General features: G+C 69.5%; 40 protein-coding genes and 1 pseudogene. 16 read left to right on the top strand and 25 right to left on the bottom strand.

The window, feature by feature from the left end; all coding sequences use genetic code 11:
• Positions 1-307: 307 nt before the first annotated feature.
• On the bottom strand, positions 308-3,205 hold the full coding sequence (locus AB0368_RS34405; protein ID WP_366158201.1) for a hypothetical protein: 2,898 nt from the start codon (positions 3,203-3,205) through the stop codon (positions 308-310).
• A gap of 223 nt (positions 3,206-3,428) precedes the next feature.
• Between AB0368_RS34405 and AB0368_RS34400 the strand changes: the two genes are divergently transcribed.
• A complete protein-coding gene (locus tag AB0368_RS34400) occupies positions 3,429-3,794 on the top strand; it encodes a hypothetical protein (protein ID WP_366158200.1) in 366 nt (121 codons plus the stop codon).
• Between the two features lie 106 nt (positions 3,795-3,900).
• On the opposite strand, the gene AB0368_RS34395 is transcribed toward AB0368_RS34400, so the two are convergent.
• The 9 genes from AB0368_RS34395 to AB0368_RS34355 all read right to left on the bottom strand — a co-directional run bounded on the left by AB0368_RS34395 (position 3,901) and on the right by AB0368_RS34355 (position 11,201).
• Positions 3,901-4,350 (bottom strand): phage tail protein, encoded by a 450-nt coding sequence (locus AB0368_RS34395; protein WP_366158199.1) that lies wholly within the window; start codon positions 4,348-4,350, stop codon positions 3,901-3,903.
• A gap of 236 nt (positions 4,351-4,586) precedes the next feature.
• On the bottom strand, positions 4,587-4,838 hold the full coding sequence (locus AB0368_RS34390) for a hypothetical protein (RefSeq protein WP_366158198.1): 252 nt from the start codon (positions 4,836-4,838) through the stop codon (positions 4,587-4,589).
• 19 nt (positions 4,839-4,857) lie between these two features.
• A complete protein-coding gene (locus AB0368_RS34385) occupies positions 4,858-5,520 on the bottom strand; it encodes a hypothetical protein (RefSeq protein ID WP_366158197.1) in 663 nt (220 codons plus the stop codon).
• A gap of 1 nt (position 5,521) precedes the next feature.
• Positions 5,522-7,570, bottom strand: coding sequence for a M91 family zinc metallopeptidase (locus AB0368_RS34380; protein ID WP_366158196.1), 2,049 nt, complete (start codon positions 7,568-7,570; stop codon positions 5,522-5,524).
• The gene (locus AB0368_RS34375) at positions 7,570-7,902 is read right to left on the bottom strand and encodes a hypothetical protein (RefSeq protein ID WP_366158195.1); all 333 of its coding nucleotides are present in this window, start codon (positions 7,900-7,902) and stop codon (positions 7,570-7,572) included. The genes AB0368_RS34380 and AB0368_RS34375 overlap by 1 nt, the downstream gene beginning before the upstream one ends.
• Positions 7,903-7,930: 28 nt before the next feature.
• Positions 7,931-8,398 (bottom strand): hypothetical protein, encoded by a 468-nt coding sequence (locus AB0368_RS34370; RefSeq protein WP_366158194.1) that lies wholly within the window; start codon positions 8,396-8,398, stop codon positions 7,931-7,933.
• A 93-nt stretch (positions 8,399-8,491) separates the two neighbouring features.
• Positions 8,492-9,097 carry a hypothetical protein gene (locus AB0368_RS34365; RefSeq protein WP_366158193.1) on the bottom strand — a complete coding sequence of 202 codons (606 nt, stop codon included), beginning with the start codon at positions 9,095-9,097 and terminating at the stop codon, positions 8,492-8,494.
• Positions 9,094-10,416 (bottom strand): hypothetical protein, encoded by a 1,323-nt coding sequence (locus AB0368_RS34360; protein ID WP_366158192.1) that lies wholly within the window; start codon positions 10,414-10,416, stop codon positions 9,094-9,096. The genes AB0368_RS34365 and AB0368_RS34360 overlap by 4 nt, the downstream gene beginning before the upstream one ends.
• Complete coding sequence (locus AB0368_RS34355; protein WP_366158191.1) at positions 10,413-11,201, bottom strand: ATP-binding cassette domain-containing protein; 789 nt, start codon at positions 11,199-11,201, stop codon at positions 10,413-10,415. The genes AB0368_RS34360 and AB0368_RS34355 overlap by 4 nt, the downstream gene beginning before the upstream one ends.
• A gap of 158 nt (positions 11,202-11,359) precedes the next feature.
• Between AB0368_RS34355 and AB0368_RS34350 the strand changes: the two genes are divergently transcribed.
• Positions 11,360-13,561: a carbohydrate-binding protein gene (locus tag AB0368_RS34350; protein ID WP_366158190.1), complete on the top strand. Its 2,202-nt coding sequence runs from the start codon at positions 11,360-11,362 to the stop codon at positions 13,559-13,561.
• On the opposite strand, the gene AB0368_RS34345 is transcribed toward AB0368_RS34350, so the two are convergent.
• From AB0368_RS34345 to AB0368_RS34335, 3 genes are read right to left on the bottom strand one after another with little or no spacing between them, the layout of a single operon-like run.
• Positions 13,558-13,731, bottom strand: coding sequence for a hypothetical protein (locus AB0368_RS34345; protein WP_366158189.1), 174 nt, complete (start codon positions 13,729-13,731; stop codon positions 13,558-13,560). The two genes, AB0368_RS34350 and AB0368_RS34345, sit on opposite strands and share 4 nt — an antisense overlap.
• Entirely contained in the window at positions 13,731-14,828 is a 1,098-nt protein-coding gene (locus AB0368_RS34340) for a helix-turn-helix transcriptional regulator (RefSeq protein WP_366158188.1), read from the bottom strand. The genes AB0368_RS34345 and AB0368_RS34340 overlap by 1 nt, the downstream gene beginning before the upstream one ends.
• A 23-nt stretch (positions 14,829-14,851) precedes the next feature.
• Complete coding sequence (locus AB0368_RS34335; RefSeq protein WP_366158187.1) at positions 14,852-15,085, bottom strand: helix-turn-helix transcriptional regulator; 234 nt, start codon at positions 15,083-15,085, stop codon at positions 14,852-14,854.
• 382 nt (positions 15,086-15,467) lie between these two features.
• Here AB0368_RS34335 and AB0368_RS34330 point away from each other — a divergent pair, with 382 nt between their 5' ends.
• Positions 15,468-16,286, top strand: a complete 819-nt coding sequence (locus AB0368_RS34330) for a M15 family metallopeptidase (protein WP_366158186.1) — start codon at positions 15,468-15,470, stop codon at positions 16,284-16,286.
• Positions 16,287-16,398: 112 nt separating this feature from the next.
• Positions 16,399-17,265, top strand: a complete 867-nt coding sequence (locus tag AB0368_RS34325) for an aminoglycoside phosphotransferase family protein (RefSeq protein WP_366158185.1) — start codon at positions 16,399-16,401, stop codon at positions 17,263-17,265.
• Positions 17,266-17,756: 491 nt separating this feature from the next.
• On the opposite strand, the gene AB0368_RS34320 is transcribed toward AB0368_RS34325, so the two are convergent.
• Both AB0368_RS34320 and AB0368_RS34315 read right to left on the bottom strand, forming a co-directional pair.
• Complete coding sequence (locus AB0368_RS34320; RefSeq protein WP_366158207.1) at positions 17,757-18,266, bottom strand: class I SAM-dependent methyltransferase; 510 nt, start codon at positions 18,264-18,266, stop codon at positions 17,757-17,759.
• A 141-nt stretch (positions 18,267-18,407) separates the two neighbouring features.
• Positions 18,408-19,847 carry a hypothetical protein gene (locus tag AB0368_RS34315; RefSeq protein WP_366158184.1) on the bottom strand — a complete coding sequence of 480 codons (1,440 nt, stop codon included), beginning with the start codon at positions 19,845-19,847 and terminating at the stop codon, positions 18,408-18,410.
• A 130-nt stretch (positions 19,848-19,977) separates the two neighbouring features.
• On the opposite strand from AB0368_RS34315, the gene AB0368_RS34310 reads away from it, so the two are divergent.
• The 4 genes from AB0368_RS34310 to AB0368_RS34295 all read left to right on the top strand — a co-directional run bounded on the left by AB0368_RS34310 (position 19,978) and on the right by AB0368_RS34295 (position 23,017).
• Positions 19,978-20,649: a DUF305 domain-containing protein gene (locus AB0368_RS34310; protein ID WP_366158183.1), complete on the top strand. Its 672-nt coding sequence runs from the start codon at positions 19,978-19,980 to the stop codon at positions 20,647-20,649.
• 90 nt (positions 20,650-20,739) lie between these two features.
• Positions 20,740-21,048: a hypothetical protein gene (locus AB0368_RS34305; protein ID WP_366158182.1), complete on the top strand. Its 309-nt coding sequence runs from the start codon at positions 20,740-20,742 to the stop codon at positions 21,046-21,048.
• 80 nt (positions 21,049-21,128) lie between these two features.
• Positions 21,129-22,115, top strand: a complete 987-nt coding sequence (locus AB0368_RS34300; RefSeq protein ID WP_366158181.1) for a hypothetical protein — start codon at positions 21,129-21,131, stop codon at positions 22,113-22,115.
• A gap of 5 nt (positions 22,116-22,120) precedes the next feature.
• Positions 22,121-23,017 carry a hypothetical protein gene (locus AB0368_RS34295; protein WP_366158180.1) on the top strand — a complete coding sequence of 299 codons (897 nt, stop codon included), beginning with the start codon at positions 22,121-22,123 and terminating at the stop codon, positions 23,015-23,017.
• A gap of 209 nt (positions 23,018-23,226) precedes the next feature.
• Here the strand turns inward: AB0368_RS34295 and AB0368_RS34290 are convergent, their stop codons facing one another.
• The 8 genes from AB0368_RS34290 to AB0368_RS34255 all read right to left on the bottom strand — a co-directional run bounded on the left by AB0368_RS34290 (position 23,227) and on the right by AB0368_RS34255 (position 35,022).
• A complete protein-coding gene (locus AB0368_RS34290; protein WP_366158179.1) occupies positions 23,227-25,209 on the bottom strand; it encodes a glycosyl hydrolase family 28-related protein in 1,983 nt (660 codons plus the stop codon).
• 73 nt (positions 25,210-25,282) lie between these two features.
• Positions 25,283-26,266 carry a zinc-binding alcohol dehydrogenase family protein gene (locus AB0368_RS34285; RefSeq protein ID WP_366158178.1) on the bottom strand — a complete coding sequence of 328 codons (984 nt, stop codon included), beginning with the start codon at positions 26,264-26,266 and terminating at the stop codon, positions 25,283-25,285.
• Positions 26,267-26,285: 19 nt separating this feature from the next.
• Positions 26,286-27,689 carry a GGDEF domain-containing protein gene (locus AB0368_RS34280; protein WP_366158177.1) on the bottom strand — a complete coding sequence of 468 codons (1,404 nt, stop codon included), beginning with the start codon at positions 27,687-27,689 and terminating at the stop codon, positions 26,286-26,288.
• Positions 27,690-27,738: 49 nt separating this feature from the next.
• The gene (locus AB0368_RS34275) at positions 27,739-28,362 is read right to left on the bottom strand and encodes a hydrolase (protein ID WP_366158176.1); all 624 of its coding nucleotides are present in this window, start codon (positions 28,360-28,362) and stop codon (positions 27,739-27,741) included.
• Positions 28,363-28,498: 136 nt separating this feature from the next.
• Entirely contained in the window at positions 28,499-29,623 is a 1,125-nt protein-coding gene (locus tag AB0368_RS34270; RefSeq protein WP_366158175.1) for a citrate synthase 2, read from the bottom strand.
• A gap of 74 nt (positions 29,624-29,697) precedes the next feature.
• Positions 29,698-30,696: a hypothetical protein gene (locus AB0368_RS34265; protein ID WP_366158174.1), complete on the bottom strand. Its 999-nt coding sequence runs from the start codon at positions 30,694-30,696 to the stop codon at positions 29,698-29,700.
• A gap of 2 nt (positions 30,697-30,698) precedes the next feature.
• Positions 30,699-33,800, bottom strand: a complete 3,102-nt coding sequence (gene ileS / locus AB0368_RS34260; protein ID WP_366158206.1) for an isoleucine--tRNA ligase — start codon at positions 33,798-33,800, stop codon at positions 30,699-30,701.
• A 601-nt stretch (positions 33,801-34,401) separates the two neighbouring features.
• The gene (locus AB0368_RS34255) at positions 34,402-35,022 is read right to left on the bottom strand and encodes an L-threonylcarbamoyladenylate synthase (protein ID WP_366158173.1); all 621 of its coding nucleotides are present in this window, start codon (positions 35,020-35,022) and stop codon (positions 34,402-34,404) included.
• A 275-nt stretch (positions 35,023-35,297) separates the two neighbouring features.
• Here AB0368_RS34255 and AB0368_RS34250 point away from each other — a divergent pair, with 275 nt between their 5' ends.
• Positions 35,298-36,041 carry an alanyl-tRNA editing protein gene (locus AB0368_RS34250; protein ID WP_366158172.1) on the top strand — a complete coding sequence of 248 codons (744 nt, stop codon included), beginning with the start codon at positions 35,298-35,300 and terminating at the stop codon, positions 36,039-36,041.
• A gap of 59 nt (positions 36,042-36,100) precedes the next feature.
• On the opposite strand, the gene AB0368_RS34245 is transcribed toward AB0368_RS34250, so the two are convergent.
• The gene (locus AB0368_RS34245) at positions 36,101-37,792 is read right to left on the bottom strand and encodes a hypothetical protein (protein ID WP_366158205.1); all 1,692 of its coding nucleotides are present in this window, start codon (positions 37,790-37,792) and stop codon (positions 36,101-36,103) included.
• 30 nt (positions 37,793-37,822) lie between these two features.
• A pseudogene (locus AB0368_RS34240) lies at positions 37,823-38,931 on the bottom strand (NAD-dependent epimerase/dehydratase family protein); the annotation flags it as partial.
• 122 nt (positions 38,932-39,053) lie between these two features.
• On the opposite strand from AB0368_RS34240, the gene AB0368_RS34235 reads away from it, so the two are divergent.
• Genes AB0368_RS34235 through AB0368_RS34205 form a run of 7 tightly spaced genes read left to right on the top strand, consistent with a single transcriptional unit; the run spans position 39,054 to position 44,472 of the window.
• Positions 39,054-39,722 (top strand): glycosyltransferase family 2 protein, encoded by a 669-nt coding sequence (locus tag AB0368_RS34235; RefSeq protein WP_366158171.1) that lies wholly within the window; start codon positions 39,054-39,056, stop codon positions 39,720-39,722.
• Positions 39,719-40,333, top strand: a complete 615-nt coding sequence (locus AB0368_RS34230) for a DUF2064 domain-containing protein (RefSeq protein ID WP_366158170.1) — start codon at positions 39,719-39,721, stop codon at positions 40,331-40,333. The genes AB0368_RS34235 and AB0368_RS34230 overlap by 4 nt, the downstream gene beginning before the upstream one ends.
• Positions 40,330-40,980 carry a methyltransferase domain-containing protein gene (locus tag AB0368_RS34225; RefSeq protein ID WP_366158169.1) on the top strand — a complete coding sequence of 217 codons (651 nt, stop codon included), beginning with the start codon at positions 40,330-40,332 and terminating at the stop codon, positions 40,978-40,980. Before AB0368_RS34230 ends, AB0368_RS34225 begins: the two co-directional genes overlap by 4 nt.
• Positions 40,953-42,128 carry a molybdopterin-dependent oxidoreductase gene (locus AB0368_RS34220; RefSeq protein ID WP_366158168.1) on the top strand — a complete coding sequence of 392 codons (1,176 nt, stop codon included), beginning with the start codon at positions 40,953-40,955 and terminating at the stop codon, positions 42,126-42,128. The genes AB0368_RS34225 and AB0368_RS34220 overlap by 28 nt, the downstream gene beginning before the upstream one ends.
• A gap of 8 nt (positions 42,129-42,136) precedes the next feature.
• Positions 42,137-42,604, top strand: coding sequence for a hypothetical protein (locus AB0368_RS34215; RefSeq protein ID WP_366158167.1), 468 nt, complete (start codon positions 42,137-42,139; stop codon positions 42,602-42,604).
• A 10-nt stretch (positions 42,605-42,614) separates the two neighbouring features.
• Positions 42,615-43,313 (top strand): response regulator transcription factor, encoded by a 699-nt coding sequence (locus AB0368_RS34210; RefSeq protein ID WP_366158166.1) that lies wholly within the window; start codon positions 42,615-42,617, stop codon positions 43,311-43,313.
• On the top strand, positions 43,306-44,472 hold the full coding sequence (locus tag AB0368_RS34205) for a HAMP domain-containing sensor histidine kinase (protein ID WP_366158204.1): 1,167 nt from the start codon (positions 43,306-43,308) through the stop codon (positions 44,470-44,472). The genes AB0368_RS34210 and AB0368_RS34205 overlap by 8 nt, the downstream gene beginning before the upstream one ends.
• Positions 44,473-44,972: the final 500 nt, after the last annotated feature.

Below are 44,972 nucleotides of genomic sequence, written 5' to 3'. Positions count from 1 at the left end.
CCAGGGCGACCGCGACATCAGCATCAACAGCACCAAGACCAGCCTCACCGCGTTCCGCAAGCTGGCCGCGAACCCGATCTTCAACGTCAAGCTCGCCTGAGCACCCGCACGTCACGAGCCGCCCGGTATTGCGCCGGGCGGCTCGTCGCGTTCTGACCCTGTGCGCATCGGCGCCTCTTCACAGCGAAGGCCTGGTTGAGGCACCCAGCTGCCGACGTGGCGACCCCCGAATCCTGCGCCGCCAATCAACAGGCACGCAGAGCCCGCATGAACCCGCCCCGACCATGCCCCTGGGCTCCGGCCACCGTCAGGCGCACGACCGCAGCTCTTCGGGGAGGGACCCCCGTGGTGCCGCCTGACGCCATGGTTCGACCGCCTGCGTACAGGCTTGGCGCAGCGTGTCGGACCACTCCGGCCTTCCCGATTCGGGTGGCGACAGCCGGGCTCGGATGGCGCCGGCCGTGTCGGAGGCCTCGATGAACTCGAGGGCACCCGCGATCGTCCGCTGCCCGCGGTAGGCGGCGCCGGCCTCGTCCATGGCGTACCGGGTGGCGAGCATGCTTTTCGGTCGGTCCTGACGTTCGCCGAATCCCGTCGCGAAGCGCAGGAACGTCATGCTGAGCCAGCGGCGAACCTGCACCGACTCCCGGTACGGCGCGGGGACCTGGGACAGTCTGGTCACGGAGGCCTGCAACGTGGCCAGCTTGCTGTCGACGCCGGGTTTCAACAGGTCGGTCAGGTTGAGTGCGGCGTACGTCGCGGCACAGAGACCGGCGCGTCCCGGCACTGAGGCGTTGTCCGTAGCGATCTGGGTGGCTGCGGTGGTGCCCAGGCGGACGGCGTTCTCATAGTGTCGGACCGCTGCTGCCGGTTTCCGGGTCAGCACCCCGGCGTTGTTCTCGAACGCCGCGAACAGTGCCTCCTCGGCCGGCGAGGAAGGCGAGGCTCCCTGGCGCCAACGGTCCTCGGCCGGCTTCACGGCCCGCACCCCTTGAACGGTGGCCGCTGGTTCGTAGGACGAGAGCAGTGCTTCCTGCTCCATCAGCGGGCGGTGGTACAGCGCATCGACTCCCATCGCCTCACGCTGTACGGGGGTGTGGACGCTTCGGAACAGGGTGTACCTGGTCCACACCGCCCCCTCATAGGCGGCGGCCACCTCCACCTGCACCGATGTGTGGTCCGGGTCGAGCTTCTCGGGTTTCGGCTGCCCGGGGCGGTGGAGGAACAGTTCGACGGTCGCGTCCTTGGCGACCAGTGTCTCGATCGGCGCGAGTTCGTGCTTCTGGGGTACGGACAGCGCGGACAGCGGCTTGAACTCCTTGCCGGTGAACTCCGTGGTGACGTACCCCCAGGGATCGCCGACGAGCGGGAGGGTCGTGATCATCGGCTCGTCGCGGTCGTACCAGCGGAGCCGGCCGGACATCTCGGAGTGCTGGCAGGGGAAGGCGTTTTGGTCGTCGTCCCGGATTCCCAGCTGTTTCGGCCAGTCGGCACCGTCGCGGACCGGTGTGATGAAGAAGCTCATCGGCCGTGACCACAGCCGGTCGTGGGTGAGCCGGACCTCGATGGCCGAGCCGTCCTGTGGAAGGGTGCTCAGTCGCGCCGACACCTCGACATTGCGGATGGGAAGTTTCCGGAAGCGCTCGAACTCGATCGCGTGTTCCCGGATGACCTGATCGGCGGAATCCCGTCGCGCGAGGCGTTCCCGGTAGTCGGCACCCCACGAGAGGCCGTACCCGCCCGCCACGACGGTCAGGACGACGATGCCGGCGAGGGCCGATCGGAGCCAGGCGGCGCGTCTTCGGTGGCGATGGGCGGCGGTCAGGAACGCATGGGCGGCCGGGCTGAGCTCGCACTCCGGTCGGTCGCCGGCCCAGGAACGCACCGTACGCAGCCGCTTGCCGCCGTACAGAAGGGATGGTTCGCGGTCCGCCCGCAGCCAGGCCCGGGCCGCATCCTCCAGGTCCTGCTGAGCCAGCCGGCCAGTCCGGTCGTCGTCCAGCCAGGTACGCAGCCTCGGCCAGCTCCGGAGTAGTGCCTCGTGGGTGATCTCCACCGTGTCCCGGTGTCGGGTCAGGAGACGTGCGGCGGTGAACGCGTCGATGACGGCTGCGGTCGTCGCGGGACGGGTGTCCCCGCCGGCCAGTTCGTCGTGGGGCAGCCGGCGCCGGACGTCCTCGACGCCGTCCCCGATCCTGACGAGGCGCACGAAGAGGGACCGCGCCGTCTGCCGCCCGGCCTCGTCCAGAGCCTCGTACGTGTCGTCAGCCGTCGTCGCCACCGCGCGTTCGATGCCTCCGGTGTCCTGGTATCCCTCGACGGTGAGGGTGGCGCCCTGCCGCTGCTGCCAGCTGGCCCGCAGGGCATGCGCCAGCAGGGGCAGACGCCCGGGCTCGTACGTCGCCGGCGGATCCCCGTCCGCGCCGGCCACGACGCCGAGGTCGCGCAGAAGGAGCGCCACCAGACCAGGCTCGATGTCGAGGCCGACGTCCTGGGCCGGGTACCGGATCGCCTCCCGCAACTCCGTCTCCGTCATCGGCTCGACCACCAGAGGCCGGTCCTGCAGCGCGGCGCTGAGTCGTGGATCCGCGGCACAGGCGGCGAAGTAGTCGGCCCGTACACCAATGACGACGAGGGCGTCCGGCGCGGATTCCCGGGCCGCGAGCAGCGCCAGCTCCTCGATGAAGGCGGTTCGCGCGCCTGGGTCGTCGCAGAGGGTGAACAGCTCCTCGAACTGGTCGGCCACCAGGACCAGCCGTTCACCGGTGTCGGTCACCCCCTCGAGGGCGCTGTGCAACGCCCAGAGCGGATCGGCTCCGGGAGTGAGGACCACCGTCGGCCAGGCGGCTGATCCGGGCAGTGCCCCCTGGCCGAGGCGTGGCAGCAGCCCGGCCCGCAGCAGCGAGGATTTGCCGGCGCCCGACGGCGCGATGACCACCTGCAGGCCGCCGGTGCGGGTCCGGCCGTCCAGCCGGTCGAGGAGCGTGGCGACGAGTCGGTCACGCCCGAAGAACCAGCGGTGGAACTCCGCGTCGAACGGCGCCAGGCCCGGATACGGGCAATCTCGGGGTCCGGCCCCGGCAACGGCACGCTGCCGTGCCCGGACTCCGTCGCCGTAGTGGAGGTGCTGGTCGCGACCGGCCTGGTAGACCTGGGACTGTCCCGATGCCTCCGCCTTGAGGACTACCGGCTGCTCGGAACTCACTGCTCGCCCGCTCCGGCCGGTGAGGTGGCTTCTGTCGGCACGCGCCCATCCTTGCCGAGCGGTTCGCCGCCGGGCCACCGTCGCGGTGAGCACCGACCAGGAGTTCCACAGGTTCGGCGCTTACGCCGACCCCGATCGGGTGGGCCCGCCGTTGCTGCCGCCCATCCGGTTCCGCGATGATGCGGCTCTCGTACCAGACCGGGACTGTACCGAGTGGAGCGCCATGACGGGTCGATCGTGGTGGTGGTGGCTGGTGTCGGGCGCCGTCGTGGCAGCCGTCGGCATCATCTTCCTGGTGCTCGGCCTCGAGTCCGCCGATCGGGTCAGCAGCGGTATCGGCGCCGCGGCGAGCCTTCTCGGGTTGGTGGCCGGCGCGGCCGGCGCTCGTCGGGCCCGGGACCCGCACGCCCCCGACGACCGGCAGGCCGTCAGCGAACCGGTCACCGAGAGGCAGACCGGCGGCGATCCCGCACCCCGACCCGGCGTGGCACCAGCCTCCATGCAGGCGACCGCCGGCGACCGGGCCCGCATCTTCCAGGCCGGCGGGGACCAGCACATCACTTTCGGTCGCGACGACCACGGCGCGTAGCGCCCGGCGCCGTTCATTGCCGGGCCCTGTACCGGACACAAGGTGGGCGCGGGCCGTCCCCGTTTCGACCCGGCGATGGCCGAGCCAGCGCTCCGGAGCTTCGAGATCAGTGCTCCTTCTTGATGACGAAGTAGGAGCCGCGAATCGTTCCGGCCAGCTTCGACTTCTGCCGAGCGAACTTGAACGACCCGAGCTCCTCAGGAACGTCCATCCCGTCGGAGAGCTTGAATCCGACCGCCCGTTTTCCGCCGTCGTCAATGGTGTACATGACGTTGATCGACAGGCCGCTTTCGTAGAAGACGTACGCCATCCGGATGTTCTCGACCTGGAACGCGGTCGCCTCAAGCGGTCGAGAAGAGATGACGATGCCGCGCTCTTCCTCGAGGATGCGGCTCACCCAGGCGATGGTCGATTCGGCGTCGCTCGCAGGCTCAACCGTGAAGGTGTGGTCGTACTTGTTCTTGAAGTACCGGGCCTCGTTCGCCCGCAGCCCGGCAAGCGCAGCCGCAACCGGCGACGACTCCAGGCCGACGGTCGAAACGGTGCCGAAGTCCACCGCATAGGGCATAACAAATTCCTCCGCGTGTAAGCCTGGACCCCGGACCTTGGATACCGGGTTCACGGCTGGAGTCAGCGTAGCGGTGTGCCTGGCCGCGCGAGGTGCGCTTCGCGGTGAGAGCACGACAGCAGCACCTTCGAGCACGCGTCGGAATACCAGCGGTTGTTACGGACCGCACGCCGCCTTGCCGAGCACGGTGGGCGGCAGCACCCGGGTCGCGAAGCTGCGTTGCGTCAAACGGCGAGGAAGCCGGTCCACAGGCCGACGACCCCGGTGATGCCGCCGGCCACGATCAGGGCGCAGAGCGCGATCTCAGTTGGCGTGAAAAGCCGGCGCCCCCGTTCGCTGCGCGCCTTGACGTACAGCAGGGTGGCGGGCGCGAGGATCACCGTGGAAAGCAGCAGGAATTTCTGGCGTCGCTGGTGCCGGATCCCGCCGTGGGCTAGCCGCGGAAGGACTGACGTGCACGGCTCCCGCAACCGCACACGCCTATTGTTACTGAGTTCAGCCGAGTTCCTCGGGCGGCGCGCAGACGAGGTACTGGCGGCCTCCGCCGGCATGGACGTACCGGGCCTTGCGGGCCCCTTCCGGCGCAGGACCGTCGGGCGACGCGTAGAGCGACGGCGGCGTTTCCGAAGGCGACGGCGGAATGTCTTTCGCCCTCGCCACCCCGACGCAGAACACGACCTTCTTGGGGTCCGAAGGAAGCTCCAGCGGCGGCTTGAACGCGGACCCGTACGGATGTGAAACCTTCAACGGAAGCTGCACTGAAGCCGACCCGGACAGCACCGCACCGGCCGGAATCACCGTCCCGAACTGGGTGTACGGCCGAGCCAATCCCACCTTCGGCGGCTGCGCGAACAACCGCTGCGATACCTCCACCGTCTCCTCGTCGCGCGGCACGACCCAGGCACCGGTGGAGTTCGAGACGCCACCGGCCGCGTCGGCGGAGCTTCCGGTGAAGGCAGCGACTTCGCCAGGCTCGTCGTTGCGCAACGTGTACGTCCAGGTCAGCGACGTCGGCGTACGGGCGAACGTCGCGTCGAGCGTGACCGCCACCCGGGGCCCGGGCCGGTCGGGCAGCGACGAGACGTCATCGGCGCAGGCGGCCACGGTGAGAACGGCGGTGGCGGCGACGATCGCGGCGAGGCTGCGGCGTGGGGGCATGTCAGTACGACGGCCGCCGCGGGGCGCCGAGTTCCTCGCGCAGTCCGTTCTCCGTGAACCGGAGGGGATGGTCGGGGTCGATCTGATCGGGGGTGGAGGGGTCGCCGTCGTGGTCGATCGGCAGGCCCGCGGCGACGCGCTCGTAGTTGGGGACTCCGAAGTTGTCCGCGCCCTGGTAGGTGTTCTCGTCCAGGGTGTCGTGGGCGTAGTCGTAGACATGGGCCATCTCGTGGTAAAGGACAGTCACCGGCGGGCTGTTGTGCACCGTGTCGAATGACGGGTTGTACTCGATGGCCCATTCCTCGCCGAAGAGGAGGTTGTCGTCCGGCCAGGGCGCCTTGCCGTTCTCCTCGGTCAGCTCGGAGATGGTCAGGCCGTTGCCGTCGTAGAACCAGTTGGCGCTGTCGTCACTGGCCTTCTGCAGGTTGGCGAGCATCTGCTGGCCGGTCGGCGACGCTCGCAGCATGTCGAGGTCGGCCTCGACGCGGGCGACGAAGTCCGGCGAGCCGGTCACCTTGATGAAGTCGACGTCGTCGGAGAGTTGGACGTTGACGACCCGCTCGGCGCCGGTGATGGTGTCGTCGTTCTGGCCGAACACCTGGTCGTTACCGGCTGCGGCGACCACCGTGTCCCGGCCCCAGCCGGAGTAGAACTTGTCATCGCCGGTGCCGCCGCGCAGGACGTCGTCGCCGCGGCCGCCGGAGATCATGTCGTTGCCCGCTGCTCCGGTCAGGTCGTCGTTGCCCGTGCCGCCTTCGAGATAGTCCTGGCCGGCGTCGCCGTCGATCGAGTCGTTGCCGTCCATGCCGTACGCGGTGTCGTCGCCGAGGCCGCCTCGGAGGTGGTCGTCGCCGGCGCCGCCGTCGAGGTAGTCGCGTCCGTCGCCGCCGTCGAGGGTGTCAGTTCCACTTCGCCCGTACAGGTTGTCGGTGCCGGCGTTTCCGCGGACGGTGTCCGTACCGTCTTGGCCGTCGAGGGTGTCGTCCTGTCCCCCGCCCTCGATCAGGTCGTCGCCGGCGCCGCCTGTCATGTAGTCGTTGCCGAATCCGCCGTAGATGCGGTCGTTGCCGTCTCCGCCGTGCACGTGCTCGACGATGTCGGCGCCGCTCCCTTCGCGGCCGGCGCCGGCGGTGAGGCGGTCGTCGCCCCCGCGGCCCTCGATGTGGTCCCGGCCGTCCAAGCCGAGAATGCGGTCGTTGCCGTCGCCACCTTTAAGTACGTCGTCACCTTCGCCGCCGAGCAGCGTGAGCTGCACGCGGGTGCCCGGGGCGACGTCGATGCTGTCGTTGCCCTGCCCGGCGCGAATCGTGAGGTGGTAGTTCGGTGGGAAGGTGGTGCTGACGCCGTTCACGGTGACGATCTGCTCGCCGGTGCGGGCGTCGACGCGCACCTGAACGGTGTCGTTGCCCGGGCCGGTGTTGAGGACGACGGACTCGCCGTCGTAGATCCAGCTGGTGCCGCGTGCTTCGGGCGGCAGGGTCCAGCCGTCGTCACGGCCGTTGGCGATGGTGTCCCAGGCACCGGCGAGGCTCTGCACCTCCAGGCGGACGGTGTCGATCCTGCCGCTCTGCACGACGAGGTCGCTGTCGAGGTCGGCGCGGATCCGCTGAGCCTCGGAGACAGCCGCGTTGATCGCCGGGATGTCGTCCGCGGTACGCGGCCGGAACGTGACGCTGACGCCGGTCACGGTGGCGGGGACGGCTGCGGACGCGCGGGCCAGAGAGTCGGCGAGCGCGCTCTGAGCGGTCCTCAGCAGATCCGATGCCGCAGCCAACGCCACCGCGAATCCGGTAGCTGCCTCCACCACTTCATCGACACCGCGGCCCAGCTTCTCGCGGTGATCGTGATACGTGTCGGAGGCGTCGCCGGACCAGGCTTCCCCGCGCAGCGGTGCGGCGGCGTCATCCACGGAGTCGCGTCCGGCCGAGGCGGCCCGCGCGAAGGTACGCCACTGGTCCGCGGCGCGGTCCAACGCGCCGGGATCGGCCTCGAGCTGCCAGACGTTGTCGAGGGTCACCGGGTCGGGCGGCGGGATCTGCGGGGAGGTCATCAGATCGGCTGTCGTCCACCGGCGGTCCGCCGCTGCCGTTCGGCAGCCTCGGAGTCGGCCTGCTGATAGGCGAACGCCACCCGGAAGAGCCGGTCGACGTCGCCTTCGTACACACCGACGATCCGGCGCCAGGTGGCATCCATGGCAGCCTCGGCACCGGCGGCTGCTGCGGCGATGGCGGGTCCTGCCGAGGAGTTCCCGTACGCATCGCCCGGCGGCACGACCACTCCCTGCGCTGCCGACCAGCCGTCGGTCATCGTGTCGGCGCCCGCCAGGGTGGCCTTCGCCAACCGGACGATTGCGTCGGGGTCGGCGCGCACCTCATCGGCCATGGGTCGGAGGCTAACAACATGAGGCGAATCAGATGCGCGCCGGCCCGTTGTCGGTGAACGAGTACGTCGTCTTCAGCGGCCCTCCAGCAGTCAGCCCCCTACCCGACAAAACCTGCAGGAACGCCCCCTGGTTGCTGATCGCGTACCCCGAAGGGCCTTGCGGTGTGATGGTGAACAGCTGACCCGCGCGGCCCGCATCGCAGCTCTCCGTCACCACTGCACCGTCTTTCCCGACGCCCAGGCATGACGCCTCAGCGACCTTGAGCATGTACTTGTCGCCGATCGGGCTGAGCACGACCGCGACGGCGGACTCCGCGGACGGGAGAGGGCGGATGACCACCTCGCGCTTGCCTGACAGGATGGGGTCGCTGTCCGCCGGTGCGGTGAAGGAGACCGGGCGGCTCAGTTCCCGGCCGGTGAAGGTGCATGCCTGCTGGGTCAGCACCAGGCCGGCGGCGAGTACGCCGAGAAGCAGGCTGGAACGATGGGGCCGCATGGGGATCCTCCAAGTCGATGGCGCGGCACATGCTCGTCGATCAATGAGTTTCCGGGGTGTGGTCGCGGCGCACAGTGGCACGAATTCGTGAGCTCACTGCTGGGCGGCTTCGGCGGGTGCGCGGCGGGCCGGGCCGGCGATCGCGTATGCGACCAGTCCGCCGAGTGCGAGCAGCCCGGCCGTCACGGTGGCGGCGGCGGTCGCCGGGGGCTGTGCCTGCCACGTCAGGATCCGTCCGATGAGCGGCTCCGACCGGGGGAAGAGGATCGCGGCCAGCGTCCAGCCCAGCGGCAGGAACCATGCTCGGGCGGTGCCCATGGTCGCCGCGCCCAGGGCGGTCAGGCCCAGCAGACCGGCCGCGTCGCGGATCACGAGCCAGGCGGGGCCGAAGCGCGCCCCGGTCGCCAACGTCATCAGCAGCAGTAGCGCTACGACGAGGAAGGCCACCAGCAGGTGGGCGAACCGTCGTGGCGGCCACGGGAGTCCGGCCGTCTTCTCCAGGGCGTCGTCGGGGCCGCCGAGGGTGGCGGTCAGGGCCGCCACCAGCAGTAGGACCGTCAGGACGACCATCTGTACGCCCACCTCGCGTTCGTCGGAGAACGCCGACCACAGTGACCACATCAGCGCCGTGCAGCCGACGGTTGCGGCCAGCGCGATCGGGACGCGTCGGGAGCGCAGGTACAGCGTGAGCCACCTCATCGCTTGCTCCTGGGAAGTACGCCGTCGCCGACGGTACAGTTCTGAGCGGCCTGGCGGAGGGCGATCACCTGGGCTTTCGCCTTGGCCTCGGGCAGCTTCCGCAGGTTCTGCCACAGCTCCACGGCTGTGGAGATGACTTCCGCGTCGTAGGTGTCGTCGGCGACCGGCTCACGTCCGATCAGCCAGTAGGCGGCCGCGAGTTTCTCGTCCGGGCCGGCGTATTCCTCACATCGGGGTGGGCTGCCGAACGCCCCGGACACCATTTCCGCCAGCGCGTGGGTCTCGTTGCCGAGGTGACCGTTCTGGCCGGCCTCGACCCGGTACAGGACGACGTCCTTCTCCCACGGCGGGAAGATCTCGGGGAGATACGTGGTGGTGTCCTCGTCCAATTGGGTGGGCGGGTCCGGCAGCTTCGCCAGGATCGCCAGGCTTTCCCGGGCCTTCGGGGTCACCTCGGGCAGCAGTCCGGAATGGACCCGGCTCACGCACACCCGCGGTTCGCCCTCGGCGCACACCAGTTCCCTCGCCACCGGGTCGATCGCCGCGTTGACGACCCTGTCGTGGTGGGGCATGACCGCGATCGCCAGCGTCGCGCCCATCACCACGGGCAGTAGCGCCGCCACGCGGATGCGCCAGTTGCCGGCCGCGAACAGCATCACGGCGGCGATGGCGAGGGTGGCCAGCCAGATGGCCTGGGAGGCGCTGGCACGGGCGGGCACTGTCGTGTAGGCGTCCGGCATGTTCATCTCGTAGATCGGCGAGAACACCAGGGCCAGCCAGCCCCGGGGACGCGTCGCGCCGGGGATGAGCAGAAGAAGCGCCAGGCCCGCCACGGCCAGTGCGGGCGCGGTCACCGGGGACGGCAGCAGGCGGCCGACCGCCAGGCCCAGCCAGGCCGCGGCGATCAGCGCCAAGGCGCCGACGGCGGTGACGACGAAGACCGACATCGGCAGGTACTCGGCGGTGCCGATGATCCACAGGCCGCCCGCCACCCCCATCGACAGGTATCCGCACACCACCGCGACAGCCATCGCACCGAGCGTCGGTACGGTTCTGTGCGCCGCTGGGCGAGGAGTGCTGGCGAACAGTTCCGCCACGTTCGACCGGTGCTCGCGGCGGGCCTGCCAGGCGCCGGCCGCCATTGCCACGGGCCACAGCACCGCCAGGTAGAGACGCTGGGTCATGGCCAGCTGCATCCATCCGGTCGCGAATTCAATTCCTTCGGCGAAGAAGAGCAGCAGCACGCCGGCTACCAGCAGGATGATCGCGGTGCTGATCGCCGCGGAACGGCGCAGTTCGATGCCCAACACCCGGGTCATCGGCCGGCCTCCGCCCGATACCGGCGCAGCAACGCCGAATAACCCCGCTCCGCCGCACTATCGCCGGCATCGCCGTGACCGCCCTGCGTCACCAGATCGTCCGGAGTGCCCTGATACACCAGCCGACCCTCATTGATCAGCACCACATCCGTGCACGCCGCGACCACATCCTCAACCAGATGCGTGGACACCAACACACACGAATCAACGCCGACATCACGCAGCAGCTCACGAAAATCCAGCCGCTGCTCCGGGTCCAAACCCACCGTCGGCTCATCCAGCAACAACACCTGCGGATCATTGACGATCGCCTGAGCGATCCCGGCGCGGCGCAACATGCCACCCGACAACGTTTTCATCCGCGCGTTCGCCTTACCGGTCAGCCCGACCCGGTCGATGGCCCGCTGCACCGCCCCCGGCACCACCGTCTTGGGCATCTCTTTGAGCCAGGCCATGTATTCGACGAAATCGCGGACCGTGAACCGTGGGTAGAAGCCGAACTGCTGCGGCAAATACCCCAGACCCCGACGCACCCGGCGCAGATCCGCACGACCCCCGACGCCCTCGCCCAACAACGACAGCCGCCCACCCGCCGGCTTGATCACCGTCGCCAACGCCCGCATCAGGGTGGTCTTACCAGCACCGTTCGGGCCCAGCAGACCATGCACACCCCTACCCAAAGCCAGATCCAAGCCGTCGACGGCCAGATGCCGGCCCGCCCGGACCTGCAAACCCTCGGTATGCACGGCCCAGGGATAGGTGGTGGGAGCCGTCTCGGCGTCCATAGTTCGTTTCACAACCAGGAAGACGACACATGATCGTCCACGGTTCTGCAAAAGACGTGACATGGGTCACAGAAGAGTTAATTTGCACCTTGACTTAAGGGTCGGCAATAGCGAGGCTTCCTGACGTCGGCACCTGTCGATACCTTCGAGGAGGCTCTGTGAGGCGCTCTCTGACCGCGGCCCTGGCGGTCCTGACCACGGCCGCCGCCACCGTGCTCAGCCCCGCCGGACCCGCCGCGGCGACCCATCGCGGTCAGCCCGTCACCGGGACGTATTCCGCCGGGGCTGCCAAGGCGTGGCAGCCGCTCCCCACCACGTACGTCGGCAGTGACGCCGGCGCCCCCACCGACGCCACCGTCGTCGTGGACCCGAGCCAGGCCCGGCAGCGATACGCCGGCATCGGCTTCTCGATCGACGAGACCAGCGTCTCCAACCTGTGGAAACTCACCCCCGCCAAGCGCGAGGAGGCCATCCGCCTGCTCGTCGACCCCCGGTCCGGCGCGGGTCTCGACCGGTTCCGGCTCACCATCGGCAGCCCCGACCTCATCGAACACCTGCCGTTCTGGTCGTACGACGAGCTGCCGGCCGGGGTGGCCGAGGACTTCCGGCTGCGGCACTTCTCCATCCAGCGCGACATCGACCTGCACATCGTCGACACGGTCAAGCTGATCCAGCGCTACAACCCGCGGGCGACCTTCTTCGCCTCCGCGTGGAGCGCCCCGGCGTGGATGAAGACGAACAACAAGTTCACGGGCGAGGTGGCGCTGCTGCCCGGCAGCACGACCGCCTACTACCAGGCCGGGAAGCTGCGCGACGACTGCATCGACGTGTTCGCCCGGTACTACGTGAAGTATCTGCAGGCGTACGCCCGGCAGGGGATCCGCATCGACGCCCTGACCCTGCTGAACGAGCCCGGGATGGACGTGGTCTACCCGGCGATGGACATCAGCGTCGCGCAGCAGCAGAAGCTCGCCGTCGCGATCAAGCGGGAGCTGGCCGGCGCGCGGCTGCGCACCGACCTCTACGTGCACGACTTCAACTTCTGGGACTGGCGCGACCCGAACAGCACCGCGACCAAGAACTACTACCGGATCTTCGACGACCCCAAGGCGCTCGCCGCGGCGGACGGCATCGCCTTCCACCCGTACTGGGGTGATCCGGCGGTCATGCGCGAGGCGTACGAGCAGTACGGCAAGCCCGTGCACATGACAGAGACGAGCGATCTCAACCCCGCGACCATCCTGAGCTTCTTCCGGCTGGACGCGAGCTCCTACGTGATGTGGGCGCAGACGACCGACCAGGACGGCGGCACGCTGCACTGGACCGACAAGCGGGACAACAATGTGGACTGGGAGGAGATCGGCCGCACCACCAAGTGGCCGAATCGCCTGGTCAAGGTCGACACCACGACCGGGGATTTCACGGTACGCGATGAGCTGTATGCGATGGGACAGTTCGCGCGCTACCTGACCCCGCGGCACGTCCGGGTCGAGTCCAGCTCGAGCACCGCCGGGGTGAGCAACGTCGTCTATCGCGACGGTGACGACTATGTGGCGATCCTGGGCAACACCAACACCACGGATTCATCGGTACGGGTGGTGCTCGCCGGCCGATCCTTCGTCGTGAAGGTGCCGGCCGGCTCGTATGCCACGTACCGTTGGAAGGCTCATGTCGCACACACGCGCAACCATGCACCGGTCTTGCGGGAGGTTGCGGACGTGACCGCCGACCAGTACGGCACCGCCCAGGTGCAACTGACGGCGACCGACCGGGACCGCGACCGGCTCGCCTACTACGCCGTCGACCTGCCGGAGGGCGTGACCGTGGACGCGGCGACCGGTCTCGTGACGCTGCACCCGACGACGGCCGGCGCGCAGGATCTCACGTTCTACGTCACTGACGGCCGGGCTCGCGACGAGGTCACCGTGCACGTGACGGTCGTGCCGCGCGGCGCGCCGATCGGGGTGAAGGTCGAGGCGGAGGCGTACACCGGGCAGCACGGCTGGACCGACGGCGGCCCGAACTTCGTCGAGACCAACCCCTCGGCCAGCGGCGGACGCAACGTCGGCTGGACCGCACCCGGCAACTGGCTCACCTACCGGGTCGACGTCGGCGCGGCCGGCACCTACGACCTGGAACTGCGGGTCGCCAACGGCACGGGAGCGGTCGCCGCGGACGCGGTGTCCTTCAGGGACGCGTCGGGCGCGGTCCTGGCCAAGGTGTCGGTGCCGGACACGGGCGGCTGGGGTGCCTACCAGTCCGTGCACACGACGGTCGACCTGGCCGCGGGCGACCAGATCGTGACCGTCTACTGCGAGACCGGCGGCTTCAACCTCGACTATCTGCGGTTGGCCGGCTAGACGCAGACGACGCAGGTGCTGTTCGGGTCATCCGGCGGCGGCGTGACCACGGCGACGACCACCCGGTCCGGGCCGTCGTCGGAGGACCGGCCGGCACCTGCGTACGCCCCGAGGGCGAGCGCCAAGGCGGTGAGAGCGGCGAAAAGGGCTAGGTAGAACCGGGAAGACATCAGGACTCCGGATCGGGAATGTCGGGATCGAACGACAGGGAAGGCGGCGCGACGACCCGCAACGAGCCGAGCGCCAGCCCCAGCTGGAACCGGTTCTCCACGCCGAGACGGTCCATGAGATTACGCATGATGCCGGTGACCGAGCGAGCGCTTATTCGCATGCGCTCGGCGGCGGTGTGGTCGGTGTGCCCGGCGGCGAGCAGGGTCACCAGGCCCCGCTCCCGATCGGACAGGACGATCGGCGCGACGGTGTGCTGCTGCGTGACCGCGGCGGCATTCCAGTGCCGGTCGAAGAGCCCAGTCAGCGCCTGCACCACGGGCGCCCGGCCGACCTCGAGGTAGCCGCGCTCCAGGTCCTGCGGATCGGCCGGGAACAGCGCGATCCGCCGGTCGATGAGCAGCAGCTTGAGCGGCACTTCCTCGGCCTCCCGGCGCTGGAAGGTGGTGCCGTTGACGAGGTGCCCGCTGACGTCGAGAGGGTCGCCGTCGGCCGGTGGCATCGCCAGGACTCGCAGGTGCACTCCCCGTTCATACAACTCGATGTCCAGCGGCGCGGCGGCCCGCGCGGAGGTCGCGTCGATGACCTGCTCGTTGCTCATCGAGATGACCTCGCGGATCGGACCGCCGAGCACCTCGACGAGGCGCTCGCGGGTCTGCTCGCGGCTCGAGAGATAGCGCATATCGTCGGCGAACGTGCCGGGCAGGCCGGGGAAGGAACCCAGTGGCAGGGCGGCGCCGACTCCGGAACTCCGCAGCGCGTGCACCACGCCGTGGTGCGTCTCCGCCTTCGTCCGCCCGTCCACGAGCCGCAGCCGCCGCGAGCGCAGCATCGTGACGACCGCCGCCGGCCGCCGCGCGGTCCAGATGCGGGTCGTCGTACGACTGTCGTCGGTGGACACGGCCGCCCCCGACTCGCGCAGCTCGGCGAGCGCCGCGGCGGTGCGCCGCCCGGGCAGCCCCAGCTCGATGGTCAGGATGCGCTCGGTGCGCGGACCGAAGGTCACGAGGGTACGGAAGACGAGATCGGCGTCGCTGGACAGTCCCCAACGGACCAGGGAGGGTACGGCGGCGCCGAGGGGAACCGGAGTGCTCGTCACTCCATCGATTCTCATCTACGACGTCAATCGTCGCTTCCGACGGACGGACTTGGAACGTTGGCCTTGCGGAGGAAGCCGAGCGCGAGACCGAGCTGAAACCGGTTGTCCACGCCGAGCCGATCCATGAGGCTACGCAGGATGTTCGTCACGGACCGCGCGCTGATGCCGAGCTGTGCGGCCGCCGAGACGTCGGTGTGCCCCTGGGCGAGCAGGGCCACCAGCTCACGTTCGCGGTCGGACAGGGTGATCTTCGGCAAAGCGGCTGCTCCGTTCGGGTGTGCCAATCTCGGCCGCATGCAACCACAGCCCCGAGCCGGCGGTCCATAGCTGCCGGATTTGCGGCTTGCCATTGCGCAAAACCGCACCCGCGCGCTTCCGTATCCCGCAAATTCCCGCCCGCTCGGCGGCCGTCCGTTGACCGATCGGGCACTCCCTCAGCAATCTGGCATCGCACGGGGACGAGCCGACCCGCTCGTCGACGCGCCCGGCGATCCGTACCCGCGCCCCGCCGCCACGGGCACGGGACAGGACACGCCGGGAGGACCGGCTCCGACGTTCAGACGGGGGACGTCGGAACCGGTCCGCCCGTTTTCACCGATTCCCACCCATGATCATGCGATCTGATGCGTAATGGTGGTGATGAAGAAGATTCTCGTGATGCTCGCCGTCCTGATCGTCCCGTTCACCGCCGCCCCACCGGCCCGGGCCACACCCCGCGCACCGGTCTCGCCCGCGTCGACGACACCGCCCTACCACGTGGTGCGGCCGGGCGAGACGATCAAGAAGATCGCCGCGGTCTACGACGTCACCCCGGCCCAGCTGCGCGCCTGGAACGGCATCGTGAAACCCAACCAGCCGGGCGTGGACGGGGTCCTGCACGTCGCGAAGCCGCCGATCACCCTCACCGGCTGGCACACCCGGATAGAACGGGTCACCCCGGCCGCGGTCAACTGGGACCCGAAGAAGAAGTGCCCGGTCCTCCCCGCCGACCTGCGCAAGGTCTGGGTCACCTACATCGACTTCTACGGCGCCGCCCGCAGCGGCAGCATCGTCGTCAACAAGGCGATCGCCCGGCCGACCCAGCGCGCGTTCCTCACCCTGTACCGGATGCGCTTCCGGATCATGGGCATGAGCCCGATGTCGCTCAACGCGCCGTGGATCACCGACATGAGCACGGTGACGTCGGGCTACAGCTGCCGGACGGTGGCGGGGAGCAAGACGCTGTCGCAGCACGCGTACGGCCTGGCGATCGACGTCAATCCGGTCCAGAACCCGATGATCAGAGGCACCTACATCGACCCCCGCTCCGGCGTGGATTTTCTGGCGCGGGCTCCGTACCGGCGCGGAATGATGCACGCAACCGGCGCGGCGCGCGCCTTCACGGCGAACGGCCTTTATTGGGGCGGCCGCTGGCGCACGCTCAAGGACTACATGCACTTCAGCCCGAACGACCGCTGACGACCTGGACACTTGGAGATCAACTCCTCTACCGGGCCGTCGTAGGGCCGTCGTCGGCCTGGGGTCGAGGTGTGCCCTTCGACCTCGGTGCTTCAGCTCGTAGCATCCCGATGTGACTTCTGCTCCCGGAAAGCTCTCCCGGCAACAACAGACGCTGGTGGACCAGTGGCTTCCGGGCGCGGTCGTCGACAAGGACCACAGCTGGGGCTTGGTGGAAACCACGGTCCTCGAGATGACCTGTGCGGGGTCGCGGTTCATCGTCAAAGCCGGCGGGGACAACGACCACCACATCGCACGGGAACTCAACGCTCACCTCAACTGGCTACACCCCTGGACCAGCAGAGGCCGAGCACCGACCCTGGTGCACGGCAGCGCGGAGTGGAAGATCCTCGTCACTCGGTACCTCCCCGGTGAACTGGTGCTCGGGAGCAGACACGCCGACGACCCGAGCATCTATCGGCAGGCAGGAGAGTTGCTGGCCCTTCTGCACGCCCAGACCCCCGCGAGGGACGACGACTACGAAAAGCGCGAGAACGAGAAGGCACTGGCGTGGCTCGCCGGAGCACACCGCATCGAGGAAACCATCGTGGAGCGACTGCGAGCTGAGATTTCTGCCTGGCCGACGCCGCCCGCGACCCTCACGCCTACCCATGGTGATTGGCAGCCCCGGAACTGGCTCGTTCACCAGGGCGTCGTGGGCGTTATCGACTTCGGCCGTGCGGCGATGCGGCCCGCATTCACGGATCTCGCCCGGCTGGCCGTGCAGGACTTCCACCGTGATCCTCACCTCGAGGAAGCCTTTCTCACCGGATACGGGACCGACCCCCGCGAAGTGGGCGCGTGGCACCGCAATCGAGTCCGCGAGGCGATCGGGACCGCAGCCTGGGCCTACAAGGCGGGTGACGAGCCGTTCGAAGCACAAGGCCATCGGATGATCGCCGAAGTTCTGCCCCTCTTTGAGAGACCAATGAATCGGTAACTCCCCGACGATGAAATTCCGTACGGCACCTCCACCGTGCGGCGGATGCCGGGCTCCCGAGCAAGGTCATTAAGTGCAGCTCATCGGCGGACAGCGCGTATCCTGTCAGCCGCCGTACGCTGACGCCGGCTGCAATCCCGGTGCTGCACAGACGGGCGATCGGGCAACGGATACCGGGAGTTCCCGTCGCCTGCGCCCGTACCAATCTGCCGTCCGTAGCTTCCCGCGCAGCCTTCTTCCGGTCCATACGGCGCGACGCGTCGACGTACTACCTCGACGGCGATCTGGTGATCGTCTTCGCCCTTCCGGCGAGACCTGGGCGAAGTCTTCGTCGCCAGGATGCCGCCGGACGAGTTCGCGGCCATCGCCGAGGAGGCAGCCGACCTAGTGGACCGGCGGCCGGATTCGGGAGCGGGACCTCGACGACCAGGAGCTGCCCGCGGCGCACGGCGGTGAGCAGGGCCGGCGGCCATGAGGAGCTGCCGTTCCCATCAGCGCGGTTCCAGCAGGGCGACCAGGAAGTCCGAGTCCTCGGTGAAGGGGCGCAGGTCCCAGGTCCCGAGCAGCACTCCCGGCGCCAGGCCGGCGCTTGCGGCGTCGGCCAGGAAGTCGGCGAAGGCGTACCCGCGGTCCGCGCCGAAGCCGATCACGACCCGGCCGCCGAGGGTCAGGTGGCCGCGCAACCGGCGGAGGATCTCCACGCGCGTGCCCGGCGCCACGAAGGTCATGACGTTGCCTGCGGACACGATCACGTCGAAGCGCTCCGGCAGGTCGAGCTCGGAGAGGTCGCCCGCGAGCCAACGGGGGCCGGGGTGGTCCTCGCGGGCGGCCGCGATCAGTTCCGGGTCGAGGTCGACGCCGGTCACTTCGTGGCCTGCTGCCGCCAGGTATGCGCCCACGCGGCCGGTGCCGCAGCCCGCGTCGAGGATCCGGGCACCGCGCGGGACCATCGCGTCGATCAGGCGGGCCTCCCCGGCCAGGTCGGCGCCCTCCGCGGCCATCGTCCGGAAGCGCTCGATGTACCAGCGGGAGTGGGCCGGATTCTCAGCGATCTTCTGCAGCCACAGGTTCTCCACGTCTCGCACCCTGCCAGATGCGGGCAGGCCCGGCCCCGCGAAGGGCCGGGCCTGTGACTCAGGTCGTCACCAGTTGCGGTAGTTGTCCTGGGTCTGCGCGTTGAACTCGTCCGTACGAGCCCGGCGCGCCGGGTTGGTACGGATGTCCTTCAGCTCCAGCACGTCGACGCCCTTGGCGATGTCGTTGGAGTAGATGAAGCCGTTGTACCAGTACGCCGACCAGGAGCCGCCGAGAACGAACTGGGTGGCCGAGATCGGGCCGCGCTCCCAATAGGCGATCTCCTTGGGGTTGCGGGAGTCGGTGAAGTCCCAGACCGAGACGCCGCCCTGGTACCACGCCTGCACCATGATGTCGCGGCCCGGCACCGGCACGAGCGAGCCGTTGTGCGCCACGCAGTTCTCGGTGTCGGTGTTGGTCCGCGGGATCTTGAAGTAGCTGCGGAACTCCAGCTTGCGGTCGCTGCCGCGGCCCACGATGTCGTAGATCGCGTCCGCTCCCCGGTGGGGTCCGATCTCCGGGTTGCAGGTCGCCATGCCGCCGCCGCCGAGCTCGTCGGTGAAGACGACCTTGGTGGCGTTGTTGTTGAACGTCGCCGAGTGCCAGAAGGCGAAGTTCTCGGTGTCGCGGACCGTGGTGATCACGCGCGGCGCCGAGCGGACCGAGATGTCGAACAGCACGCCGTCACCCATGCAGGCGCCCGCGGCGAGGTCCTTCTCCGGGTACGCGGTGATGTCGTGGCAGCCGGTCGTCGGCGCCTGGTTGGCCGGCCCGCCGGGGTTTCCGCCGTCCGGGAACAGCACCGGCGTGGCCACGACCGCCGCGGCGGCCGGGTCGGTCCGGGGCACGCGCACGATGGAGATCTTGTCGTGCGGCAGCGCGCAGTTGGGCTGGTCGGCCCCGGCCAGGTTGTACGACGACACGTACAGGTAGATCGAGTCGTCGCCCGCCTTGCCCGGCACCAGCGTCTGCGTGTGCGAGCCGCACGTCGTCTTGACCGACTTCACGTACCTCGGCGTCGCCGGGTCGCTGATGTCGAAGACCTTGATGCCTTCCCAGCGGTCGCCGGGGGCCGTGCTCGTCGAGGCGGCGTTGTCACACGAGTCGTTCGTGCGCTGCGAGTCCGTACCCAGGAAGAGCAGGTTGCCGCTGACCGAGACGTCGTTCTGTGATCCCGGGCAGAGCACCTGGGCCGCGACGGTCGGCGCCTTCGGGTCGGACACGTCGTAGACGGTGAAGCCGTTGTAGTTGCCGCCGAACGCGTACTCGCCCTGGAAGGCCCAGTCGGTGTTGTACGAGGTGGCGAACGGGCCCGTCTTCGGCAGGAAGGCGACCTGGTTGAGGTTCGGCGTGCTGGCGACCTCGTCGACGCCGGGTGGCGTACCCGGGTCGGCCGGGGCCTGCGCCGCGACGCTGGACGGCGCGGCCAGCAGGCCGGCTACGGCCGCGGCCGCGCTCAGACCCGCCAGGCGCTTGAGCTGCCGCCCTCGTGGGGCAGAGTGCTTCATGAAGCTCCTTCCGGCTGGGGACGCACCGAGAGGCAGGATGTTGTCACGGTCGGTGCGCATTCACGTTCGTCGCTACGATAGTGCTCCGGTACTGAACCGGGGAAGCTTGTTCCGTGGCCGAAAGGACCCGATGAGCCGGCAGAGGACATTGACGCTGATCGCCGCCACGGTGGTGGTGCTCGGCGCGGGCGGCGCGGCCCTCGCCGCACGCTCCGGTGACGACAGATCGGCCGCCGCCCCCCGCGCAGCGACCAGTTCGGCGCCGCCGCAACGCGTCGTCCTGCCGGGAAGGCCGGGCGATCCGGCGGTGGTGACAGATACCGACCAGGTCCGGGCGCCGGACGGCGACACGTACAACTCGATCGACACCGCGTTCGTCCAGATGATGATCGTCCACCACGGACAGGCCATCGAGATGGCCGAGCTGGCCGCCGGCCGGGCCGGTGACCCGCGGCTGAAGGCGCTGGCGGACCGCATCCGCGCCGCCCAGGCACCCGAGGTGACCTGGCTGCGGGCCTGGCTGCGCGACCGCAAGCTGCCGGCGAGCGACCCGGCCCACGACCACCGCACCATGCCCGGCATGCAGTCCGAGGCGGACATGGCGGCGCTCACCGGGCTCACCGGCGCGGCTTTCGACCACCGGTTCGTGACGATGATGAGCGCCCACCACCGGGGCGCGATCCAGATGGCCGGCGACGTCCTGGGCGGCGGAAGCGACCAGCGGCTGCGCGAGCTGGCCAACGAGATGGCGGTCGAGCAGGGCAGCGAGATCCGCCGCATGGAACAGCTCCGGCTCCCGTGAGGACCGGGTTGCATCGATCACGATCTTCCGTCCGGGAGGTGCGCCGGGCTGATGTTCCTGGATAGGTTGTCCGGTGTGGATGTGAGGGGTGTGCTTCGGCGGACGCGTCTGTCGCTCGTCACCTCGCTCTTCCTGGCCCTGCTCGGCGGGGCAGCCGTCACCGCCACGGCCGTGGATCCGGTTCCGGTTTCGGTGACCGCCGCCGTCGCGGCCTCCGAGATCACACCGGCACCGGCCGCCGAGGCGTCATCGTTCCTGCCCGCGACCGCCCCGGCCACCGGTCCGGTCGTCAACCTCCCCCTCGCGGCCGCCGCGGGCGCTCCGGCCCGGGTCGTCCGCCTGACCGGCCAGGTCAGCGGCTTTGCCACCGGGTCGCGAGCACCTCCTACCACCGCCTGATCGCACGGCAGTCCCCCGGCCCGCACGCGCGGATCGGGGCCGATCGATTACCGGTGCTCGTAGGTGGAAAAGGGATGGACATGGATTACGCTCTTGAGCTCCTCGTCGGCAACAGCGGCCGGGTGGCGGTCATCTGGCTGGCGCTGATCGTGCTGGCCGTCGTCGCCCTCGGCGGACTCGCGCTCCCGCACGGTGTCCGCCGGCCACGGCAGATCACCGCGTGGCTGGCCCACTCGGCCGCCCAGAAGCGCGCCGAGCTGCAGCGACGGGCCGCCGAGGCGCAGGAGACGATCCGGTACGCCGAGGAGATCGCCGTGGCGGCCCGGGGCGCCGCCGCCACCGCGGAACGCCGCCGAGAGGAATGCCAGCAGGCGCAGGCCGTGGTGGAGCGGGCCTGGCAGGCGTGGCAGGACGCGGACGCCGCACTGGAGCGGTCCCGCCGTGCCGCCGCGTACGCGACGCCCGGGCCGGCGGAGGACGACGGCGCCGAGCGGGTGCAGGCGTTGCGCCGGGCCGCTCAGGCCGCCCACCGGCGGGGCGACCTCTCCGACACCCAGCTCCTGGACGCGCTGACGCACCGCAACGGGTGGGACCCGACGCTGCACCCCGTCGAGCAGGAGCTGGTGCTCGCGCGGGCGGCGGCCGACCATCGCTTCACCGCGTACCAGCAGGCACTGAACGTCGAGGACGCCGCCTGGAAGGCCGCCGACGTGGCGACGGCCGCGGTGCGGACACTGCGCAACGAGGTCATGGCCGCGCAGTCGGTGGCCGACGCCGCGCGGGTGGCCCTGCCGGAGGCCGCGCGTGCCCTGCTCGATCGGGCGGAGCGGGACAAGGTGGTGCTGAGCGCCGCGCCGGTGGTCGCCGTCGAGGAGACCGGACACGACCTTGCCGGGCTTGGGCTCGGGCAGGTCGCGATCGAGACGGAGACCACGCAGGCCCTGGTCACGCAGGCCATGGTCACGCAGGCGGCCGAGGCGACCCAGGAGGTGCGGCCCGCGCGGCGGGAACTGCCGGCCTGGGCGCAGCCGACCGCCGGGCGTCCGCAGATCGCCGGGGTGCGCTGACCACCATGCGGATCGCCCTGGTCACCTCGCGCGGCTTCCCCGACCCCCTCTGGCGGGACACCGACAGCCCGCTGGTGGCCGGGGAGCTGCGCGCCCGCGGGGCGACGCCGGAGATCGTCACCTGGGACGGCGGCGAGCGGGTCGAGTGGGCCGGCTACGACGCGGTGGTGCTCCAGTCGCCGTGGAGCATGTGGACCGATCTGTCCGCCTTCGACCAGTGGCTGTGGGCGCGCGAGCTCGACGGCACCCGCCTGCTCAACCCGCTCGACGCGATCGCGCTCGGGTCGAACAAGCGGTATCTCTCACGGCTCGGTGACGCGGGCGTACCGATCGTGCCCACCACGCTGGTGGAGAAGCCCGATCCCGCCGTCCTGCGTGAGCTCTTCCGGACGGTGGACGCGGCACGCCCCACGGTGGTCGCCAAGCCGATCGCGGCCGGCGGCACCCTCGGCGCGCGCGAGTTCACCGCCGACGAGTTGCCCGCCCTCGTCGCCTACCTGCGGGAACTCGGCACCGCGATCGTCCAGCCGTACGTGACGGCCATCGACACGCACCGGGAGCTGGGCGTCGTCACCGTCGACGGCACCATCTCGCACGCGGTCACCAAGGCGGCGATCCTGCGGCCGGGCGACCGGTCGCGGGCGTTCCACCCGGACCCGCAGCCCTATCCCGGGTTCACCGCCCAGCAGGAGCGGGTGATCCGGCAGACCTATGCCGAGCTGCGCAACCTGCTGGTCAACGAGCCGCTGTCGGTGCGCCTCGACTTCATCATCGACCCCGCGTCGCCGTCCGGCCTGCTGCTGCTCGAGGCCGAGCTGGTGGCGCCGGTGAAGTTCTTCCCGATCTTCCCGGACCGGTGCGCCCACTACGCCGAGGCGATCATCGCTCGCGCCGCGGCCTGAACCGTCACCCAGGATCCGGATTCCACCGAGGCGGTCATGGCGTCGAGGGCCTCCGCGCTGCTTACGGCGTCGACCAGGGTCGCGCCGGAGGGACCACCCTGCGCGATCGACCGCAGGACCGGCTTCTCGATCCAGATGTGCTTGCCGGCGCGCCGCAGCGTAGGAGCGGCGGAGGCGGCCGGCCAAGGCCGCCCGCCCCTCAAAAGCCCTCATTCCCAGGTGGTGGGTGGCGGCGGCGGGACGACCGGCGGGCGGTCGTCGCACGAGATCACATTCGGAATGTACGGCGCCAGCCATCCCCCGTCATTTCCGCCTCGATCCGTCAGGGCGAATTCCGAGCCGGCCGGGGTGAAGTGGAATGAACCGCAGTTGTTGACCCCGACGGCGCCGACGTGGCGCGCGTCCACGTTCTCGAAGGACGCCGATCCCTCGGTGCGGGCGCTGACCACTGAGGTGCCCGTACCGTCGACTCGGATGTCTTGGAAAGCCACCCCGCGGATCGTGTAGAGGTCCTTCACGCTCCAGTCGCTGACCAGCATGATCGCGTTGTACGTGCTGTCGAGGTAGTGGTCGCCGGTCACCCGGATGTCCGCGTCGATCGTCTTGTCCAGCGCGTAGAACCAGATGGCGCCGAGGCCGATGTTCCAGTTCAGCTCGTACGTGCCGGCCCGTACCACGGTGTTGTCCTTGATCGTGAGCCGGCCGGCGAACGGCTCGGCGCCGAACCGGGATCCGACGTGGATGCCGCTGCCCTCGCGGATCGGGTCGCTGACGAGGTTGCCGGAGACGGTGTTGTCCGTGCCGCCGTAGATCGCGATGCCGTTCGCCAGCGTCGGCGTCTGCACGGTGTTGTGGTCGAAGGTGTTGCCGGCGTCGGCGGTCTTCTCCGACCACATGGCCAGGCCGTCGTCCCCGGTGTTGCGCACGAAGGTGTGGCGTACCAGCGACTTCGTGACGCCGGTGTGAAAGTTCAGCGCGTCGGCGATCTGGTCGACGATGACGTTGCCCTCGATCCGCAGGTTGCGCATCGGGCCGTCGAACCACATGCCGACCTTGGTGTGCCGGATGTGCAGCCGCTCCACCGACGAGTCGCCGAACGCGCCGCCGATGCCGTTGACCTGGTCGGTGTCGATGCGCTCCCGGACGTCGCCCTCGATGGCGAAGTCGCGCAGGTGCACGTGGTGGCTGCCGCCGTCGGCGGCGTCCTTGCCGTAGAAGCCGACGCCGGTGTGCACCGAGCCGTCGGGGGCCGGCTCGCCGAGGGTGACCTGCCGCCCTTTGATGATCGTGTACCAGTTGCCGGCACCCTCGATGGTCACGTCGTCCACGACGATGTGCCGGTCCACCCGGTAGGTTCCCGGCGGGATGTAGACCTTGAGCTTGGCCTTGCGGGCGAACGCGATCGCCCGGTCCAGGGCGGTGGCGGAGTCCCGGCGCCCGGTCGGATCGGCGCCGAAGACCAGCGCGTCGGCGGCGGCCAGGGTCACCTTCGGCGGCGCCACCAGCTCCGAGTCGAGCAGGTCGATGACCGTCCAGGCCGCGCCGGCGGATGCGGTCAGCCGTACCGTTTCGCCGGCCCGGTAGGTCCGGCCCAGCAACAGCCGCTGCTCGTCGTAGAAGTGCATGGGCCGGAACGGCTTCGCGATCACGGGAGCGGGCGTCGTGGCGGCGGGTACGCAGCCGCACTCGGTGATCCACCAGTCCGGATGCAGCAGGTCCGCGCCCGGGTCGTTGGTGAACGGGTACTGGTTGTAGAGGTACGCGTACTCCGAGGTGAGGGTCATCGTCTTGCGCGCCGTGCCGCCGACGGTGACGCCCAGCGGCGCGGTGATCCCGCCTCCGCCCGGGGCGTCCGGGATGGCGTAGCGGACGGTGATCGCATTTGCGGCCCGGGGCAGGGTGAATTCGACGTACTGGCCCGGGGTGAGCCGGACCGCCTTCCGCCCGGATGCCTCGGCGGCCAGGGTGTAGGCGTTGCGGTCCGGGCCGATGGCGGAACCGGTGAACCGCGCGTTCTCCGCCTCCTGTTCGAGGAAGCCGACGGTCGCGCCGCGCCCGGCCACGAGGGCGGGATCAAGAGCGGCCCGGGTCACGGGTACGGCGGGAGCGGCGCCGGCCGGTCCACCCAGGACGACGGCCGGCCCGAGCCCGATGAGGGCCGCCGCCACCACGCTTCTCGTTCGCGAAGACATGGAGCGACCTTAGGTGTCCGTTACGAACACCACAAGAGATGGTCACCAATTTTCGGATACTCGTTCAGTTCTTTCAGGGCAGCACGACGAGCTTGCCCGCCGCGCGGTTCGCCTCCATGTCGGCGTGCGCCTGGGCGATCTGGTCCAGCCGGTACGTGCGGTCCAACGGCACCACCGCCTCGCCCGCCGCGACGGCGTCGAGGAACTCCTGCAGTACGGCCTGCGGCAGATCGTTGGCGTCGCCGCCGTACGCGGCCAGCCGCACCCCGCGCGGCAGATAGCCGATCGGATAGAAGTCCTTCACGATCCACTCGTTGGAGAGCATGCCGGAGAAGCAGACGACGCCATGCTTCCGGACGGCTCGCAGGGTGTCCGGCAGCGTCGGGACACCGACCAGCTCCAACGCGTTGTCCACCCCGTCCGGGAAGATCTCCCGCACCCGCTCCGCCACCGCGCCGTCGTCGATGAGCACGTGGTCCACGCCGATGCCCTTGAGCGCCGCGGCCTTGGCCTCGTTACGGGTGGTCGCCAGAACGGTGATGCCGAGCCGCTTCGCCAGCACGGCCGCGGTCATCCCGACCGACGAGGTGCCGCCGCGGATCAGCAGCGTCTGTCCCGGCCGGACATCGAGAGCCTCGGTCAGCGACCCGTACGCGGTCTGCAACGTCTCGGGCACCGCACCGAGCACGGCCCAGTCGAGGTCGCTGCGGAACGGGATCACCTGGCCGGCGGGGACGCAGGTGTACTGCGCGTACCCGCCGTCGAAGGTGCGGCCCATCCCGCCCATCATCGCCATGACCTGCTGGCCGGGCGCGAACTCGCCGGCGGGGGCGGCGGCCACCACGCCGGTCGCCTCGATGCCCGGCACCCGCGGGAAGGTGACGCCCTCGGCGAGCCCGAGCCGGGTGTGCAGCTCCGAGCGGTTGAGCCCGAACGCCTTGACCCGGATCAGCACCTGACCCGGAGCGGGCACGGGAATCGGCAGTTCCCGCAGCTGCAGGGCCTCGGGTGGCCCGGGCGCCTCCAGCACGATGGCTTCCATAGAATTAGTTTCCATGGAATCAATGTAGCGCGCTCTAACTGAGGATGTAGCGGCCGCGACCCAGCCGCTTGGCCTCGTACATGGCTGCGTCCGCCACCCGCAGCAGCCCCTCCTCGCCGACCGCGGTCCGGGCCGCGATGCCGATGCTCACGCCGACCGTGAGGTGGTGGCCCTCGTAGGGCACCGGCCACGAGACGTCGGTGAGCAGGCGCTCGGCCAGCCAGGCCGCCTCCTCGGCGGAGACGCCGGGGCAAAGCAGTACGAACTCATCCCCGCCGAGCCGCGCCACCAGGTCCTGCTCGCGGACCACGGCGGAGAGCCGGTCGGCGACCGTACGCAGGACCGCGTCGCCCGCCTCGTGGCCGTACCGGTCGTTGATCTGCTTGAAGCCGTCCAGGTCCAGATAGAGGACCGCGACCGGCGCGTCCGGCGCCGGCACCGCCCGGGCCAGCCGGTCTCCCAGCACCGAGCGATTGGCCAGGCCGGTCAGCGGGTCACAACGCGCCTGGTACGCGAGCTGCGCCTGGGCCCGTTCCTGCTCGCGGACCGCGGCGGTGAACCGCACGATGACCAGCAGCGCGCAGGCGGCCGAAGCCACCACGGCGGTGATCTTGTCGTCGGCCACCAGCGTGAGCAGCGGCGCGGTCATCAGCGCCACGGCGAGGAAGAAGATGCGGGCCGGGTGCAGGGTGCCGGTCTCGGCGCCCTCCCGGCTGAGCTCGCCCCGGGCAGGGTGCAGGGCGGCAGCCACGACAAGCGCGTTACCGAAGATCATCGCGGCGCCGAGGCGGCCGTAGAGATCACTGTCGACGAAGTACGGAAGGACGTTCCACCCGAGATCCATGGCGAGGAACCAGACGGCCCCAGCGAGCACGAGCCGGGTGGGCGCTGTCCGGATCCCGGGCGACAGGGCGACGACCAGCGCGCCGCTGAGCAGCACGACATCGGCGAACGGGTAGAGCAGCGGAACCGCGGACTCGGCCAGAGTGAGGCCCTCGGCCAGCGGCTTCATGATGAACTGCCAGCTCACCGCGCCGGCGGCCACCGTCAGGGTGAGGGCATCGACCACCGCACCCCGCAACCGCCCGGGAGCCCGGCGCCGGGCGATCAGCGCGAGAGCGACGGCGAGCAGCGGGTATCCGCCCAGCCAGAACGCGTCGGCCAGGCCCACGTCGGGAGTGCCGCCGAGGAAGTGCACCTCGATCAGCTCGAACGCGTCCCCGGCGAACCACAGCGTCATCCCGGCGGCGATGAGCAGCCACGGCAGGCGTCCACCGCCCCGCGGCAACCGGAGCGCGGACCACCAGGCGAGCGAACACAGCCCGGTGTACGCGACGACGTGAACGACCTCGCCGGACGTCGAGTAGTAGAACACCGCCTCGACCAGGGTGACAGCGAACATCACCAGGAGGAAGAGTCGTACGCTGGTCCGGGACACGTCGCCCCATCGGACCGCAGACCCGCTACTTGAGCCGTTGTGAGCTGCGTCAATGCGCCGGACGGGGCTCCAGATGCCCGGCGAACCAATCCCCGGCCTGCTCCGCCACCCGGTCCACGTCTCCGGGGACGATCCGCAGCTCGGCTGTCACCGTCATGGTGGCGCAGGCCTCCCGGTCGAGCTCGATCCCGTCGACGTCCCGCTCACCCACCAGGAACAGGGTCGGGGCGGCCACCTCGACCAGGGCCGGGCCGACCAGGTCCGGGCGGCCGCCGTGGCACACCACCGCCCGTACCGGATCGGGCCGGGCCGCCGCCGCGAGCAGGACGACCGCCGCGCCGGCGCCCGCGCCGAAGAGGCCGACCTCCAGATCCGAGGTCGGGCCGTGCTCACCCAGCCAGTCCACGACGGCGACGAGCCGGTCGGCGAGCGCACCAACACCGGCCGGTTCCTCCTCGGCGGTCATGAGGCCCGCCGGTTTCTCTTCGGCGATCATCAGGTCGACGAGGATCGTGCCCAGGCCCCGCAGGTTGAGGGCCTCGGCCATCGCGCGGTTGGCCGGATCGTGCCGGGAGCTTTCGCTGCCGTGGGCGAAGGCCACCACACCGGTCGCGCCGTCGGGAAGCACCAAGTCGGCGGGGAGCCGGCCACCCGCCACGGCAATTCTGGCCACTCTCCGCGGATGCCCAGCCCGGAAGCGGCCAAACGGCCGGGCGCCTCCCGGACACCCGGCCGCGGTTCCGCCGAGCGCCCTCCCGGACACCCGGCCGTGCGGTTCAGGTCACGGCTGGCCGCGAGGGCCGCCTGGGTCAGACGTAGGTCCGGCCCGCATTGCGCTTCAGCGCGTCCTCCCAGCCGCCGAGCTCCGACGGGTCGCGGTCGGTCACGCCGACGTAATCCGCCGACGGCCGGATGATCTTGCCCAGGCGCTTCTGCTCGAGGATGTGGCTCGCCCAGCCCGCCGTACGGGCGCAGGTGAACATCGACGTGAACATCGGCGCCGGCACCTCGGCGAAATCGAGGATGATGGCCGCCCAGAACTCGACGTTGGTCTCGAGCACCCGGTCGGGCTTGCGCTCGCGCAGCTCCGTGAGGGCAGCGTCCTCGAGCGCCTTCGCCACCTCGTAGCGCGGCGCACCCAGCTCCTTGGCGGTGGCACGCAGCAGCCGGGCACGCGGGTCCTCGGCGCGGTAGATGGCGTGGCCGAAGCCCATGAGCCGCTGGCCGCTGTCGAGCACCTGCTTCACGTAGCCGCGGGCGTCGCCGGAGCGCTCGACCGCCTCGACCATGTGCAGGGCCCGGGAGGGCGCACCGCCGTGCAGCGGGCCGGACATCGCCCCGACCGCCGCCGACATGGCCGCCGGCACGTCGGCGCCGGTGCTCGCCACGACCCGGGCGGTGAAGGTCGAGGCGTTCATGCCGTGCTCGGCCGCGGAGATCCAGTAGCGGTCGATCGCGCTGACGTGCCGCGGATCGGGATCGCCGCGCCACCGGATCATGAACCGCTCGACGATGCTGGAGGCCTCGTCGACCCGGCGCTCGGGCACACCCGGCAGCTCGGTGCCGCGCGCGCCCTGGGCCACCAGCGAGAGCAGCGTGGCGGAGGTACGGGCCAGGTCGATACGGGCCTGCGCGTCGTCGATGTCGATCAGCGGGCGGGCGTTCCAGGCCGGGGCCGCCGTCGCGATCGCCGCCTGGGCGTCGGCCCGGATGTCGCCGGAACGCAGGGCGAGGGGATAGGGCTCCTCGGGTCGCAGCGGGGAACCGAAGTCCCCGTCGACGAGCAGCCCCCAAACGTCGGCGAAGGACACCTTGCCGACGAGCTTCTCGATGTCGATGCCGCGGTAGCGCAGGGATCCGCCGTCGCGGTCGGGTTCCGCGATCTCGGTGTCGAAGGCGACGACGCCGGCGAGGCCAGGGGGAACGGTCAGCATGGTGACTCCCGGTGAACACATCGGTGAAGCTCGAATCTTACGGCTGGTCAGGCCGGTCGATCGTGGGGAAAATGTCACACCGGGTGAGCCAGCCAGGCGCGCCCGGCACCGAGAAGCAGCAGATCCGGCCCGGCACCGGCCACCGCGACCGGCGGCACCGGCGTCGCGACCTCGTCCCAGGAACGGCCGTCCGGCGATGACCAGACCCGATCAGCTGCCGCCACCACGTGTCCGTTCCAGGCCGTCATCGAGCGGAGGCCGGCCGGGGTCGCCGTACCGAAAGAACCGAGATCGGTCCACGAGCCGGACCGCCACCGCCAGGCGCCGAACGTCCCGCCGCGCTGCCCGGCCGCGATGACGTCGCCCTGGAAGACGGTGACGCGCTGCGCTTCGACGCCGTCGAGGCGGGCTTCGGTCCATCGGTTGCCGTCGGCGGACTCCCACCCCGCCGCCGGACCGCCGACCATCAGGTAGCGATCGGCCAGGACCACACCGTCGCGGGCCAGCGAGCCCTTCTCCCCCACCTCGTGCCGGTTGAAGCGGGTGCCGTCGGCGGAGATCCAGGCCGCCGGGCCACTCGTGCGGTTGCCCACGATCAGGAAACCGGCCGGCCCGCCGGTGATCCGGCCGGCGTCCACGGCCTCGTCCCCGCCGTACAGATCAAAGGGCGCGGCGACCTCGGCCAGCGCGCCGTCCGGACGCTGGACCCAGCTGCTCGTCCGCGGATTGCCGTGCGCGCCGCCGCTCTGCGCGCCCAGCGCGGCGATCCGGCCCCCGGCACAGGCGACCGAGTAGAGGACGTTGCGCGGACCGTAGTAGCTGCCGGGCTGGGGCGAGATCCGCACGCTGCGCCACGCCCGGCCGTCGGAGCTCTCCCACGCGGCCGGGCGGGGATCCGCGCCGGGCGGCTGGAGCGCCCCGACGACGTACCAGCGATCGCCGCAGTGCACGGCGTCGCGGAGGACGACGGGCTGCGTGGCAGGCAGGGTGATCTCTTCCCATCGCGGACCCGCTGTTGAGCAGCCCGAGAGGGCGAGCAGGGCTGCCAGGACGCCCGCCGCCCGCAGGGACATTGTCAGGCCTTCCGCAGCCAGAAGGTGAGGCCAAGGCCCGGGTCGGTGATCGGCGCACCCCAGGACGGTTCGCCGGCCGCGTACTCGATGGCGAGCACTTCGTCGGCCACCAGATCGCGGTGCTCCTCCAGCGCGGCGGCGGTGTCGTCGTCGGTGGCCGCGTACCGCAGCGCGATCCGGTCGGACACCTCCAAGCCGCTCGCCTTGCGGGCCTCCTGGATCAACCGGACCGCGTCCCGGGCGAGGCCGGCCCGGCGCAGCTGGGGCGTCAGCTGGAGGTCGAGCGCCACCGTGGCACCGGCCTCGGCCGCGACCGCCCAGCCCTGCCGCGGCGTCTCGGTGATCACCACCTCGTCGGAGGTCAGCTCGACCGGTGCGCCGTCGACGGTGACCGTCGCCGTACCCATGGCCAGGTCCCGCTTCAGCGTGGCCGCGTCCGCCGCGGCGATGGCCCGGGCCACATCCTGCACCGCCTTCCCGAACCGCTTGCCCAGCGGACGGAAGTTCGCCTTGGCGGTGGTGTCCACGAGAGACTCCCCGGCCGCACCCACCCCGAGCACCACGCCGACGTTGAGCTCCGCCGCGATCTCCGCGAGCAGCTCGGGGCCGAGCTCGGCGAAACCCTGGGCCGAGGCGAGCGCCCGGGCCAGCGGCTGCCGCGTCTTCATGCCCGAGTCCGCGCGGGCCGCACGGCCCAGCTCCACCAACCGCCGGGCCAGCACCATCTCCGCGGCCAGCTTCCCGTCGACCAAGGTCTCGTCGGGGATTGGGTACGCGGCCAGATGCACCGACGGCGCGGCGGTCGGCGTCACCGGGACGACCAGGTCCTGCCACACCCGCTCGGTGATGAACGGCGTGATCGGCGCGAGCAGCAGCGTCACCGTCACCAGCGCCTCGTGCAGGGTGGCGAGCGCGGCAGGATCACCACGCCAGAACCGGCGGCGGCTGCGGCGCACGTACCAGTTGGAGAGGTCGTCGACGAACGCGGCGAGCAGCTTGCCGGCCTCGTGCGTGTCGAACGCGGCCATCGCCCGGTCCACCGCGCCCACCAGGGTGTGCAGCTCGGACAGCACCCAGCGGTCGAGCACCGGACGGTGGGCCGGCGCCGGGTCCGAAGCCGAAGGGGACCAGCCTGCGGTACGCCCGTACAGAGCCTGGAAGGCGGCCGTGTTCCAGTAGGTCAGCAGCGTCTTGCGAACGACCTCCTGCAGGGTGGTCTGCCCGACCCGCCGCGACGACCACGGCGAGCCCACCGCGGCCATGAACCAGCGCACCGCGTCCGCACCGTGCCGTTCCATCAGCGGGATCGGCTCCACGATGTTGCCCAGGTGCTTCGACATCTTGCGGCCGTCCTCGGCCACGATGTGCCCGAGACAGACCACGTTCTCGTACGCGGACCGGTCGAAGACCAGCGTGCCCACCGCCATGAGCGTGTAGAACCAACCCCGCGTCTGGTCGATGGCCTCGGCGATGAACTGCGCCGGATAACTGAGCTCTTCCGTCCGGTACGGGTACCCGACCTGCGCGAACGGCATCGCACCGGAGTCGTACCAGGCGTCGATGACATCCGGCACGCGCGTGGCGGTGGCGCCGCACTCACAGGCGAACGTGACCTCGTCGATGAACGGCCGGTGCGGATCCAGGTGCGCCAGGTCGCGCCCGGCCTTCGCGCCAAGCTCGGCCAGCGAGCCCACGCAGGTCAGATGGCCGTCGGGGCAGCGCCAGATGGGCAGCGGCGTACCCCAGTAACGAGATCGGGAAAGCGCCCAGTCCACGTTGTTGGTCAGCCAGTCGCCGAACCGTCCGTACTTGATCGTCTCGGGCTGCCAGTTGGTGCGCTCGTTCTCCTGCAGCAGCCGGTCGCGGATCGCCGTCGTGCGGACGTACCAGGAGGGCTGCGCGTAGTAGATGAGCGGCGTGTGGCAGCGCCAGCAGTGGGGGTAGCTGTGCTCGTACCGTTGTTCCCTGAAGAGCAGCCCCCGCGCCTGCAGATCGGTGACCAGCGGCGCGTCGGCGGCCTTGAAGAACATCCCCCCGACCAGCGGAACCTCAGGCAGGAAGGTGCCGTCCGGGCGCACCGGATTGACCATCGGCAGACCGTAGGCCCGGCAGGTCGCAAGGTCGTCGGCACCGAACGCGGGCGCCTGATGCACGAGCCCCGTCCCGCTCTCGGTCGTGACGTACTCCGCAAGGACGACGATCTGCGCGCCCGGCACGTCGACAAGATCGAAAGGAGGCCGGTACGCCCACCGCTCCAGCTCCTTGCCGGAGAAACTCTCCCCGGTCACAGCCCAGCCATCGAGCACCCGCCCCACCAGCGCCTCGGCAACCACCAGCCGCTCAGCGCCGTCGGTCGCCACCACATACGTGACCTCGGGATGCACTGCGACCGCGGTGTTGGAGACCAGCGTCCACGGAGTGGTCGTCCACACCAGCAGCGACGCCGTCCCCGCCAGCGGCCCGCCGGTGAGCGGGAAACGCACGAAGACCGAGGGGTCGACATCGGTCTCGTACCCCTGCGCGAGTTCATGATCGGACAACGCGGTCTGGTCCCGCGGGCACCAGGGCGCCACCCGGAAGTCCTCGACCAGCAGACCCTTGTCGAAGATCCGCTGCAACGACCACCAGACCGACTCGATGTACGCGGGATCCATGGTCCGATAGGCGTCGTCCATGTCGACCCAGTAGCCCATCCGCTCAGTCAGCGCGGCGAACGCGTCGGTGTGCCGGGTGACGGACTCCCGGCACTTGGCGTTGAACTCGGCGATCCCGTACGCCTCGATGTCCTGCTTGCCGGTGAAGCCGAGCTCCTTCTCCACGGCCAGCTCGACGGGCAGGCCATGGCAGTCCCACCCGGCCCGGCGCGCGACATGGAAGCCCTTCATCGTCTTGTACCGGGGGAAGAGATCCTTGAAGACCCGGCTCTCGATGTGGTGGGTGCCCGGCATACCGTTCGCGGTCGGCGGCCCCTCATAAAAGATCCACTCGGGGCGCCCGGCGGTCTGCTCCAGGCTGCGAGCGAAGACACTGTTGGCGTGCCAGAAGTGCAGCACCTCGTGGTCGAGGGCGGCCAGGTCTACCTGTGCGGGTACGGGCCGGTACATCGTCACGCTCCTCCGTCGGGGTCACAACCGATTCGTCGGGGTTCGCACCCGGCTCGTCGGGCTCACACCCGGCTCGTCGGAGTCGCACCCGGCTCCTCGGGCTCACACCCGGCTCGTCGGAGTCGCACCCGGCTCCTCGGGCTCACACCCGGCTCGTCGGAGTCGCACCCGGCTTGTCGGGCTTGCCGGCGGAGGGACGAGGCCGTGGCCCCGCGGTACCACCCTCCTTGACCACGGCGGCGCGTGATCCACTCCATTCGGGGTCGTCCGGCTCGGAGGGTGATCTTCGCGCCGGGCACGCCTCCGGGCTTCCACCGTCCCCGGTCGCTCTCAGGCTGCGTACGGCGTTACTCGTCCTCGTCAACGCCTCGCGGAAACCGAATGCTAGCGCAGGCGGGGGCGGTGCCCGAGCGGTTTATGATGCCCGGCCGCGGTGGTGCGCTGTCCCGTGCCGAGCGCGGTGGCGCGCGGGACGCGGTGGTGCGCGGTGTGGTGCGCGGTGTGTGGTGCGCCGGCGGGGCGCTCCGAAGGGCGACGAGTCCCCTTACGCGTTGGGTCGCCTTTATTCGAGGCGCGACGGTCCCCTTACCCGTCGGTCGCCCTATTCGAAGCGCGACGGGTCGCCGGCACCGACCCGAAGGATCTCCGGAGTCCCCTCGGAAAGGTCGATAACGGTGGTCGGCACGGTGCCGCACTCCCCGGAGTCGATGACCGCGTCGACGACGTGATCCAGCCGCTCCTTGATCTCCCATCCCTGGGTGAGTGGCTCCTCCTCGTCGGGAAGCAGCAGGGTGCTCGACAACAGCGGCTCCCCGAGCTCCGCCAAGATCGCCTGCGTCACGGTGTTCTCGGGAATCCGAACCCCGACGGTCTTCTTCTTCGGATGCAACAACCGGCGCGGCACCTCGCGGGTCGCAGGCAGGATGAAGGTGTAACTGCCCGGTGTCGCCGCTTTGACCGTACGGAAGACAGCATTGTTGATCTGCACGAACTGACCGAGCTGGGCGAAGTCCCGGCACACCAGTGTGAAGTGGTGACCGCTGCCCAGATGCCGGATGTCCCGGATCCGATCGATGCCGGAGGCGTTGCCGATACGGCAGCCGAGCGCATAGCAGGAGTCGGTCGGGTACGCGATCAGCCCATCGTCGCGCAGAATCCCGCCGATCTGCGCAATGGCCCGAGGCTGCGGGTTGTCCGGGTGCACGTCGAAGTACTTGGCCATCCGGAAAGCCTAGAGCGCCACCCCGAAGTCGTCGATCAACGACAGGAGTACGGCGGACCCCTCGGCTGTGCTCCTCGGGGGCTCCTCGATGGGGACCTTCGGTCGGCTCGTCGGCGGGGCTCGTCGGCAGGGCTCTCCTGGGGACCCTCCTCGGCCGGCTCCTCAGGGGCTCCTCGGCGGGGCTCCTCGGCGCGACCATCGACCCTTCCGGCGGGACCCCCTACACCCACCTCGAGGTGCGGGAAATGGCCGGCTCTCAGCGCTACTCTGCGCCCATGGCTTCCGAGCACCACGGGCACACGCATCGCCTCGACTGGGTCGACCCGACGATCCGCGAATGGGACTGCACCGTCGTATGGTCCGATCCCGCCGACCCGGACGCCGGCGTAGTCCTCGACCGGTCAGCGTTCTATCCGGGCGGTGGCGGCCAGCCCCCGGACCACGGCGTCCTCCTCTGGGCCGGCGTCCAGACCCGCATCGTCGACACCCGCAAGGGCGACGACCTGTACCTGATCCCGGCCCCCGGCGACCCGATCCCGCCAGCAGGCACCAGCGTTCGTGGTGCGATCGATGACGAACGCCGCAGCACGCTCATGCGTACGCACTCCGGGCTGCACATCCTCTGTGGCACGGTGTTCCGCGACTTCGGCGCTCTCGTCACCGGCGGCAACATGCAGCCGGGCGAGGCCCGCATGGACTTCAACCTGCCCGAGGTGCCCCAGGGCTTCAAACAAGCCCTCGAGGACGCCGTGAACGCCGAGATCGCCGCCGACCGCAAGATCGTCGCACGCGTCCTGCCGCGCGAGGAGGCCCTTCGAATCCCGGACTTGGTCCGCACCCAGGACGCGCTTCCTCCGTTGGAGAATCCGGAGATCCGGGTCGTGGACATCGTCGGCCTCGACGTCCAGGCCGACGGCGGTACGCACGTCGCATCGACGGCCCAGGTCGGGCGCGTGCAGGTGGTCAAGGTCGAGAGCAAGGGCCGCCAGAACCGGCGCGTACGCATCCGGCTGGTCTGAGCACCACCGCCTCGCGGTCGACGTTCTTGCGCGTTCTGCCCGCTGGTGTGCTGCCATCGCTACCAACTCGTCAGGAGCAGGTGGTTGATGATTAGCGCTGTCGCCGCCTGGATGGCGAGCCAAGAACGTCGGCCTTGCGCGGGCAGCAAGGCTGCGCCGGCGGTGAACCACACTGCGAATGGAAGCCAGATCCGCTCCGTTTCCGCCTTGCTGAGTCCTGAAATGTCGGCGAGCAGGATGGCCGAGGCGGCCGCCAAAGGCAGAAGCCATGTCGCAACTGGTGGATGGCGCGTTCGTGCGGATCGCGCCTTAGAGAGAGTTGCCGATGCTGGCTGTGGACCTGGCCGCTGACTTAGCGGAATAGTCGCCGTCTGCTTTGGTCCCCCCCGTCGCACCTGCGCCTGCTGCATCTGCGCCCCACCCAACTGCGACCGCTGCAACCACGCCTGTCGGATTTTCACCCGCCGGGCGGCCGCCGTTCGCGGCGCCCGACCAGGCACCGCCAGCCGCAACCCCCGTTGCACCACCACATGACGCACCGCCCGCCACCGCGTGACTATCTCTGGTACCCCGCGGCGGAGAACGGCCGCCAGGGCAGGGCCGCCGCTCCCTACAAGAGCAGCCAAATTCGCCCAGACCCAATAGCCGTACGGCCGCACACTGGCCAGCCCCTGGTAGTACCGCTCAACGACCAGGTGGTACCCATCAAGCCACCAAAATCCCGAAGCAGTGAACGCTGCTACGACAACCGCCCCGCTGAGCGCAGCAACGCCCATGGACCACCAAGCGCGTCGCTGAACCAGCACGACGAGAACGATCGGGGCCAACAGCACCAACCCGTAGGAGAGGTAGACCGCGAACGCAAGAAGTCCACCTCCGACCACAGCCCATCTCCGCTGCCCCTTCGCGAGCAGCATGATCCCGACGGCCGCAACTCCCGCGAACAGCCCGTCCGCGGAGGCGCCGATCCAAATAGCACCGGGAAAGAGAACGGCGAACGGAACTGCCACCCGCCCAGCATCGGCGTCACCCATCAGGCGCAACGTCTCCGGGACGGCGATCGCCGCCAAGGCCCCGACCAACACGCACACCAGAGCGGCCCATCCCCCGCCACCCAGTCCTATCCGGTCCAGCCAGACGAATATCAGTAACGCCCCCGGTGGATGGCCGGCTACGTGGGTCGTCCAAGAGTCCGGCTGGAAATCGAGAATGCGCCCCGCGAAAGTCCGAATTGCCAATGCCACATCAGTAACCCCGGGCACCTCATGGAGATACTCGGGCGTCGTGGTAAGCCGCGTAGCCAGGCCGGTCTTCCAGCCGTCCACCAACGCGAGGCCCAACGTCCAGGTGACTGCCGCGAGGTAACCAGCAGGCAGAAGCGAACGCCACGACATCCGCGCGGCGAACAGGGGGCCCTTCCAAATCACCAGTGCAGCGACAGCAACCGCTAGCGGCGTTCCTGGCCCGACATGTGGAAGCCAATGCGCGTAGAAGGGCGCGGCGCTGGCCTGCACGGGCCGACCGGCGAGATAGAGCAGGCCGCCGACTACAGCAGCCATGACAACTAGCAACAGAGCGGAGGCTCCGGCAACGGCGTCTTTGCGGCACAACCGCCAGCCGCCCTCAAGCACCAGCGATCCGCTTAGCCCGTACCAGCGACCACCTGCGGACCCGGTCTCCGGCACACGGCTTTGCAGCCGCTCAGCCTGGAGCCGAGTCTGAGGCTGCGACTCCAACGCGAGCTGTGACATGAGAGCCGGCCCCGGCGGCCGCTCATGCTGGGGCAGCGTTTCAAGCAGCGGCTTCAGCGCGAGATCCGGCGCGAGATCCGGCTCCGGCTTGATGTTCATCGACGTAGTGCGGCGCGCACGAAATCGGCCATGCCTGCTGCTAAGTCGACCTGAGCATGAAACCCCAGCTCTTGAGCCGCCCTTCGCGGCGATGCAACAACATGCCGAACATCCCCGAGCCGGAACTCGCCCGTCACGACCGGTGGCGGCCCATCCATCGCATCCGACAGCGCCGTTGCCATGTCGCCGACCGTTGCGGGCCGGCCGGAAGCGATGTTGTAGGCGACCATGCCCTCGACGTCCGCCTTCACGGCCGCGACATTCGCCCGCGCCACATCTGCGACATGCACGAAGTCCCGTCGTTGACGACCATCTTCGAAGACACGCGGCGCGTGCCCTCCCTCCAATGCCGACCGAAAGATCGCTGCCACGCCGCTGTACGGCGTATCTCGCGGCATTCCCGGCCCATACACGTTGTGGTAGCGAAGCGCGACCACAGATCCGCCTGCCTGCCGCGCCCAAGCCGCCGCAAGGTGCTCCTGAGCGAGCTTGGTCGCGGCATAAACGCTGCGCGGCTCAAGCGGCGCATCCTCCCCGACCAGCGACGACACGAGACCCGCACCACAAAGCTCACATGTGGGCTCGAAGTTGCCGGCAACGAGGTCAGACCGACGGCGCGGAGCTGGTCGCTGGGCCCCATGCTCAGGACATTTGTAGGCACCTTCCCCGTAGACGACCATGGAGCTGGCCAGCACGAGGCGACCAACACCGGCTCGAGCCATCTCCGCCAACAGGACTGCGGTGCCCAGGTCGTTATTGCCGACGTACTCCGGAAGGTCGTCGAGGTCCAAACCCATTCCGACCATCGCTGCTTGATGCACGACCACGTCCACTCCGCTTAGTGCACGAGCGACGGCTTCCCGGTCACGCACATCCGACACCATGACCGGCGAATTCGCGACAACCCGCGGAATCGGGCTTCTATGTGCAGCCGGATGCCCGCTGTCCATGACAGACACGGAATATCCCGCAGCCACGAGGGCAGTTGTCACATGGGTTCCGATGAAACCGGCGCCGCCGGTTACGAGCACGTGGGTCACGACGTCGACCGTATGTCGGCCGATGGTTGATCGGGAAGCATTTCGTCGGACCGTCAGAGGTTCGTAAGAAGTGCAGATTCGTCAGTAGTTTGTAAGGGTTATCCAGCCCATCCCTCGATAACTTGCCGTGTATGACCGATGTCGTGTTGCCCTGCCTGAACGAGGCCCCCGCCCTCCCGTGGTTGCTTGCGCGGCTGCCGGTCGGCTTCCGCGCGATCGTGGTCGACAACGGCTCCACCGACGGGTCGGCCGACATCGCTCGTGCACACGGCGCTCGGGTCGTGTCTGTGCCACAGCCCGGTTACGGCGCCGCGGTGCACGCTGGGCTGATTGCTGCCGATCCGGCCGACGACGTGGTGTGCGTGATGGACGCCGACGGCTCCTTCGACCCCTGCGAGCTGACGCGATTTGCGGATCTTGTCCGCGAGGACGTCGCTGACCTCGTAGTGGGCCGGCGTCGACCGACGACTTGGAACTCATGGCCGGCGCATGCGCGCGCCGGGAACGCGATACTCGCCCGCAGCGTGCGCCGGACGACCGGCCTGTCCGTCCACGACATCGGCCCCATCCGTGCCGCCCGGCGCGCCGACCTGCTGGGCCTCGGCCTGCGCGACCGCCGATTCGGATATCCCTTGGAGCTGCTTGTGGCAGCCGGACGGGCGGGATGGCGAGTCACTGAGCTCGACGTGGCTTACCTTCCGCGGACCGTGGGGACGAAGTCGAAGGTCACCGGCAGCTTTCGAGGCACGGCACGGGCCATCCGCGACATGCGGGCGGTGTTGACCCAATGACCCAGTTTCTGGTTCTCGCCAAGACTCCCGTGCCGGGACGCGTCAAGACTCGGCTCTGCCCTCCTTGGACTTTCGAGCAGGCCGCTGACGTAGCCGCTGCCGCCGTTTCTGACACGATCGCCACGGTGTCGAGTGCGCCCGCGACTCGTCGGACGCTGGTGGTTGATGGCGACCTCCCTGCCCCAGCCGGTTGGAAGAGGCTGCCTCAGCGCGGCAGTTCACTGGAGGATCGCCTGGCCAACGCATTCGCCGACACAGCGGGTCCACCCACCGTGCTGGTCGGCATGGACACACCGCAGCTGACCACGGAGCTATTGGCCCGAGCGGCCGATCTGACTGCCGCAGACGCCACGCTGGGCCTCGCCGAGGACGGGGGCTGGTGGGCGCTGGGGCTCCGCAAAGCGGGCGACGCCTCGGTGCTGCGTTCTATTGCGACCTCCACCCCTCAGACGGGTAAGCAGACCCTTGTCGCCCTACGAGACCGTGGGCTTCGGGTGGCCCTCCTTCCGGTGCTACGCGACGTCGACACGGCTCCCGATGCTCGCGCCGTCGCCCAGATGTGCTCGGTCCGCGGCCGGTTCAGAAGCACCGTCGAGGGGATGACGGCATGAGTGCCGAGGTCTTGAGCCACTATGACGACGCGCTACGAGCGGCAGAGGAGCACCGCGGGGCTGAGCTGATTCTCCGAAACGCTTTCGGTGCGGAACGGATGATCGACGCGGCGGACTGGTACACCGACCACCTGCCGGGCGACGCGGGTCTGCTCGCCCGCTGTTCCGGCCCGACGCTTGACGTCGGGTGTGGCCCCGGCCGCTTGACCGTCGCTCTCAATCGCCTCGGCGGTCCGGCCCTGGGGGTGGACATCAGCAGTACGGCGGTGCGCATAGCTCGCCGGCGCGGTGCGGTCGTACTCCGCCGCGATGTCTTCCATCCCTTGCCTGGCCACGGGAGGTGGCAGGACGTTCTGCTCGCCGACGGGAACGTGGGTATCGGAGGTGATCCCTGCGCGCTTTTGCAGCGATGCCATGACCTGGTGGATACGACCGGTCGAGTGCACGTCGAGCTTTCGCCTCCGGGCGTACGGAGCTGGGCGGGGCGGGCAACCGTACGCGGCCCCAACGATCGCCCGGCCGCGTCCTTCCGCTGGGCAGAAGTGGCCGCGGATGACCTTGTGACCTTCGCCGGGCCGGCGGCGCTACGTCCAGTGGACACGTGGCGGGAGGCAGGACGATGGTTCGTGTCCTTGGCAAAGAACTGAGGCTTCCTGACCTGGCGCGCCCCCAGGCCTTCGACTCGCAACTCCGCTCGACGCGTCTGACGAGTCAACTCGGTGGTGCTCTCGGCGTCGCGTTCATGACCTGCTTTCTCACCGGACTGGTCAGCCACCTCATTCAGCATCCACCCGCGTGGTTTTCCTGGCCCTCGCGCCCCGTCGGGCTCTACCGATTCACGCAGGGACTCCATGTGGCGACGGGACTCGCTTGCACGCCACTGCTCGGCGCGAAGCTGTGGTCGGTCTACCCACGGCTCTTCGAGCGGCCTCCCTTGCGGTCCGTTGGGCACGCCATCGAACGCGCGAGCATCGCGGCGTTGGTGGCCGGCGCTCTGTTCCAGGTCGTGGGCGGCGTCATCAACATTTCTCGCTGGTACGGCGCACTGCCCTACTTCTTCACCGTCGGTCACTACTGGGTGGCGTGGCTGACGATCGGTGCACTGCTCACCCACATCGGCGTGAAGCTAGGGATTGCCCGCGGTTCCCTCGTCCGCTCGGACGTCATTGATCACAAAGCGGGCCTCAGCCGTCGTGGGCTGCTCACCACGGTCGCAGCCGCGGCCGGCGTGATCACGGTGGCCACGGTCGGACAAACCTTCAGCCCCTTGGCTCGCGTTTCCCTGCTTGCTCCCCGGCGAGCGACCACCGGTCCGCAGGGTCTTCCGGTTAACAAGACGGCCGCCGGTGCCGCTGTCGGCGCACAGGCTCTCGATCCGTCATATCGGTTGGTGGTGGCCGGCCCCAGACGCGAGATCAGTCTTTCCCTCGCCGGCCTTGCGGCTCTGGGGCAACACACCGTGATCTTGCCCATCGCCTGCGTCGAAGGTTGGAGTGCCTCCGGCACTTGGAGCGGCGTACGTCTCCGAGATCTGGCCGCACTCGTCGGAGCCGATCCGGATGGCGCATCTGCAGAGGTCGAGTCGCTCGAGCGCGCGGGCCGCTACCGGGCGTCCACCGTGCCGCCGTCGCATCTCAGGGATGGCCTGACACTGATAGCTCTCAAGCTCAACGGCGCTGCGCTGCACCTCGACCACGGCTATCCCGCTCGACTCATTGCCCCGAATCGACCTGGCGTGCTCCAGACCAAGTGGATCGGGCGAATCACCATCCGCAATACGGGCGAGGCGTCATGAACAGAGGCATGGGTACAGCACGGGGCCTATTGATCGCGGCGGGCGCGCTTGCCATGGTGTACGCGCTCTTCGGAGCACTCACCGATTCTGATCTCAAGATCGGTGGCGTTCTCCTGTTTCTCGGCATTGCGCTGGTCCTGCACGACGGGGTCTTGATGCCGCTGGTCATCGGGGTTGGTGCGCTGCTGACCCGTGCGCCCCCCTTGATCCGGGCGGCAATGGTCGTGAGCCTCGTCGTCACGCTGGTCGCTCTGCCGTTCGTTCTCGGCTACGGGCGAAGTCCGGACAATCCATCGGTACTGCCGTTGCCGTACGGGAAAGGACTCGCGATCATTTTGGTCGCGATTTGGACGACCACTCTCGTACTCCTGGCCATCCGGCGACTCGGCGCCCGCCGCCGAGAGCTGTGGCGGCGACGCGATCGTCAGAAGATCGTAAGAATGCGGACGACCCCTCAGAGCCCTTCCGATGGGTAGCGTCATTGCCGTGACCCATGACGTACTCGTCGTCGACGACGATCCGACCGTCAGCGATGTCGTCCGCCGCTACCTGGAACAGGACGGCTGCCGGGTCCGGCTCGTCCACGACGGGGAGGCTGCCCTCAAAGCCGCGTCGGCCGACATGCCGGACCTCGTCGTCCTCGACCTGATGATGCCCGGTATCGACGGGATCGAGGTGTGCCGCCGCTTACGCCGGACCGCACCTAATCTGCCCGTGGTCATGCTGACGGCGCTGGGTGAGGAGCCCGATCGCGTGCTCGGCCTGGAGGTCGGTGCTGATGACTACGTCACCAAGCCGTTCTCACCGCGCGAGCTGACTCTCCGGATCCGCTCGATCCTTCGTCGCGCCGGCCATCCGGACAAACACCAGCCCCTGCTCGCCGATGGTGACCTGGTCATCGACACCTCCCGGCGGTCGGTGACCATGGCCGGCGCGCCTGTCAAGCTGACGAAGGGCGAGTTCGACCTGCTCGTCTTCCTGCTGAACCATGCCGGCCGGACCTGGACCCACCAGCAACTCCTCGAAAGGGTCTGGGGCTGGTCGGTGGGTGAGACAGGCACAGTCACCACCGCCATGGCTCGTCTGCGCTCCAAGATCCAGCCAGAGGCCGATTCGCCGAAGCGGATCATCACTTCGTACGGCGCGGGTTACCGATTCGAGCGAGTGGGCAACGACCATGCGTGATCTAGTGCTGATCGGTGTGTACGCGCTGGCCGCTGGCGCCGCGGTAGGGCTCATCGGCGAGGTGTCACTGCGGATCCTGCGCAACCGATCGATCATCATGCACATCTGCGTCATGCTGACGATCACGGTCGCCTCCGTAGTCGCCGGTGTCGCGGCGGTCGCGCGCGCCATGTTCTTGTCGGCACACGACCTGCAGGTCGTGCTGATCACCGTGTTCGCCTCCGCAACCGTGAGCCTCGCGGTCGGCACCACGTTCGGCCGGCGCCTCGCCGCTGCCTCCGTATGGTCCGTGCAGGCCCGCGAGCGGGAGCGACAGGTGGAGGCGAGCCGCCGGGAACTCGTCGCATGGGTCTCCCACGACCTTCGCACGCCTCTCGCGGGGCTGCGGGCAATGGCCGAGGCCCTCGAAGACAACGTCGTCAGTGATCCGGCGACTGTCGCCGACTATCACCGCCGCATCCGCATCGAGACGGAACGCATGAGTCACCTCGTGGACGACCTCTTCGAGCTGTCCCGTATCAACGCCGGCACTCTGCATCTCGCCTTTGCCAGCGTGCCTCTCGGCGACGTGGTGTCGGACGCCATCGCGACCACTGCCCCACTCGCGGCGCGCCGGGGCGTCCGCATGATCGCCCGTGATGGGGACTGGCCGGTCATCACGGCCGGCGAGCCGGAGCTCACCCGGGTGATCGCCAATCTCCTCGTCAACAGCGTGCGATACACGCCGCCGCACGGATTTGTACAGGTCGATGCTGGGACCGAACAGGGAGAGGTATGGCTGGCGGTCTCCGATAACTGCGGCGGCATACCAGAAGCAGACCTTCCCCGGGTTTTCGACGTGGCATTCCGAGGCGAGAGCGCCCGGACTCCGCAGCCGCAGGAGGACACATTCGGCGGCGGGCTCGGCCTGGCCATCGTCCGCGGCCTGGTGGAGGCGCATGGCGGGAGGGTGCATGTAGACAACACCGCGGTCGGGTGCCGGTTCGAGGTGCGCCTGCCCGTGTCGCCCCCACAGACGTCCGGGCAAGATCCATCGAGGCCGGCCGCCGTAGGCCCGGGCGATCCGAGGCGGTTCGCGTCACACCGCGCCAAGGGACGCGATGCAGCAACCCCTCACGGGAATGCGGAAGCCCCACGCAGGTCGGCCGCGACCACCTGAGCTTTGGCCGCCTTCCCACTCAGCCTGGCGGACACCACTAACGTTGCCTCCCGGGAGTCCATCGCCTGCTGAGCCCGGTAGCGGCCAAGGGCACGACGCGCTGGTTCGGCCCAAGCCAGGAGGGCGGATCTCCGCCCTATCGGCAGCCCTGGTGCCAGATCCCGCCGTGGCCGGGCACCGCCGCCGGGCACCGCCGCCGGGCACCGCGACCGGGCACCGCGACCGGGCACCGCGGCCGGACACCGCGGCCCGGCTTCGTCGTCGTGGTAGTCGCCGTCTCCGCCTCGCCTGTCTATCGCCCCCGCCCACAGTTGACTGCACAGGCTCAGCACGACGAACTCTCGCACGCGTGACCGCATAGGCTCAGAATGACGAACTCGTACACGCGGAAGCCAACCCCCCGGCCGCCGAGCTCGCATCCCATGGGTGACCATTGCGCTTCACCGCCGAGATCGGGGCATGACGCTCGCGGCCGGAAGCCCGCATCCTGCCTCCGCCTG

This window comes from Actinoplanes sp. NPDC051475, from assembly GCF_040689425.1.
Classification (GTDB): Bacteria; Actinomycetota; Actinomycetes; order Mycobacteriales; family Micromonosporaceae; genus Actinoplanes.
This window is presented reverse-complemented; position numbering and strand designations above follow the sequence as displayed.

Coding starts and splice junctions, on each gene's coding strand:
- AB0368_RS34400 (WP_366158200.1), top strand. CDS start 3,429: ATGACGGGTCGATCGTGGTGGTGGTGGCTGGTGTCGGGCGCCGTCGTG.
- AB0368_RS34385 (WP_366158197.1), bottom strand. CDS start 5,520: ATGCCCCCACGCCGCAGCCTCGCCGCGATCGTCGCCGCCACCGCCGTT.
- AB0368_RS34380 (WP_366158196.1), bottom strand. CDS start 7,570: ATGACCTCCCCGCAGATCCCGCCGCCCGACCCGGTGACCCTCGACAAC.
- AB0368_RS34375 (WP_366158195.1), bottom strand. CDS start 7,902: ATGGCCGATGAGGTGCGCGCCGACCCCGACGCAATCGTCCGGTTGGCG.
- AB0368_RS34370 (WP_366158194.1), bottom strand. CDS start 8,398: ATGCGGCCCCATCGTTCCAGCCTGCTTCTCGGCGTACTCGCCGCCGGC.
- AB0368_RS34365 (WP_366158193.1), bottom strand. CDS start 9,097: ATGAGGTGGCTCACGCTGTACCTGCGCTCCCGACGCGTCCCGATCGCG.
- AB0368_RS34360 (WP_366158192.1), bottom strand. CDS start 10,416: ATGACCCGGGTGTTGGGCATCGAACTGCGCCGTTCCGCGGCGATCAGC.
- AB0368_RS34355 (WP_366158191.1), bottom strand. CDS start 11,201: ATGGACGCCGAGACGGCTCCCACCACCTATCCCTGGGCCGTGCATACC.
- AB0368_RS34345 (WP_366158189.1), bottom strand. CDS start 13,731: ATGTCTTCCCGGTTCTACCTAGCCCTTTTCGCCGCTCTCACCGCCTTG.
- AB0368_RS34330 (WP_366158186.1), top strand. CDS start 15,468: ATGAAGAAGATTCTCGTGATGCTCGCCGTCCTGATCGTCCCGTTCACC.
- AB0368_RS34320 (WP_366158207.1), bottom strand. CDS start 18,266: ATGGCCGCGGAGGGCGCCGACCTGGCCGGGGAGGCCCGCCTGATCGAC.
- AB0368_RS34315 (WP_366158184.1), bottom strand. CDS start 19,847: ATGAAGCACTCTGCCCCACGAGGGCGGCAGCTCAAGCGCCTGGCGGGT.
- AB0368_RS34310 (WP_366158183.1), top strand. CDS start 19,978: ATGAGCCGGCAGAGGACATTGACGCTGATCGCCGCCACGGTGGTGGTG.
- AB0368_RS34300 (WP_366158181.1), top strand. CDS start 21,129: ATGGATTACGCTCTTGAGCTCCTCGTCGGCAACAGCGGCCGGGTGGCG.
- AB0368_RS34295 (WP_366158180.1), top strand. CDS start 22,121: ATGCGGATCGCCCTGGTCACCTCGCGCGGCTTCCCCGACCCCCTCTGG.
- AB0368_RS34290 (WP_366158179.1), bottom strand. CDS start 25,209: ATGTCTTCGCGAACGAGAAGCGTGGTGGCGGCGGCCCTCATCGGGCTC.
- AB0368_RS34285 (WP_366158178.1), bottom strand. CDS start 26,266: ATGGAAACTAATTCTATGGAAGCCATCGTGCTGGAGGCGCCCGGGCCA.
- AB0368_RS34270 (WP_366158175.1), bottom strand. CDS start 29,623: ATGCTGACCGTTCCCCCTGGCCTCGCCGGCGTCGTCGCCTTCGACACC.
- AB0368_RS34265 (WP_366158174.1), bottom strand. CDS start 30,696: ATGTCCCTGCGGGCGGCGGGCGTCCTGGCAGCCCTGCTCGCCCTCTCG.
- ileS (WP_366158206.1), bottom strand. CDS start 33,800: ATGTACCGGCCCGTACCCGCACAGGTAGACCTGGCCGCCCTCGACCAC.
- AB0368_RS34255 (WP_366158173.1), bottom strand. CDS start 35,022: ATGGCCAAGTACTTCGACGTGCACCCGGACAACCCGCAGCCTCGGGCC.
- AB0368_RS34250 (WP_366158172.1), top strand. CDS start 35,298: ATGGCTTCCGAGCACCACGGGCACACGCATCGCCTCGACTGGGTCGAC.
- AB0368_RS34245 (WP_366158205.1), bottom strand. CDS start 37,792: ATGTCACAGCTCGCGTTGGAGTCGCAGCCTCAGACTCGGCTCCAGGCT.
- AB0368_RS34230 (WP_366158170.1), top strand. CDS start 39,719: ATGACCCAGTTTCTGGTTCTCGCCAAGACTCCCGTGCCGGGACGCGTC.
- AB0368_RS34225 (WP_366158169.1), top strand. CDS start 40,330: ATGAGTGCCGAGGTCTTGAGCCACTATGACGACGCGCTACGAGCGGCA.
- AB0368_RS34220 (WP_366158168.1), top strand. CDS start 40,953: ATGGTTCGTGTCCTTGGCAAAGAACTGAGGCTTCCTGACCTGGCGCGC.
- AB0368_RS34215 (WP_366158167.1), top strand. CDS start 42,137: ATGGGTACAGCACGGGGCCTATTGATCGCGGCGGGCGCGCTTGCCATG.
- AB0368_RS34205 (WP_366158204.1), top strand. CDS start 43,306: ATGCGTGATCTAGTGCTGATCGGTGTGTACGCGCTGGCCGCTGGCGCC.